This window comes from Aequorivita sp. 609 (assembly GCF_014212065.1).
GTDB lineage: Bacteria > Bacteroidota > Bacteroidia > Flavobacteriales > Flavobacteriaceae > Aequorivita > Aequorivita sinensis.
In genome coordinates this window covers 288,357-346,027 of record NZ_JACJVM010000034.1, presented here as the reverse complement: position 1 = coordinate 346,027, position 57,671 = coordinate 288,357, and the positions used below count along the sequence as shown (strand labels likewise).

Here is a 57,671-nt window from a genome sequence, read left to right as displayed (position 1 = left end):
ACATCAACCTCCAAGTTTCAGCAAAACGCATTCGGTCACTCTGAACTCTCGGACTCCACATTGCAGGTCCTTTAGATTTATTAAGCATCTTAAACTGTATAGCAGATTTGTCGGAAACAATTCCGCTATAACCTCCTAGTGCATCTATTTCACGAACTATTTGACCCTTTGCAATTCCACCCATAGCAGGATTGCAACTCATTTGAGCAATGGTCTGTAAATTCATGGTAACTAAAAGAGTCTTAGAACCTAAGTTAGCAGCTGCGGCCGCGGCTTCTGAACCTGCATGACCAGCACCAACTACAATAACATCATATTCACTTTCAAACATATATTCTTTCAATTGTTCCACGTGGAACATTTAGTATTCTTATTAAAAAAGGGGTGCAAAATTACAATAATAATCTAACATTAAACAAGTTAGATAAAGAAACATCCATTTACGGATGTAAAAGAGATAAAGCTTCATTTTCTTTGTTACGCATTAAAGCTTCCTCTTCATCTGTTTTGTCTTTATAACCACAGAAATGAAGAATTCCGTGAATCATTACACGGTGTAATTCTTCTTCAAAACTATTATTAAAATCTTTTGCGTTATCCTGAACTCGTTCAACAGAAATAAAAATTTCACCATTGATCTGGTTTCCCATTCTGTAATCGAAACTTATTACATCGGTAAGAGTATCGTGATTTAAAAACTCTACATTCAATTTATGCAGAAATTCATCATCGCAAAATATGTAATGAACCTCACCTACTTCGAAACCTTCTGAAGTAATTACATTAGATATCCACTCATTTAAAAGAGTATCGTTGTCTAATTTAAAATCTGTTTCAAAATTAAATTCTATCATTCAGTGTTGCCCTTAAAATAGTCTTGAACTTTATTTTTATAATTCTGGCGCAAAGGTAAGGCCTCGCGATTTAAAATTTCAGTTGTATTAAAGTATTTTTTTATCTCTTCTGGAGACAATTGAATGTTGTTTCTATAATCTTTAAAATTAGTTTCGGCTTCTCTTCTAGTTTCCTGACCTTGCTCAAAATCGGCCTCATCCAATTTTAATAGTTCATATTTAAGATTTAAGATTTCCTGAAGCGTACTTTGGTTAAATCCTTTGTCGAGTAATTGTTGTTCAATTCCTTCCATTTTTTTTAGTAAAGCACCTCCATTCCCATTTAATCCTTCTTTGCTTAATCTATCTTGGAGTTTTTGCCTAAGCTCTTGTTGTTGCTTGTATATTTCAAAAAGTTCACCGTTCATTTCTTCACTATCTCCACTACCTTCTTTATCACCACCGTTTTTATTACCAGACTTCCCATTTTTGCCGTCCTTACCATTTTCACCTTCGCCATCACCTTGACCGTCACCTTCACCCTGGCCCTCGCCTTCACCTTGACCTTCCTGACCTTCTTGCCCTTTATTCATAGCATTCTTCATTTTCTCACCTAAACTTTCTTGTCCTTCAATTATATCTGGAAGCTGAAATTCCTTACCTGAACCTGAACCAGGACTAGGCATACCTTCACCAGAGCCAGAACCCATAGACATAGACATCTGCATTTGCATATTGCTCATAACATCACTTAATAAAACAGCTAAATCGTTGGAACCAGTCATAGTATATTGCTGATTACCAACTCCTTGTCGCATTTGATTCTCTGCAAGACGCTCTAATGATTTGTCCAAATTATACTGAATTTCAATCAAGGAACTCGTTATTTGTGAACCTATCATAGGCTGTCTAAGTGACAAGGCAAATAGGCTATCATCTATATGTTCAAAATTCGTTCTTAAGTCGTTTTGAATATTCAATTTGATGCCGTAGATAGGATTACCGTATTCAATTTTCTTAAAATCTTCCATTAAATTCTCTTGTTTAAAAGAAAACACGACAAGGTTATCTACTATCTGGCGAACCATTTTTAGGTCTTCTTCCATAGATTCCATCCCACCTGATTGCATTTGCATCTGTTTACTCATTTCTTTCATCTTCTCACCAGCCTTCTTTTGACTTTTTCCAGCTTCACTTGGTTTCTGATCTTCAAGTTTATCAGTTGCTTTTTGTTGCTCTTGTTCGACTTCTTGCTCCCCGGCTTTATCTTGAGGAATATCCATTGGGGACTTTAAACCTTCATTTTCCTTTTGAAGCTCATCCATTTGCTTTTGATAATCTTCAAACTTTTTGTTGAGTTGTTCTTGCGCTTCTTTTGTGTTTTCACTTTCAGGTTTGTCGGCAAGTTTCTCTTGCTCTTCCCCCATTTTGAACAGCTCCTCAGCAAGTTTTTCCGCTTTCTTTTCTACGTAATACCTCTTGGTTAACTCTACAAGTTGTTCTAAATTTTTCTCTTGATTTTTATTTTGCTTAGCTAACTTTTCTAGTTTATCTGTAAGCTCTTCTTTGTTTATTTTATCTTGAAGTTTTTCGAGCTCTTCTAATAATTTTTCGTTTTCTTTTAACCGCTCTTCATTTTCCTCAAGACGCTTTTGTAATTCTTCTTTAAATGGATCGTTTTCTTTATTTTCAGGCTGGAAATTATCTAGCTCCTTTTTCATTTCTTCTGAAAAATTCTTCATCATTTCCTCCTGCTGCTTCTGACGCTTAATAAAGTTCTCAAGTTTTTTCTTGTCGTTATAATTAAGCTCGTTTTTTTCTTTTTGCATTCTAGATAACTCATCAAGAGATTCCTTTTGTTCTTTTAAATCATCCAATGATTTATCTAAACCTTTGATAGCGTCTTGTTGATTTTTTAGCTGCTCATCTTCAAATTCACTCTTTGTTAATTTTCTAAAAGAATAAACTGAAGATTTAGACGATTTGTAATTGTGAATTACATCGTTGTCAAAAACTTCAAAATAATATTCATAAGCTACACCTTCTTCTAATTCTAAATTACCTGGAAATAAATACGTAAATTGGTCGAAATTCGTCTTGTTAATAGGTAATGCTTCTGTTTTAGCGAGTTTCTCTTCTCCTTCAGGGAAATACACCAACCGCAGTTTAGTAAGCCCGTAATCGTCTGAAATCTGGCCAAGAAATAAAACACGTTGAATATCAGCGCTATCTTGTTTAGACTGAACGCTAATTTCTGGATATTGATCTTTTACGACATTTAAAGTAAAAGCAAGATTTTCATATTCTTTTAATTTTTCATTAGATGTAGTAATGGTGTAGTCTAATTTATTGTAAACTGCTTTTTCAAAATGAAAACTTTGATTTTTTGGCACAAAGGAATAGCTTGTATCAGCAGTTTTTAAGGAAACAAACTCGGTGTTTTTAGTTATAAGATTCCATCTAACTCTAGTTCCCTCCGGGATTGTAGCATTTCCGGTGCTTTTTAAGGTTTCATCTCGCTTTCCTGTATAGGAAGGATAGTCTAAAACCATTTCGTAATTAAGTAAAGAAGGTGTTTTAACAACATCTAATACATATTGACGAGAAGTAACTTTATTCGCTTTTAAATTAAAAGAAATATTCTCAACAGGTTGTTGGAAAGTGTATTCAAAAGTTCCTGGCATTGTTTGCTGCATATAGTACGATTCACCATTGTAAATGATACTCGCATTTTCAGGAACTGCCGAACCTTCCGCTCTAACTTTTAACACAAAAGAACTGTTTTCGATTGCATTGAGATTTTCATTTAATACAAAAAAAGAAAATGGCGCTGGTGGTTCAAATGCTGTGTCGTAATGAACAACGCGCTTATAACTACTAGAAAAAATATCAGTTCCTCCTAAAGAACTAAATAAAAGAAATATTAAAACAGGAATTGCTGCATATTTCAAGTATTTAGCATTCTTTTTAAAATTTATAGCACTTTTAAATGGAATTGGTTGTAGTTCTGAAGCTTTTTGATCTATACTGGCTGCAAGCAATTCACTTTCGTGCTTGTTGTGATTAAGTTGAATTACATTTAGTAGTTTATCACTAACCTCAGGAAAATGATTTCCAATAATTCTTGATGCTTCCTCATAATTAATACCTTTTTGAAGTTTAAAAAGCTTCGCAAGTGGGAAAGCGATAAATCGAATAAATAAGCTTATTTCAACAATTATAAATGTCCAAAATAAAATACGCCTTCCTAACGGATTTAGCCAAAGGAAGTATTCAACCAATAGCGTAATTAGGAGGTACAACAGTCCAATGGCAAAGAAAAGGATGCTTCCTTTTATAAGCTCATTGGTGTAGTATTTCCTAATAAATTCCTCCAGCTTTTGCTGAATGATACTAAAGGTGCTCATAATTGTGCTTAATGATATTCAAATCTTCTAAATTACAATAAATTTTGCTCTCTATAAGGTACAAATATTGCTCCAAAAAAAGAAACAAACCGCAGGCACCAATAGCTTTAATATGAGACACCATAATTGTACCTTTGCAACTTCATAAAAAGAATGCATATTATGTCAGAAAAAGTTCGGGTACGTTTTGCCCCTAGTCCAACAGGGCCTTTACATATTGGAGGTGTACGCACCGCATTGTACAACTATTTATTTGCAAAAAAACACGGAGGTGATTTTCTCCTTAGAATTGAAGACACCGACCAAAACCGTTATGTAGAAGGCGCTGAGCAATACATTATTGAAGCTTTAAACTGGTTAAATATTCCTTACGATGAGGGTCCAAATAAAGAAGGTAATTGTGCTCCATACCGCCAAAGCGAAAGAAAAGAGCTCTATAAACAATATGCAGATGCGTTAATAGAGTCTGGAAATGCATATTATGCTTTTGATACTTCAGATGAACTTGATGCACATCGCAAAGACCACGAAGAAAAAGGAAAAACCTTTATTTATAACTGGCATAACCGTTTGAAGTTGAATAATTCTTTGGTTTTATCGGCTGAAGAAACGCAACAAAAAATTGAGAACGGAGATGAGTATGTAATTCGTTTTAAGTCACCAGAAAATGAAATGCTAATGCTTCACGATATTATTCGCGGCGGTATTCAAGTAGATTCAAACATTCTTGATGATAAGGTTTTGTTTAAAAGTGATGGAATGCCAACCTACCACTTAGCAAATATTGTAGACGACCATTTAATGAATATTACTCACGTAATTCGAGGAGAAGAATGGTTGCCATCCTTGGCATTACACGTTTTATTATATCGTGCATTTGGCTGGAAAGCTCCTGAATTTGCTCACTTACCTCTAATTTTAAAACCAACTGGAAACGGAAAATTAAGCAAGCGAGACGGAGATAAAATGGGCTTCCCTGTATTTCCATTACAATGGAAAACTGCGGAAGGAGATATATTCTCAGGCTACCGTGAAGATGGTTATTTACCTGAAGCAGTAGTAAATATGTTGGCCTTTTTAGGATGGAATCCCGGCACTGAACAAGAAATTTTTAGTTTAGAAGAATTGGTTGAAGCTTTCGAATTAGAACGTGTACATAAGGCAGGTGCAAAATTTGATCCTGAAAAGACAAAATGGTTTCAGAATCAGTATTTACAAAAGGTTGACGACGCAACACTCTCAGAAGATTTTATTAAATTCTTAAAAGAAAAAAGTGTATCGACTGATACTGGCCTAGACATAACTAAAATTGTTTCAATTTTAAAAGAGCGCGCAACGTTTGTAAGTGATCTTTGGGAGCAAGGAAGTTTCTTTTTTGAAGCACCTACTAATTACGATGAAAAGGCTTCAGCTAAAGCATTTAAAGAAGAAACACCTAAATTACTTCAAAAAGTAGTCAATATTATTGAAAATGAAGAAGATTTTTCAGCAGAAACTCTTTCAGAAAAAGTAAAAGGTTGGATTACATCTGAAAATATAGGATTTGGAAAAGTAATGATGCCTTTACGATTATCACTAGTAGGTGAAATGAAAGGACCAGATGTTTTTGAAATTCTTTCAATTTTAGGAAAGAAAGAAGGCGTAGCTCGAATAAATAAGGCAATTGAAACAATAGCTTAATAATTGCTAAAATTTTGTACCTTAAACAACTAATTATTATCAATTAAAATTAAATATATGGGTTATGCTATTGTAGTGCCAATTTTACTCCTTGGTTTATTTATTATTTTAGGTGCATTTTTTACAGTTAAACAACAAACTGCCGCTATAATAGAGCGATTCGGAAGATTTCAAAGTATGAGAAATTCTGGATTACAGTTTAAAATACCCTTTATAGATCGAATTGCAGGAAGAATAAATTTGAAAATTCAACAACTTGATGTAATAGTTGAAACGAAAACTAAAGATGATGTTTTTGTTAGACTAAAAATATCAGTTCAATTTCAAGTATTAAAACTGAAGGTTTACGATGCTTTTTATAAGCTTGAAAACCCACACGATCAGATTACCTCTTATGTTTTTGACGTAGTACGAGCAGAAGTTCCAAAAATGAAGCTGGATGATGTTTTCGAAAGAAAAGATGATGTAGCTATTGCTGTAAAAGCAGAGTTAAACGAAGCTATGAGCGAATACGGTTACGATATTATTAAAACACTCGTTACTGATATTGACCCAGACGTTCAAGTAAAAGCAGCTATGAATAGAATTAATGCTGCAGAACGTGAAAAAGTAGCTGCAGAATTTGAAGCTGAAGCGGAACGTATTAAAATTGTTGCTAAGGCACGTGCTGAAGCTGAAAGCAAGCGTTTACAAGGACAAGGTATTGCCGATCAACGTCGTGAAATTGCACGTGGACTTGAAGAAAGTGTAGATGTATTAAACAATGTTGGAATCAACTCGCAAGAAGCATCGGCGCTAATTGTAGTTACACAACATTACGACACACTGCAATCTATAGGTGAAGAAACCAATACCAACCTTATCTTATTGCCTAATTCACCACAAGCGGGAAGCAATATGCTTAATGATATGATTGCTTCATTTGTTGCTAGTAATCAAATTGGGGAGGAAATGAAAAAACAAAATCTTAAAAAAGGTATAGTTCCCAAACAGAGAACTAAACGAGAAGCCCCAGAAAGACCTGAAGAAGGAGAAGATTTAAACTATTAATCTTATTATTATATAGTATCCAAAAAAAGCCGTCTCAAAACAAATTGAGACGGCTTTTTTAATATTTTATTTCAAGAATTTTGAAGGCAGTCCTCTATTTAGAAATAAGTTTTAAGTTCAATTAAAAGAAAAAACTTATTTCGTCTTTACAGTTTTAATACCAATTAGCTTATCAACTACTTTTAAAACAAAGGCTTTCTTAATAATTGATGATGCAGTACTAGCAATTAAATTCATTGGTGAAAATGATTCTTTAGCGGTTTCTTTACTTTTAGTAAACCCTAATTTTACTTCTTCAAGGTCTATTTGAGACTTTAAACGCAAGTATTTCAGATCTCTATCTATTTCTTCGAAAGTAGTGTATCTCTTCATAGTAACAATATTAAAGATTCATTTCTTTAAGCCTATCTTCTGCTAGAGTATCATTTTTAAGGATATCTTGATAATCTTCAATCTCTTGTTCAGCCTTCTCTTTAGGCTCAATATCATCTTCATCGTATAAAATACCGGAGAACTTGTAAAGCATCTTCCGTTCTATTACTTTCTTCCCAAAAACGAACATTAAAAGTAATAGAATACCATAAAATGCACCTATTAGTAGAAAACCTACGTATACATGTTCAAAATAAGTACCTAGCCAAAAGGCTGCACCTACAGAAAGAAAGACTAGAACAAATAGAAAAAGACTACCATAAACTAAAAGATTAACTAGTGATATACTGCCTTTCATAACAGATTTAAACAAGCGGAGTTTATAATACTCCGCAGTGCTTACACCATAATCTTCTATTTTTTCGGTAATCTTATTTAAACTATCTGTTAGATCTTTAAACATATTTACGATACTACTTTTTTCGCAGCTGCTTTAGCTTCATCTAATGTTGAATCAGCTTGTAATTTAGCATTTTGTTTTCTTAAAGCCTCTAGTTTTTCTTCCATTGCCACCAAAATGTCATCTGCTTTATGGCTTGCAGTAGAAAGAGTTTCATTTAGCTTCTGATCGAAACTATAGCGTGCTTTTTGAGCTTTATCACTTAAATTTTTACTAGTTTCTTTAAGTTGCTTATTTAATTTCTTTTGAGTTTTCTTAGCTTCTTTATTTAGCTTATCTCTTGTTTTAGAACCTTTGTCTGGAGCATATAAAATTCCAATTCCTGCTCCGATTGCTGCTCCTGTTAATAAAGCTAGTAGCGTTTGTCCTGTATTATTTGATGCCATTTTTAATTTGTTTTATAGGTTAATAACACAAAGATAGGTGTCCTTTCTATAAGTTCTTGTTAACAAGCGGTTAATAGTTAAATTAAACCTATAAAATTGTCTTAAAAATTGATAATTTAAAAGAATTCGTCTTAAAAGAGAGATTAAATATAAATCTAAAAGTTAACCACACATTTATAAATTGAAATATATTAGATGGAGATGTTTAAATGTTGTGGTAAATTTGGAAAAATTACTCTCTAACACTCGTACTCAAGCTTGAAAAACATTAAGAAATACTTTTCTGTTATATTATTCTACCCTTTTTTAATAGTTACAATTCTGGGTTGGTTTCTCATCCCTTATTTTAAACCATATTTAAAAGAAATAATTGGATTTGGAATAGTAACCACTATGCTATTTAGTTTGTATTTATTAATTCCAAAATTGAAAATACAAAAGTGGTTTTTAATAGCTTCTCTATTTTTACTCGCTGCCTTAGCTTTTATAAAACTTTCTTTCTACTATCACTATGGTGTAAAACTAAGTGGATCTGCACTTTTTGTGATATTTGAAACTAATACACAAGAATCTAGTGAGTTTCTGAGTTATTATTTAAATACGTCCGTCATACTTCTTGCTATTGTACTGTTTCTCCCTTGGCTTTTATTGATTCCTTTTATATTAAAACAAGAATCAAGTTTACCATTTACAGATAGATTAAAATCGGTAAAATGGAAAATATTAATAGTATTAGGAATTGTATTATCGCTTTTTGTGATACACAAGAAATTTAGTGAACATAATATTATTTACACCAGTATAGCTTCTTACTCCGATTATCAAACAACCAAAGCTAATCTTAAAAAAACCTTAGCTAAGAGCGAAAGTGATATTTTAAAAGTCCATTCTTCAGATGAAAAACCACAAACCTACGTTGTTATTATTGGGGAATCAACTTCGCGATGGCATATGCAATTGTATGATTACGCAAGAGAAACAAATCCGTTATTAACAGAAATAAAGGATGAATTAGTGATTTTTAAAGATGTAATTACTCCTAATGTCCACACCATCTTAGCGCTTGATAAAATATTGACGTTTTCAGATTATAACCATCCCAACAAAGAAGAAAACGCATCTATAGTTCAATTAGCAAATCAAGCGGGTTTTACTACGTATTGGATATCAAATCAAAGACCAGTAGGACTTCACGAAAGTGTATCTACATTAATAGGCAATGCATCAGACCAAACGTATTTTTTAGCTACAGATAACTACAACAGTAACATTTATGACGAAGTAATTTTGCCAAAGCTTGATGAAGTTCTAACTCAAGGTGACAAAAAGAAAATGGTTTTTATTCATTTAATAGGAACCCACGGAGATTATAAAAAAAGATACCCAGAAAAATATGCCTTTTTTAACGACAGTCCACCACAAACCCCATTTATCAACAAGTCTAATGAACACTACGTAAATGAATATGACAATGCAATTCGCTATAACGATTACATTGTTCGAAGCATAATTGAAACTGTTCGAAAAGAAGAAAAGTCTAGTTATGTAGTTTATTTTTCCGATCATGGGGATGAATTGCACGATACAATGGATTTAAGAGGCCATAACGAGTATTACGGCACTCCTCCAATGTATGAGGTTCCATTTGTAATTTGGACGTCGCCTGAATACAAAAATCAACATCCAAATTTATCCGATTTAAATAGCTTTACTGATAGAAAATATAATCTTGAAGATTTTATACATAGCTTTTCCGATTTAAGCAGAATTGAATTCAATCTAATAGACAAAACGCGAAGTATTTTCAACCAAGAATTTCAAGAACGTACACGATGGATTAAAGAAAATGAAGATTATGATAACAGGTAAAAAACTCATAATACTCATATCGGTACTGTTTTTAACTATATTGTTTGGAATGGCGTATCGCTATTCGCCTTATAAGCTTGAATATCTTGGATATTACGACAAAATATGGGCCCATAGGGTTAATAGTCCTGAAAAACTTGAAAGTGCTTTAAAATACTTTAAAGGGGTTGAATTAGATTTGGTGTATAATGAACAAGAAAATGTTCTAGATGTAACCCACCCTCCTGTTCCATCGATAGGTCTTTCATTTGAAAAGTACTTATCTTATATCGATGTAGTCGAAAAACCGTATTTATGGTTGGATATAAAAAATCTAAACTCAGAGAATAAGGATGCTATTCTTAAAAAGTTAATGAAGCTATTTTCTGAAAAAAAATATCCTCTGGATAAAGTGCTTGTTGAAACACGGTATCCAGAGGCATTATTAGATTTTTCGGAATTAGGATTTAAAACAAGTTATTACTTACCCTTCGGATTATCAGAAATGTCACCTGAAACTCGAAGTATTGAACTTCAAAAAATTACTAATATTCTTGACGAACAACCTGATTTAGCTATTTCATCAAATTACACCGATTATGAAATTATGGCTAAAGAATTTCCTACAAGAGATAAATACTTTTGGATAACTTCCTCAATAAGAAAGCACGGTTTTTCAACTCCTAAAAAAATATTGAAAGACAGTACTGTAAAAGCTGTTTTAATCAGCTATAAAGTAATTAAAGGACACAGGTAACTTATGAAAGTTTTGCCCAAGAATCGCGTAATGGCACTGTACGGTTAAATACAATATTATCTTTTGTCGTGTCTTTATCTACCACAAAATACCCTAAACGCTGAAATTGAAATTTATCTTCTGGTTCAGCATCTTTTATACTTGGTTCAGCATATCCTGTAATAACTTCTAAAGAATTTGGATTTATAAATTCCATAAAATCCTTTTCCTTGTTAGTATCTGGTGATGGTTCTGTAAATAGTCTGTCGTAAAGACGAACTTCAACAGGTAAAGCGTGCGCTGCAGAAACCCAGTGTAAAGTTCCTTTTACTTTTCTTAAAGAAGCCTCTGTTCCACTACCACTTTTACTTTCTGGATCGTAAGTACAGTGAATTTCGGTGATGTTTCCATCAGCGTCTTTTACTACACTTTCTCCTTTAATGATATATGCATTTTTTAAACGGACTTCTTTCCCGATTGTCAATCTAAAAAACTTGCGGTTTGCTTCTTCTTTAAAATCATCTCTTTCAATCAATAATTCTTTAGAAAAAGGTACTTCTCTATTTCCAGCACTTTCGTCTTCTTGATTATTTTCTGCTTCAAGCATTTCAGTTTGACCCTCTGGATAATTATCAATAATCAATTTCACAGGATCTAAAACCACCATGATTCTCGGTGCCTTTTTATTTAAATCTTCACGAACATTAAATTCTAAATGAGAAACGTCAATCAAATTTTCACGTTTACCAACGCCAATACTATCGGCAAAGTTTTTAATTGATTCTGGAGTATAACCTCTTCGGCGTAAACCAGAAATAGTAGGCATACGAGGATCGTCCCAACCATTTACAACTCCCGCTGCAACTAATTGAGCGAGTTTTCGTTTACTCACAACAGTATGACTTAGATTTCTACGTGCAAATTCGCGCTGTTTAGGACGTAATTTATCTTCTTCCACCACTTGATCTAAAAACCAATCGTAAAGCTCTCTATGAGGTAGGAATTCAAGCGTACAGAAGGAATGCGATACTTGTTCTATATAATCACTCTCTCCATGAGTCCAATCGTACATTGGAAAAATTTTCCAATCGGTTCCGGTACGGTGATGTGATTTAAATAAGGTTCTATACATCACAGGATCGCGCATTAACATATTAGGCGATTCCATATCAATTTTAGCACGAAGTACGTGTTCCCCTTCTTTGGTTTCCCCATTCTTCATCTTCTCGAGTAATTCTAAATTTTCCTCAACAGAGCGATTTCTATAAGGACTAGCCTTTCCAGGTGTGTTTGGAGTACCTTTTTGTTCAGCAATTTCTTCTGAAGTTTGAGAGTCTACATAAGCTTTTCCATCCTTAACCAATTGAACAGCCCAATCGTATAACTGTTGAAAATAATCGGAAGCATAACATTCGGTTGCCCATTTATAGCCCAACCAAGAAACATCTCTTTTAATGGCATCAACAAATTCCTGTTCTTCTTTTGCTGGGTTTGTATCGTCAAAACGAAGATTTACAGGGGCGTTGTATTTTTCTCCTAAACCGAAGTTTAAACAAATTGATGAAGCATGACCAATATGTAAATAACCATTAGGTTCTGGTGGAAATCGGAAACATAAATCATCTTTTTTGTAGCCTTTTTTAAGGTCTTCTTCTATAATATGCTCTATAAAATTAAGAGGTGCTGCTTCGTTACTCATATCTGTATTTTTAAGTCGTGCAAAGGTAAGGAATTAAGTGAAAAAGAAGTTGTTTAAAATTAGGTTTCGACCTTGGTTTATCCTGAGCGAAGCCGAAGGACTCAAACTGACTTTGTTTATTATATTTGTCAAAAATTATTTATGGGAACCATTCGTTTAAAAAACATAAAGATTTATGCCTTTCACGGGTGTTTAGTTGAAGAAGGACAAATAGGATCAGATTATTTGGTGAATCTTACAGTAAAAGCCGATTTATCTAAAGCTTCAAAAACTGATGAATTAGCAGATACTGTTGATTATGTTATGCTTCAAAATATCGTAAGAGAAGAAATGAGTATACGTGCAAAGTTATTAGAGCACGTAGCTAAGCGAATTATTGATTCGGTGTTGATAAAATTAGAAATGGTTAATACAGTGAAGGTTACAGTGGCAAAACAAAACCCTCCTATTGGTGGAGACGTTGCTGAAGTAAGTGTAACAATGAAGAAGAAACGCTAATTTAGTTTTTATGTAGGAATTAAATGTTTAATTATTTACATTTGCACCACAATATGGCATCGTGGCCGAGTGGCTAGGCTCAGCTCTGCAAAAGCTGCTACAGCGGTTCGAGTCCGCTCGATGCCTCCAAGAAACCTTAACTTTTTAGTTAGGGTTTTTTTTATTTTTAATAATTACTACGATTTCCACGAGCCCAAAACTTTGGGAGCTGCGCTTAATACTTACAAAAAAATATAAAAAAGAAGAGATTATTATTGTAAATCCTCAACAGGAGGAATAGGCTTTTCTATTTCTATAGGATTGCCTTGTCCTGGGATTTTTTCAAGTCCAGCTTCAACACCTTTGGGGAAAATTCCCTGAATAAGTAGTAAAATACCAAATCCAAAAATTAAAATACTTACCCATTTTTTAGTTTTAAAAATAAAACGCGGAGTCATTTTGTTTTTCAATTTTTTAGCTAAAAGTATTTTTAAAAGATCGGTAAGAAAGAATGTTGCTAATACCGTAGAAATAAATAGAAATACGCCATTATCTGAAGTTGTAAGGGCGTTAGCCATAATAAGAGTTCCTATCCAACCCGCTAATACACCAAAGTTTACAAAATTCAATAGAAATCCTTTTAGGAATAGTCCACCGAGATTTTTTTTTACTTTTACAGCGTAATGTTCTCTTACAATTTTAAATATTGATTTATTGGTTCGAATATAGGATATAATTCCATAAGCAATGAGAATCCCTCCACCAAAAATTAGTAAGCCAGGATCATTCTTCACTTGTTCAAGAATTCTACTTGTACTATAAAAGGCAATTATTATAAACAGTATATCAGCAACTATTGCACCTAAATCAAAGAATATAGCGGCCTTAACCCCTTTTGTTATAGCAGTTTCAATTAGGGTAAAAAATACTGGACCGACTGCAAAAGCCAATAAGAATCCATAAAATGCAGCGTAAAGTAAACCGTCAAACATAATAGGGTAAAAATACAAATTACTTTTACCCAATGTCTGTAAAAAAATAAATTTTAGTTTTTACTATTTAATATTTAGTTACTAAAAAGTATAAAACCTTTATTTTAAATGTTTTATTTATGACCTAGCATTGTAAAATCTAAATGCTTCTTAACTAAATCGGCATTTTTTACTTTTACATTAACTTCATCTCCAAGTCGATATACGTTATTGGTACGTTTTCCAATTACCGCATATTCGTCTTTATCAAATTCGTAATGGTCGTCATTCAAATCTTGCAAACGAACCATTCCTTCACATTTATTAGAGATAATTTCTATATAAATACCCCATTCAGTAACTCCTGAAATTACTCCAACAAACTCTTCATCTTGATGATCTTGCATATACTTAACTTGCATATACTTAATACTATCGCGTTCGGCATTAGTTGCAAGTCCTTCCATGTCACTACTATGGCTACATTTTTCTTCAAATTCCTCTTCATTAGCACTTTTTCCATTTTCTAGATAATGCTGAAGAAGTCTGTGAACCATAACATCTGGATATCGACGTATAGGTGAAGTAAAATGGGTATAATAGTCAAAAGCTAATCCGTAGTGACCAATATTTTTGGTTGTATACATTGCTTTACTCATACTTCTAATAGCAATAGTATCTATTAAATTCTGTTCTTTTTTACCTTGAACATCCTTCAATAATTTATTCATAGAAGTAGCTGTAGTATGACGATCTTTTGTGTTTAGTTTATAACCAAATCGTTTAATTATATTTTCAAGCGCTGCAATTTTTTCGTCATCCGGTTCATCGTGAACTCGGTAAACAAATGTCTTTTTTGGATTCTGTTTTCCGATAAATTCGGCTACACTTCTATTGGCTAGAAGCATAAATTCTTCAATCATCTTATTAGCGTCTTTACTTTCTTTAAAGTACACGCCTTCAGGGTTTTTATTTTCGTCTAAAATAAATTTTACTTCTACCTTATCAAATGAAATAGCACCAGCACGCATACGTTTAGTTCGTAATTTTTTAGCAAGCCTATCCATTTCTAAAATAGCTTCAGCAATTTCAGGTTTAACGACATATTCTTCATCTGTAATCGAAATATCGGAAGGAATTTTATGTATTTCCTCATTCGGATTTTCAATTACGTGTTGTGCTTCTTCATAAGCAAAACGCGCATCACTTAATGTAACTGTCTTTCCAAACCACTGTTTTATAACTTCCGCTTTTTGATTCATTTCAAAAACAGCTGAAAAAGTATATTTTTCTTCATTAGGACGAAGAGAACAAGCATTGTTTGAAAGAATCTCTGGCAGCATTGGTACCACTCTATCTACTAAGTAAACAGAAGTTGCACGTTCATAAGCTTCATCATCAAGTTCATTTCCAGGAGTAACATAATGTGACACATCGGCGATGTGAATTCCTATTTCATAGTTCCCATTTTCAAGTCTTTCAAAAGAAAGGGCATCATCAAAATCTTTTGCATCCTTTGGATCTATTGTAAAAGTTAAAGTTTCGCGCATATCGCGACGCTTTTTTATTTCAGATTCTTTAATTGAAGTATCTATTTTATTAGCATAAACTTCAACCTCTTGAGGGAAATCATACGGCAAACCGTATTGTGCTAGAATAGAGTGAATTTCGGTATTATGTTCTCCAGGCATTCCTAGAACTTTAATAACTTTTCCTATTGGAGAATCTTCTTTTTCTGGCCATTCTAGCATTTCAACTAAAACCTTTTCTCCAGATTTAGCTCCGTTTATTTTATTCTTTGGAACAAAAATATCGGTGTACATTTTGTAATCTGTAACATCTACGAATGCAAAGTTTTCCTGTACATCAATAGTACCTACAAATTCTGTACGTTTTCTTTCTATAATTTTGGTTACTTCCCCTTCTGTCTTCCCTCCTTTTTTACGTTTAAAAACGTAAACTTCAACTATATCGCCATTTAAGGCTTTATTTAAATTTTTACTACTCACATAGATATCATCTTCAAGATCTTCTACAATAATGTAGCCTTGACCACGACCTGCAATATCAACTCTTCCAGTATAGTAGTTTTGTGAAGGGGTAAGTATATATTTTCCGCGATCAATTTCTTGAATACTTCCTTTTCCTAGTAAATCCTTTAATTTTTTGATTATTTGGTTCCTACTACTAGGGTCGTCCAATTGAAGTTTAGCGGCAATTTGCTTATAATTAAAAGCTTGTGAATGATCTTTCCGAAGTATGTTCAGAATTGTTTGAGAAAGATTATCTATTTTATTTTTACTCTTTTTACGTTTATTTTTTGGCATAGTTTAATTTGTAATTATTGTAAATGTAATACATATCTCATAATGATTGGATTACATTAGCAAAGATTTAGTACCTTAGAGAAGGTTTATAAATAATATAAACTTGAATTCTACTAATGTGATGGAATTTAAAAGTAAGAATAATTTCATAAGCTACTTAGATATCTAAAATGGAACATTTTAAAACCATAGCTATATTCCAATACCCTGCAGAATATGCAGTGCTTCAACTTTTGTTTGATCAAGAAGGGATTAGGTATGTGTTTCAGAATGAAACAATGATTAGCGTATTTCCTTTTTACTCGAATGCTATAGGTGGAATTAGGCTTCAAGTACATATAGACGATATTTCTCAAGCAGAACAAATAATGAACGATTTCAACAATCCTTCCAACTTAAAAATCGTTTAAAAAACTCTAGTCTTTCTCTAGATTCAAAAATCTTCATTTTCCATTTTTTATAGTTATCAACATATATTAATACTACATTTTTCTTTTTTAAAATTTAATTAAATAAAATGGTGTTTATTATAGTGTGTTAATATGTACAATAACTTTTTGATGTTTTGTTTTGAAATTAACTTGTTCTCTTTTAATAATAGGTTATTAACATAATATAACAATCTGAACAGCTTAAATTATAGTCGAATAGCTATAGTAATTAACAACTGTGAACAACCTATTTCTACAACCTAAAATTGATAAGTATTTTTAAAATTAATGTTGTTAACTGAAAATTTTCATCCCATAACTGACCAATAAAAAATGGTTAAAAAATTTGCATTATTGGAATTTTAAAACCTATTGTAAATAATTTCCATATCTGCAATTTTACTTATAGGAATTCAATTAACAAATATCAACAATGTTGTTAACCATTATATGAAGCTAAGGTTAAGAAACGATTAATTTACACTACATATAATTTAATATACTGAATTTAAGTCTATTAAACGTGTTGATAACCTATATTATATAAGAAAAGCAATATTAGATAGAACAATAATATTTCTGCTACCTAAATCATTATCTTTGATAAAAATTAAATATTATGAAAATTTCTATCGGGAACGACCACGCAGGTACAGATTATAAATTTGAAATAATCTCTTATTTAGAAAAAGAAGGACATACTGTTATCAACCATGGTACGGATGAAAATTCTAGTGTTGATTATCCAGATTTTGTTCATCCTGTTGCTGAAGATGTTGAGAAAGGAAATGTAGATTTTGGTATCATTGTATGCGGAAGCGGAAACGGTGCTAATATGACGGCTAATAAACATCAAAAAGTACGTTCTGCTATATGCTGGACAAAAGAAATTACCGAATTAGCGCGTCAACATAATGATGCTAACGTTTTAAGTATTCCAGCACGATTTACTAGTAAACAACAAGCTGTTGAAATGGTAAAAACATTTCTAAATACAGATTTTGAAGGTGGCCGTCATCAAAAACGAGTAGAAAAAATAGCCTGCTCATAAACTTTTAAAATGTCGCATAATCACGCACATTCTAATAGCCATTCACATCCCGATATGAAAGGTAGAAAGCTTCTGCTCTCTATTTTTCTTAATATAGGTATTACTGTTGCTCAAGCTATTGGCGGATTAGTATCTGGAAGTTTATCATTACTTTCTGATGCCTTGCATAATTTTAGCGACGTACTTTCATTGATTGTTAGCTACATAGCCGATAGATATTCAAAAAAAGACGCTTCGGTTACTAAAACTTTTGGGTATAAGCGAGCCGAAATTCTTGCAGCCTTCGTAAATTCTGTAACATTAATTATAGTTGCTGTTTACCTTATTTACGAAGCTATCTTTAGATTTATGGATCCTCAACCTATAAAAAGTGGTTTGGTAATATGGTTAGCGATTTTAGGAATTGTTTTTAACGGATTTAGCGTACTTCTACTTTTTAAAGAATCTAAAACAAATATGAATATGCGTTCAGCATATTTACACTTATTTTCAGATATGGCTGCATCTGTAGCTGTTTTGATAGGTGGTGTTTTAATGTTATATTTTGAATGGTATTGGGTAGATAGTATATTAACTGTGTTAATAGCACTATACTTGTTAATAATGGGGTATGATTTGATAAAAAGTTCTTTTAAAGTATTGATGCTTTTTACTCCAGACGACTTAAATTTGGAAGAAATAATTGAAACCGTTTGTGAAATTCCAGAAGTGAAGAATATGCATCATATTCATATCTGGCAGCTTAACGAACAAGAAACGCATTTAGAGGCACATTTAGATTTTCACGAAGATGTTACACTTTCTGAGTTTGATGCAGTGTTAACTAAAGTTGAAGAAGTTCTTTTTAAAAACTTCGGAATAAATCATGTTACTATTCAACCTGAACACCAAAAAGACGATCCAAAAGACATTATTGTTCAAGATTGATTTAATTGAAAAACTATGGAAATTGAAGTAAAAAATTTTGAAGAATTAAACACTAATGAACTTTATAGTCTTTTAAGATTAAGAAGTGAAGTTTTTGTTTTAGAGCAGGATTGTGTTTATCAAGATATAGATGGAAAAGATCAACGGGCTTTACATGTAATAGGTAGAGAGGATGGAAAAATAATTGCTTATGCTAGATGTTTTCAAGAAGGAGATTATTTTGACGAATCTTCTATTGGTAGAGTAGTTGTACGGGATAACTATCGCAAATTAGGGTATGGACATAAAATTACCGATGCGGCAATTAAAGCAATAGAAGAGTATTATAAGGCTAACAAAATAAAAATATCAGCCCAAACTTATCTAGTCACTTTTTACGAAAGCCACGGTTTTAAGACTATTGGTGATCGCTATTCAGAGGATGGAATACCTCACATTGCAATGATTAGAGCTTAATTAAATTCTTTTCAAGATTTAGCTCTTTTAATAATTCGTCTGTAAACTTGTAATGTCCACGACGCGTTATTATTTTAAATCGTTGATTACGCATTCGAGTAATTGTATCTAAAAACTGCCATTTAGATTTTAATAATCTAAGTTTTTCCGTTTTTAAACTTATTTCAAAATAATGCTTAATTCCAGCCCGACTTGCTACTATATCTGGAGTTATTACTACATCACTATCTTTTTTGAGATATGATTTTGGAGCTTCGTATCCATCTACGTTAGCTCTAATTTGTTCAAACCCTCTTTTCTCTAAATAGCTTACCGATTCTTTAATAATTTCTTTGTTTTCTTCTCTATCTGCTTGTATCATAGCAGCTAAAATACGAATATATTGATTAACAACCGGTTAAGGTTATGTTAAGCTAAAAATTAGAGTGTTAATTTAGTTTTTGTACTTAATAGAATTATCAAATGGAAGCTTTAATTGATGTAGAATATTTTCATCATCCTTATGGTCGCTAATATCTAATCCGTACTTAATGTCTGCTGTATTTTCATAAACATAAGTTCCAAATAAGCGATCCCAAATAGAAAACATATTTCCAAAATTAGTATCTGTCCAAGGCATTTGATAGTGATGGTGAAACTTATGCATATTTGGAGTTACAATAATATAGCTTAGGGCTTTGTCTAATTTTGTTGGAATCGAAATATTTGCGTGAGTAAAATAGGTAAACAGCACACTTAAAATTCTATAGAAAAGATAAAAAGCTATTGGCATTCCCATAATTACAACCGTAAGTAATGCGAAGGTTTCTCGAATAATAAAATCGAAAGGATGATGTCGCGTTCCAGTTGTTACATCTACATTTTTATCGGAATGGTGAACGGTGTGTAAACGCCACATCCATTGAATTTTATGAAGAAGAAAGTGTACAAAATATTGAGCGATTAAATCTAAAATTAAAATGGATAGTAATAATTCTAACCAAACAGGAGCAGTAATATGCTGTAATAAACCAAAGTTGGAATTGTCTATCCAAAGAAATACCCCAGCCGTTAAAATCCCGAAAAACAAGTTTATTAACATTACAAATGCAAGTAAAATAAAATTTGTTTTAGCGTGTCGCCATTTGTTGTATTTAGTAAAAACTAATTTGTAATATCCCTCTAAAATCCAGAATATAGTAAGGACAAAAAACACCCAACCTGCTTTCATCCAAGTAGGCATTGTTTCGAAGAAAGTTAAGAAGGACTGCATTTGTTTGTTATATTTTCAATCAAACTCTGTTTATTATTCCTTGCTCGAGCATAATATCAAAAGCTTTATTTGAATCACTTAAACCCCTACACAGTGATCCAGGTAGAATAATTTTTCTGCTTCTACTCTTATTTTTATCATCAATAAAATCAACCCTAAAATATGCTCTTGAAAAACACTTTTTAGCCTGATGGAATGTTACACGAATTATCTTCTCTCTTTCAATTACGGAAGTATTAGAATATTTTCTTTTCCTAAATGAATCATAAATTGTAAAAACAACTATACCAAATAGGAATAAAAGTCTAATCCAATCACTATTTTTAAAATAATTATAAGTTAAATACAGGAAACAAAGTACTGTAAATATTATAGAAATTGTATAAATTACTTTATTTTCTGATGTATCCTTAGCGGTATAATTTTCTAAATTTCCATCAGAAGTAAAAATAATTTTTTCTTCTAAAATATGACAAAATCCTTCATACGTTTTAAATTTTCTAAGTTCTTTCATTTGGTAAAAAAAGATTGCAATAGCATCAAATTTGAAATGATTTCTTCTACGCTAGAACAAACAAATTATCACCTCAAAATTTTCTTATATCTTCCTTCATCATTCAAAACAGCAACTGCTTCTAGAATTTCAGGATTGTGCTCTATTTGATAGTTATATAATCCTTCACGATAGAAATATCGCTTTAGAATTTCGTCTGTTAATAACGATTCTATTTCAACTTTTTTATCGATAATAGCTTTCTCTTTTGCGGTATTAATAGCAGCCATTAATTGATTGTAACTTTGAGAAACTTCATTGTTTAATTCGTCTGATTCGGCCATTTTTAAACCTTCTGCAAATTTCTTTTCGGTTTCAGTTTCATATTCAAAATTGTTTGCTTTTAAATATTTCAGGAAATCTTGGAAGTCACTTTGTCCAAACTTAAAGTTTTTCCAATCCGTCATTTGATGGCTGTAATAGTATTTTGTAGCATAATCAAAAATTGCATTGTCTTTTAGTAAAGCCGTAGTAATTGGGCTATAAACTGCCGATGCCATTTCAATATCTGGCAGTATTCCTCCCCCGTCATAAACAGTTCTACCTCCTTTAGTTTTAAACTTGTTATATTCTTTTGGATCTTTTCGAATAGGATCGCCATTTTCATCTCTATGCCAGTAATCAACAGCTTGAATTCCACGACCGCTTGGTGTGTAATACCTCGAAATAGTAACTTTTAACTGAGTTCCGTACGTTAGCTTTTTAGGACGCTGTACAAGCCCTTTTCCGAAGCTTCGAGCCCCAACGATAACTGCGCGATCTAAATCTTGTAAACCTCCTGAAACTATCTCACTAGCCGATGCACTACGACCGTTGATTAAAACTACTAAAGGAATTTCGGTATCTACGGGTTCAAAACGTGTTTTATAAGTTGCATTATACTTTTCAATAACCGATTTTGTGGTGGTGATTACTTGATCTTTTTCAACAAAAAGGTTTACAACGCTGATTGCTTCATTTAATAATCCTCCTGGATTTCCTCGTAAGTCTAGTATTATCTTTTTCGCACCTTGAGATTTTAAATCTATTAACGCCGCTTTGGTTTCAGAAGTAGTTTTACTATTGAATTTTGAAAGTACAATATACCCAATGTCATTGTTTATCAATTTATAAAAAGGAACTGCTTTAACTTCAACAGCTTCGCGTGTAATGGTTGTGGTAGTGGTTTTACCTTGTCTTTTATAAGTTACATCAACTTTAGAACCTGGAGCACCTTTAAGTAATTCTCCCGCATCTTCTTCAAAATTTGCTAAGGTTACATCCCCTATTTTAATAATCTCATCTCCTGCTTTTAAACCTGCTTTATCTGCGGGATACCCTTGATAAGGTTCTACAATAATTATTTTATCTTCTCGGGTCTGAGCGGTAGCACCAATACCTGTATAAACTCCTGAATTATTGATTTTAGCATCCTCAACTTGTTGTTCGTTCCAATAAACGGTGTAAGGATCTAAGTCGTCCAACATTCCTTTTATAGCTTTATCCATAAGTGTAGCCGGAGTAACTTCATCTACATAATTCATATTTAATTCCTTGTAAAGCGTAGTGAAAATTTCAATCTGTTTCGCTATTTCAAAAAAATCGCTTTTAAAACTTACAGTGGTAAAAAATATACCAATGGCCACAATGGGAATAATTATTCTCTTTTTCATAATTGTTGTGTTATTGAGATTTTGAGTTGTTGTAACATTCTACCAACTTACTCAATGTATCAGGATTTTATTCTACACTTCAGAAATATACGAAGAATGATAATATTTCTAATTCCAACGAAGAATAAATACTAATTGTTTCACGGTTTGGAAATAAATTGAACTAAACCTGAAAGCTTAGCTATTATCTTCTTGAAGTTTTTTCAGCAATTTTAGCATCGACTTTTCCAATTGAACATATTCTGGTTTTACTTTTCCTAGATATAAAAAAAGCATCATAAACCTAGTATTTTCACTTTCTTCAATTAGGTGTTTATTTAGCCTATATGCTTCTCGAAGTTGTCTTTTTACGCGGTTTCTATCTACTGCAGATTTAAAATTACGCTTAGGAACAGCAAATGCTGCTAGATTGGAATTGATTTCTTTATTAGGTAGAAAAAATACTTTTATAGGAAATTTAGTATACGTTTTCCCTTCCGAAAACAAGGTTTCAATTGTTTTGGTGCTTTTTAGCTTTTCGGTTTTTGGAAATTTTTTGTTCACCAAGTAAATATATAAAAAGACTTCTCAGCTTTTCAGTTGCATTTCAATAGTTTTCCTATCTTTTAGTTTTAAAGAAAATCACCTTTTAAAGTTGTAATTTTAGTTCTTAATTTAAAACTGTAAAAACAAAATTTAAAAATTATTCATTTTGAAAGAAACGCTTAAAATATCGATTATTCAAAGTAATCTTCATTGGGAAAATGCTGAAGCAAATCTGAAAATGTTTTCAGCGAAAATAGAAAATATTGAAGAGAAAACAGATTTAATCGTCCTTCCTGAAATGTTTTCAACAGGTTTTTCAATGAACGCCGAAAAATTAGCCGAACCGAACGATGGAAATACTTTAAAATGGATGATTAAAGAAGCAAAAACGCATAATACTGCTATTACCGGAAGTGTAATTATTAAGGAAGATGATAATTTTTTCAACCGGATGTTTTTTGTTTTTCCTGATGGCAGTTATAAAAAGTACGACAAAAGGCACACATTTACCTTAGCCAAGGAAAATGAAACGTATAAAGATGGTACCGAACGCTTAATTGTAGATTATAAAGGCTGGAAAATATGTCCGCTTATTTGTTACGACTTGCGTTTTCCTGTGTGGGCAAGAAATACAGAAGATTATGACATTTTAATTTATGTAGCAAACTGGCCAAAAGTAAGAACCTTAGCTTGGGACACGCTATTACGTGCGAGAGCAATTGAAAACATGACTTATTGCGTAGGCGTTAACAGAGCAGGTTTTGATGGAAACGACCACGAATATGTTGGACGTTCGGCAATTTACGATGTTTTAGGAGTTAAAATAACTTCTAAGGACATAGGGGAATTTACCGAAACGGTGGTTTTAGAAAAAGAACACATTGTTAACAACCGAAAACATTTTCAGTTTTTGAATGATAGAGACGATTTTACTTTAGTATAAATGTTTCGTTTAAACTCCAATTGGCACGTACTTCAATCTCTTTAGGATAATAGATAATTTTTTCGGCTTCCATCCTATTTAGGAAACTCCCTGTGTCCCATCTTCCGTTTTGATTGTCGTCATAGATAATTCTTAAAAAATATTTTTCCGGAGAAAGTTCATCGAAATAAACAGGAATATTTTCGGTTAAATATCTTTCTGCAACAACATTATACTTGCTATTCACAATTTGAACGATAATTGGAAATCTATTTACATTTACCAGATTGAGACTAAGCGTTCCGTAATCTGAAGACAATCGCGTTTTTACATTGAAATACAGTGTGTCATTTGTCTTCTCGAAAAAGTCGGTCAAGGCTCCAGGCATAATGCTTATGTTATAGCTTTCATCTTCTTCTTTTGGGAAATGCAGTTCTGCTAAATTGTGCTTTTTATTCAACCTTATTTCGGTATCAACAAGCACCGAATCTTTGTTAATAACTTCAAATTTCTCAGCATCAAAAGAAGTTATTGGGGTGTTTAATCGCAATTTAAAGGTGTCCTTTAACTTTAAAAACCCAGTTTTAACTGCTGAAACTTTTAACGAATCACTATAAAGTTCGCGTATTCTTACCGAAGCTGTATCTACTTTATTTCCATTTGTAACTTTAAAGAGCAAAGAATCTACTTTAAGATTAGGCTTAAACCAATAGTGAAGTGAATCTTTCATTTCATCTTTATAAGATGTGGAAACGTAATCTTGACCTACATCCGATAACATTTCAACCTTTAAGCTATCTACTCGCCCTTCATAACCAAAAATAATATGGTTTTTAGAAACTAAAGCAGGTCTTGCTAATTTGTAATCTGGAGTTTCTTTAAAAAGTGTAAGTACATAAGTAGAATCTGTAGGCAAGGTAATTACTTCATTTACAAATCCAATTTTATCTGTCTTTGGTTGAAAAGTGTAATCGTTACTTTTTTCCTTTAAAGCAATTAGTAAATATTTTCCTTGTTTTAGATTTGAAAGCTCAAATGTCCCGCTACTGTCTTTAGTAACAGTTATGTACATCGGTTTTTCAGAATAAACCAATGAGTCTTTAAATGTTTCATTTACTTCGTAAAGCATTACCGTTGTTGGAATTTCAGGAGAAATTAGCTTTGCATCTTTTACTTTCCCCGAAAGTTTTAAACTGTCTATATACGTTCCTGTTGAAAACACGTATTTAAAATATTCAAACTCGTTTTCTTCATTGTTATCAACAATACTTTTTCCGAAGTTGAAAGAATAGGTTGTATTTGGTTTTAAGGTATCTAATAGTTTTATTTTTAATCTTTTTGAAGTACTTAGCGGTGTGATAACCGGCGTATACTTCATGGGTGGTGAAATGATTAACTGATTGTTTAAATCTTTTAACTTGATATATTCATCAAAGCGAATTTCGATTTCATCTTCTTTAAAATTCGTGCTGTAATTTTCGGGAATACTTCTAACAATTACTGGAGGAATAGTATCTCTTGGTCCACCTGATGGCGTTCCTTTTTTGGCGCAATCTGTAAATGACAGCAATAACAAAAGCGCAATGGGAATGTATAGAAGGCGATGTTTCAAGATGAAATATTAGTTGTTAATAGATTTAAAAATAAATTTATTGAAATCTGCCCAAAATTAAACAATAAGAAAGAACTAGTTGCAATTAACAAACAACTATTAACGCTTATGCAACAGCAATCGTTGCTATACTAATGTTTACATTCTCTCCTTTAAGCAACTGCAGTGCACATTTTTCGAGCGTTGCACCTGTGGTGATAATGTCGTCTACTAATAGAATATGTTTGTTTTTAATATCTTCTAATTTCTGTATGGAAAAGACTTCTTCAGTTTCAAAACGGAGCATTCTTGTTTTAAAAACTTGAGAACCAGATTTTGAAATTTTAATTAAAATATCATCACGATAGGCTACGTCAAGGGCTAAGGCAATTTCTTTTCCAAACCCTTCCACTTGATTATAACCTCTTTTCTTTAATTTCTGTTTGTGTAATGGAACCGGAATTACCAAATCTATTTTATTGTAATTTTCACACTCGGCCAATTCTGCACCAAGCCATTTGCCAAAAAAATAACTAATATCCTCCTTTCCACGATATTTTAAGTTGTGAAGTAATTCCTGAGTTATTCCTCTTTTTTGAAAATAAAGTAGGGATGTTGCATTTTTTACTAAAAATCTTCCATAAAACTTATTTTTTAAAAAATTACTTTCATTTTTGTGAAACGAAGCTATAGGTAGGGAATGAATACATGCAATACAAACTGTTTTTTCTCCCTTGAGTAATGGATTATGACAACTATAACATATTTTAGGAAAGAGTAGATTTAACATTTTTTATGAAGTTTTATCATTTTATAAACGTTTGTTAAAGAAATACCTACCTACATTTACCAATTATACTAAATACAATTAAATTATGAGCACAGAAAATGAAAATAATAGTGGTAAATTTAAGATCCTTATAGGAGTTCTTTCACTACTACTCATTGCATTAGCAGTATATACTGTAACATTATTTAATGAGAATAAATCTACAATTTCTAATCTAGAAACTGAAAAAGAGTCTATAGAGAAGGAACTTGAAGGGTTAATCGCCAATTATGATGAAGTAATTAAAGATAATGAGTTAAAAGATAAAGACTTATTGGCCGCGCGTGAAAGAATAAATGTGCTATTAGATTCTGTTAAAGATGCTAAGGCTAATATCGGATTAATCCAGAGATATAAAGTTGAGGTTGGTAGATTAAAGCAAGAAAGAGCTATGCTATTTAAACGAGCTGATAGTTTAATTGCTGCCAATAAAAGACTTGCTATGGAGCGCGATAGTACTTTCTTAGAGTTGGATAATACTAGGATGGTGGTAGATTCTGTAAGTCAGGAGAACGAAGCAATGAATGAAATCTTGAAAAAAGGATCAATTGTTAAAGCAACTAACCTAAGAGGGGAAGCTGTAATTATTAGAAACAGCGGAAAAGTTGTAGATACAAGACGTTCAAGCCGTGCAGATAAAATTAGAGCTTGTTTTACACTAGCTCCAAACTCAATTGCTAAAAGCGGAGACAGAATTATTTACATTCAAGTTATCAACCCTAAAAATGTTATGATGGGTGATGATACAGTAAAACAATTTGAAGATAAAAACTTAAACTACAGTGCCTCTACAAATGTTTTTTACGAAAACGAAGCACTAGACGTTTGTATATTAGTTAATTCAAAAGAAGCAAACCTAGTTGAAGGTAGATATACAATTAATATTTTTGATGGACCAAATCAAATTGGAACAACAACAATGGAATTGAAATAGCCGATGAAATATACATTTTGATATAAAATTCATTATGTTTGGCTAAAATTAAAACTAAAACCATTGCAATTTTTGCAATGGTTTTTTAATAATAAAAAAAATCAAGTTCTCTCTTCGAAGGTTGAGGGGACTTTCCTATTTTTGTGACATGGCAAACAACGACGATCATTTTAAAAAAGTAGTTTCCCACGCAAGGGAATACGGTTACATATTTGCATCTAGCGAAATTTACGACGGACTTAGTGCTGTTTACGATTACGCTCAAAATGGTGTAGAATTAAAGAAAAACATTCGCGAATATTGGTGGCGAAGCATGGTGTATATGCATCAAAATATTGTAGGTATAGATTCTTCGATATTGATGCATCCAACAACTTGGAAGGCTTCGGGACACGTGGATGCTTTTAATGATCCTTTAATCGACAATAAGGATTCAAAAAAACGCTATCGCGCCGATGTGCTTATTGAAGATTATGCTGAAAAGCTTTATCAAAAAGCGCAAAAAGAAATTGAAAAGGCAAGAAAGCGTTTTGGCGATAGTTTTAATGAAGAAGAGTTTGTTTCTACAAATCCTCGTGTTATAAGATATCTAACAGAACAACGCACTGTTTTAGAGCGTATGGCTAGTTCACTTGAAAAAGAAGACTTAGCAGACGTAAAAGCGTTGATTGAAGAGCTCGGTATTGCAGATCCAGAAACTGGATCGAAAAACTGGACAGAGGTGCGTCAGTTCAACCTTATGTTTGGAACTAAACTTGGTGCTTCAGCAGATAGCGCGATGGATCTTTACCTACGCCCAGAAACTGCTCAAGGTATCTTTGTAAACTTTTTGAATATTCAAAAGAGTGGAAGAATGAAAATTCCATTCGGAATCGCTCAAACAGGGAAAGCTTTCCGTAACGAGATTGTAGCACGACAGTTTATCTTTCGAATGAGAGAGTTTGAACAAATGGAAATGCAATTCTTTGTTCGTCCTGGAGAAGAACTTAAATGGTACGAATACTGGAAGGAAACACGCTTAAAATGGCACTTTTCATTAGGAATGGGAGAAGAAAATTACCGTTTCCACGACCACGATAAACTTGCACATTACGCAAATGCAGCTGCAGATATCGAATTTAACTATCCTTTCGGATTTAAAGAATTAGAAGGAATTCATTCAAGAACAGATTTCGACCTTAAAGCTCACGAAAAATTCTCTGGTAAGAAGTTACAGTTTTTCGATCATGAGATGAATGAAAGCTATGTTCCTTACGTAGTTGAAACTTCAATAGGTTTAGACAGAATGTTCCTTGCTGTTTTGAGTAATTCACTTCAAGAAGAAACATTAGAGGATGGAAGCACGCGTACAGTATTAAAAATACCAGCAATTTTAGCACCGGTAAAAGCTGCAGTTCTTCCTCTTGTTAAGAAAGATGGACTTCCAGAAATTGCACAACAGATTATCGATACTCTTAAATGGGATTACAACGTAGCTTACGACGAAAAAGATGCCGTAGGAAGACGTTACCGCCGTCAAGATGCAGCTGGAACACCTTTCTGTATTACAGTAGATCATCAAACAATTGAAGATAATACAGTAACCATCCGTAACAGAGACACAATGGAACAGGAAAGAATTAGTATTTCTGAAATTTCAGATAAAATGAAGGAAACCATCTCATACCAAAGTTGGCTTTCTAAATAGTTTTTTTTAAGTGGTTAATTCTATATTTCAAGAAGAGGAGGATAATTAAATATCCTCCTTTTTTTATACCTAAGAAGTAATTATTCTGTTCTGTTTACAATTGAAGTAACTTCTACTGGAATCGCTTTATTACATCTATTCATCTGTCTTAAGCCATTATATTTTACCCATACAGCTTGATTCTCTTGTTTAAATTTTTCTTTTAAATTCACAGGATCAACGTAGTAAATTCCTCTTTCACCACTTTCCAATTGGATGGTATATTCACAATCGTCTTTTAAGTTTGAGTAAAAAATTTTCCCTGCCAAATACCCTTCTGCTATCATTTTTTTTGCTTCCATTTCTGATGAATTATTCTCATCACCCGCAGGTTGGTTTTGCATGGGACCACAAGAAATTATAAATACTGAGAAGAGTGCTAAAGTTGTTTTAAATATCATTTATTGATGTGTTTTTGATTTATGAAGATACAAAATTGAACCTATTTTTAAAGAAATGATTTAGCATAATTCTTACTAAAAATAAGCTCTCAACTGCACACTTCCTGTATGTACTGTTTTAGTAGTTTCGCTTTTACGTCCAAAATAGGATAGGTTAGCATCCAAATATTTAGTTATTCGTTTTTGTAAAAGCATCCGCCAAGTAAAGTTAGTTCCTGGTTGTAGGCCTTCCAACATTTGATATGCTACAGGAGAAAATGGACTTCCTTCAAATTTGTTATTGATATAATTAAATTCTCCATTTATAGAAACCTTTTCAGCATTGGAATAAGCAAAAGAAAACCCTATAACCTGTTGGTCCAATTTTTCCATTTCGCCTAATTTATTCGATTGGTTTTCAAATTCATAAAAAACATCAAATCGAGTTTGCTGGCTCAATAAATACGATATTTTTGGATTGAAAGAATATGATTCAAGTTGGTAATTTCTATTTGCAAAATTTTCTGAAAGACTTTCATTATTGCTAATTTGACTTTTAAAATTCATCAACCAGCTTTCTTTAATCTTGTGATTAAAGTTTAGCTGATGACTTTTCGATTTGTTTTGTTGTAAGCCAATAGCAAGCAGATTGTCACTAGACGATGAAATATAAGTGTAGCTAGTAGTAAAATGCTGTTTTCCGCGATTGAAAAATAACGCATTTCTAAAATTTGAAATCAACCCAAGTTGGTCCTCCCCTCCATCTTTAAAAGGGTTAATATTAAAAGCATCATTTCTTCGTTTTACTTTTCTATCTAGAATGTATGAAGTTTGATTGTAAAAGTGAGAAAGAAACTTTTTAAAACCCTCTTCATTCAACCATTTTTGAGGATTTAAAGTAAGTATCTGACTGAATTTATTCTGACGGATTTTTAAGAAAACTTGATTGGGTAGTAATATCCTAATGTATTCCGCTTGATCTTGAAACTGCGCTACTTCAAATTCTTCTAATTCTTGAATTCCATTATTATTATAATCAATCCAAGTGTAAACACCCTGCCCTGCTTCGGTCTTAACATAGGTAAATTCCTGCTGTGGAATAACCCCATTGTTAGATTCTAAAGTAGTATTCCATCGAATTCCCCCTTGCAACAACGCTTGGTTGTAAATAATTCTGGAATTTAACGAACGGTCTATTTCACGCTTAGTTTCAATTGTAGGAATTTCTTGACTCAATCCAGTTTCGTCTCCCACTTTAAGTTCATACTTAAGCGTTCGGTAATTTGCAAAAGCAGAAAGTTGAGTGTTGTCAGTATTTATCAATCGCGACTTTAAGTAAAATGTATGCGATGAATTTACTTTTTGAAGTCTGTTGTTTCTAACACTATCATTAACCCGATATTGGTAACCAGTTTCTACAAACACTTGCGTGCTATCTCCTACGCCTATATAAGCCTCATAAGCGCTAAATTTTTGACTTGTAGGGGAAATACTATCGCGAAGGATATCTTTAACCTGGTTGTCTTCTAAAGCCGTTTTAGCGCCAATCCAAGCTTTGTCCAACGAATATGTTGCAGTATTGTTCAGTCGAAAGAATTTTGATGTAATTGAATCGGCTTTGCTATTTAATAAACTTCCGTTTGTTCTTAACCTGAATTTATTTAGCTTAATCTCTGATGCAATTACATGACGTGTCCCATTGAAGTTTTCAGAATAATTCAAATTTTGAAATTCATACCTACCTCTTCCATTTTTTGGATGTGAAAATTCAACTCCAGAAATTACAAAGCTTTGATTTCCTTGAGGGTTTATTAGGTTCCAATCTCTGTTAAACTCAATATTGTAAAGGTTTTCGATGGTTTTAAAATCTTTTTGTACAAAGTCTAACGAACCAAATGCATCAACTTTTAGTGTATCTGCTGAAGTTAATACACGTTGTTTAAAAGCTAATCTTCCTGCAAAACCATCGTTATTTGAATCGTCTATATCGCTAAACAAATTGAGGTCGTTTTTACTACCTGCAACTTCAAAATCTATTTGAGTTTTATCGGAAGGATGATAACTTCCATTTAAACCACCTATTTGAAGTTTTATTGGAGCATTTAATTTAACAATTGGCTCATAATTTCCTTGTGGGACACCATTTACAGGAGGTTTATATTCAAAAATTCTGCTGATAGCGTTATTATCGGCTATTACATAATTACCGTTGTTACTTCCAACCAGTGAGAAACGCACACTGTAAAGTTCGTCTTCTGGATTATTTGAAAACACGAAAATTTCCTCCCCATTGATAATTACTTTTTTGTAGAGAATTTTGTTTTCAGAATACGTATCAGGAACCGCTGATGGTGCTGTCATTAAATCCTTATCATCTCCAGCTGCTTTTAAAATTGCCACTTGTTCTTCCGAAAGACTTTGTTGCAAGGGCTGATTTTTTGCATCATTTTCAGAATAAACATATACACCTAAGTCCAATTTATCACTTGAATAATTCCCACCTCCATAGCCAATAAAACGCGTGTAGCTTCTATCGGTATATTGATATTCTACAGTAATTCGCATATCGCTAGTTATAGGATAAGTAGGATTAAATTTTATTTCACCAGCATTGTAATCAATTACGTAATCTTCGTTTTCGCCTCTATTTAAGAGCAGTCCGTTTACATAAACTCGCTCACTACCTGAAACAACTAAAATATAAAGCTCTCCGTTAGGACCTACGAGTTTATATGGTCCTTGGTTTCCTTCTTGTCCAACAAATTCACTTTTAGAAAAAACACCTTTAACTAATGCCCCAGAAGCAAAAGCTGAAATTTTGGAACCGTCCTCATTGTTAAAAGTCCCGCCAAGAGAAATCCCTTGCACTTTTTTCGTAAATCTTCCGAAGTAGCTATTATTGTTTTGAAGATCTATATCTCCTGCCCGTATATTCCAATTTTCCCCAAAAAGCTCTATGAAAATCTGATCAAATTCATTTAAACTCTGTGAATAACCGCCTTCTTGGGTGGGAATATTTGCATCCTGAATAGAAGCACGAATCGAAACCTTATCACTTAATTTTCCCGTTATCTGTAAATCTAACTGACTATTAACAACTGCATTTTGATTGTTTCCAATGGTGATACCTCGTGAAATACTTCCAGATGTATTCAATCCATCAAAAGGTGTAAAGGTGTTTTTGTTAGTGCTTTCTTGTAGAGAATATAGTTTATCAATCCGCCCTGTGTTTTCAACAATTATTTTTGGGTCTAGTGCGAAATAATCTCGGGTAAGAAAATCAGGATACTTTAAATACTGAATGGTCACAGAGTCTTCTCTTCGAAGTATTCCATCGGCTTCATCTTCAGTACGGGAAGGAAAAATTATCCTTCCTTTTTTAAAATCTATTAAATAACTAAAGGGATCTAGCTCATTTCCTTCTTTGTCGAAGATGTTGAACTTTTTAGGGTTTATTCCAGCACTATCAATTGCTACTGTATCTCTTACCGCAAATTTTTTCTCAATATAATTTGAATTAATATCCTGTGCATAGCCTATTGCTACGAACGTAAAAATGAAAATGGACAGGATTAACTTCATTAACTATAAAACTATTCGTTTGGCTTTTTATTTTGATAGGGTAAAAATACAATCTCAATCCCGAGGAGGTTGGAATTTTTTAAAACAAATTTAAATACTTAATGTAATAAAGTATTGGTTGTTAATAGCTGTTTAGATATTTATCTTGCAAGCTTAAAATAATTACTTAACTCCCAAAAGAAATACCCGACATCAGGGCATTTTATATGAAAATAATCTCATACAACGTAAACGGAATTCGCGCAGCTATGCGAAAAGGATTTATCGATTGGTTAAAAGCTGCAAATCCTGATGTAGTTTGTATTCAGGAAACTAAAGCTAATATTGATCAAGTAGATGTAGCGGAAATTGAAAAGGCTGGTTATCCCTATCACTATTGGTTTAGTGCTCAAAAAAAAGGGTATAGTGGCGTTGCGATATTTTCTAAAATTATCCCCAATCATGTAGAATACGGAACTGGAATTGATTATATGGACTTCGAAGGGCGAAATATTCGTGTAGATTTTGATGCTCCTGCTCTTCCTGGTGGGCAGATTTCTGTAATGAGTTTGTATTTGCCAAGTGGAACAAATATTCAGCGTTTAGAGCACAAACTCACGTATATGGATGATTTCCGAAAATATATCGACGACCTAAGAAAAGAAATCCCAAATTTGATTATTTGCGGCGATTATAACGTCTGTCACAAGGCAATTGATATTCACGACCCGGTAAGAAATAAAAACGTTTCTGGCTTCTTGCCCGTAGAAAGAGAATGGTTGGACGATTTTATGAATAGCGGTTTTATAGACAGTTTTAGACATTTCAATAAAGAACCACATAATTATACTTGGTGGAGCTATCGTGCAAATGCAAGAAACAATAATAAAGGCTGGCGCATTGATTATAACTTGGTCTCTGAACCCTTAAAAGACAACTTAAAACGAGCAGTAATCTTGCCTGATGCTAAACACAGTGACCATTGTCCGCATTTGGTGGAGTTAGAGTTCTAAAAATGCGTCAGGTTTGACAAATTTTGTAAACCTGTCAAGTATTATCAAATTCAATACTATGAAATACACAACGCTTCCAAATACCAATTTAAAAATCAGTAAACTCTGTCTTGGAACGATGACGTGGGGGCAACAGAATACAGAGGCCGAAGCGCATCAACAATTAGATTTTGCTACTGAAAAAGGGATAAACTTTATAGATTGTGCCGAAATGTACCCAGCTCCTGCCAATCCAAAGACCCAAGGCAGAACAGAAACTTATATTGGAAACTGGTTAGCAAGGAAAAAAAACAGAAACGATATAGTAATTGCAACGAAGATTGCTGGGCCAAGCCGAAACATGGATCATATTCGTGTGCCTTTAGATTTTAGTAGAAAATCTTTGGATGAAGCGATTAATAACAGTTTAAAGCGATTACAAACTGATTTTATAGATTTATATCAATTACATTGGCCTGAGCGAAGTACTAATTATTTTGGGCAACGTGATTATACCTATAAAGAAGACGAAGCTTGGAGCGATAATTTCGCAGAAGTACTTTACAATTTTGAGCGTTTTGTAAAAGAGGGTAAAATCCGCCATTTCGGACTTTCAAACGAAACTCCTTATGGGGTGATGCGTTGTATGGAAGAGGCTAGAAAAGGGAGTATTAAAATTGCAACAGTCCAAAATCCTTTTAATTTACTGAATCGAAAAGATGAAATTGGGCTTTCCGAAATCCTTCATCGCGAAGATATTGGGTATTTACCTTATTCACCTCTAGGTTTTGGTACGCTTACAGGGAAATATTTAACGGGAAAAGCAAATGAAAATTCCCGTATAAATCAATTTAAACAGTATAGTCGTTATAGCAGTGATACTGCAAAGGAAGCAACGAGACAATATTTTGAAATCGCTAAAAAACACGATTTAAGCTTTACTCATTTAGCACTAGCATTTATTCTTCAGAAGAAGTTTGTTACAGCTCCGATTATAGGAGCAACTTCCTTAGCGCAACTCTCAGAAAATATTGAATGTATAAATTTTACACTTTCAAAAAGCATTTTGAAGGAGATTAATACTGTTCATAACAATATTCCTAACCCTGCTCCTTAGGGTTATAAGTGTTATTTGTTAGGTTTTATGAGGTAAGGGATACTAATGAAAAGATTATCAAATTGAAAAAGACCTGTCAGGTTTTAAAAACCTGACAGGTCTAACATAGGTTATTAGTGTGAAATTAAAAATCCCAAATTCCAGTTACCTGAAATTTGGGATTTTATTTATTTTGGAAATTGCCTTAAAAAGCAAGTTGCGTGATTTCGACCTTTTAGTTGAAATGGTCCCGAAACTAATCAGCCAATACCATTACTTTATTGTTGTTGCATTCAACAGTTCCTCCAGAAATATGAAGTACCCATTGTCCGTCTTCTTGAGTAAAGTTTTTTTGAAAACCTTCCGCGAATGTTGGGTTTCCTCTAAACTTTACTTTTCCTTTTTGTAAAACAGAAACAATAGCTGCGTGATTGTTAAGCATTTGAAACTCACCTTCCACACCAGGAACGGTTACGCTTTCTACTTCTCCAGCAACTAAAGATGCTTCAGGGGTTACTATTTCTAAGTACATTTTTTCAATTATAAATTATGAATTATGAATTCAGAATCTGCTTTATAATTCAGAATTCTGCAATCTTAACTCCGAATTATTTTAAGCTTCCGCAAGCATTTTTTCTCCTGCTGCAATTGCTTCTTCGATAGTTCCTTTAAGGTTGAATGCTGCTTCTGGAAGGTGGTCTAACTCTCCATCCATAATCATATTGAAACCTTTAATTGTTTCTTTAATATCAACTAGAACTCCAGGAATACCAGTAAACTGCTCTGCTACGTGGAAAGGCTGAGAAAGGAAACGTTGTACACGACGTGCGCGTCCTACTGCCATTTTATCTTCCTCTGAAAGTTCTTCCATACCAAGAATCGCGATGATATCTTGTAATTCTTTATATCTCTGTAAAAGCTCTTTTACTCTTTGTGCACAAGCATAGTGTTCTTTTCCAAGAATAGCTTCTGTAAGAATTCTTGAAGTAGAATCTAAAGGATCTACTGCAGGGTAAATACCAAGCTCAGCAATTTTACGAGAAAGTACTGTTGTTGCATCCAAGTGGGCGAACGTTGTTGCCGGCGCTGGATCCGTAAGGTCATCCGCAGGTACGTAAACCGCCTGTACAGAAGTAATAGAACCTCTTTTTGTTGAAGTAATACGCTCTTGCATAGCACCCATCTCTGTTGCCAAAGTTGGTTGATAACCTACCGCTGAAGGCATACGACCTAGAAGGGCAGACACCTCAGAACCTGCTTGCGTAAAACGGAAAATGTTATCTACGAAGAAAAGTACGTCTTTTCCTTGTCCTTCTCCTGCTCCATCACGGAAATACTCAGCAATTGTCAATCCTGAAAGCGCAACACGTGCACGTGCTCCAGGTGGTTCGTTCATCTGTCCGAATACGAAAGTAGCTTTAGATTCTTTCATCGCAGTTTTATCAACTTTAGAAAGATCCCATCCACCTTCTTCCATAGACTTCATGAAATCGTCACCGTAACGGATAATTCCAGATTCAAGCATTTCACGAAGTAAGTCGTTACCCTCACGAGTACGCTCACCTACACCAGCGAATACTGAAAGTCCACCGTGTCCTTTTGCAATATTGTTAATTAACTCCTGAATAAGTACTGTTTTTCCTACACCAGCACCACCGAATAGACCAATTTTACCACCTTTTGCGTAAGGCTCAATAAGGTCAATTACTTTAATACCAGTAAATAGAACTTCAGTGGAAGTTGAAAGATCTTCAAATTTTGGTGCTTCACGGTGAATTGGAAGTCCGTTATCGCCAGCTTTTGGCAAGTTTCCAATACCGTCAATAGCATCACCAATTACGTTAAAAAGTCGGCCATATACTTCATCACCAATAGGCATTTGAATAGGCGCTCCTGTAGCAACAGCTTCAGCACCACGGCTTAAACCGTCTGTAGAATCCATTGAAATGGTACGCACCATACTTTCACCAATGTGTGATTGAACCTCAAGAACTAATTTGTTCCCGTGGTTGTTTACCTCTAACGAGTCGTATATTTTTGGAAGTTCCGATCCGCTTTCAAAAGCAACGTCTACTACCGGGCCAATAATCTGTGCAACTTTTCCTGTACTTTGTGACATGAGTAACTCTTTATTTTATAGTTATCTAAGGCTGAATAAACCAGCCCTGTTTTAAACAGGTGCAAAGATAGTTTTTTCTGAATGATAATTGCAATGGAATTTTTAAAAAAATTACAACTACACAATTCTTTGCATAACAGTTAATTAGAACATCTTATAAAGGAACAGCAGAATCGTTTTTTTATTCTTTTCGTAAAACAGTTTCTATGAAGAAGTTTCTGCATTTAACTTTAGAATTATTTTAAAGCAATTTTCAAATTGTTAGTCGAGTTTTTCACAAAGTCTACGAACCTCCTTCGAGAATAAATCGATTATCTTGTTTTGTAGTTTGTCTCCTTTAGGAATAATCCTACCATCAATTTCAACAACAGGTGTCAATTCACCCATAGTCCCTGTGGCAATTACTCCATCGGCATTGTAAAACTGTGAAAGTGTTATATCGGCTTCTGAAATTTCAATTTCGTGTTTTTTACATAATTCAATTACAGAGTTTCTCGTAATTCCAGGTAAACAGGCATGAGCGAAAGGAGTAAAAACTTTACCATCTTTTACCATAAAAAGATTGCTGCCATTTAATTCGGCTATAAATCCACGATCGTCCAGCATTAAACCTGCATCTTTTCCGGCAACATTAGCTTGAATTTTTGCAATTATGTTATTAAGTAAGTTGTTGTGATGGATTTTACTGTCTAAAAATTGCGGCGAATTTCTTCTTTGACTTGTACTAATTACTTTTATTCCGTGGTCATTGTTGTATACTAAAGGTTTCCATTCTGCTAAAACAATTAAACAAGAACCACTCTGATTTAATCTAGGATCCATGCCGCTTGTAATCTTTTCACCTCGGGTTAACGTTAACCGAATATGAGTATCATCGGTCATTCCGTTTGCATCGAGAGTTTGCTTAATTGCCTTTTTGATGAATTCCTTTGAAGGAATATCTGCAAAGGCCAAGGTTTTAGCCGATTCGTGTAAACGAGTTAAATGTTTGTCTAAACAAACTATCCCTTCAGGGTAAACGCGTAAACCTTCCCAAACTGCATCACCACCTTGAACCGAGCTGTCAAAAACTGAAACTTTTGCTTCACTTCGCGGGTATAGCTTGTCTTTTATAAATACTTGAATGTTGTCGTTTTTGGGGTTAGATTTTTGAAGCATTCTATTGAAATTATGAATTATGAGTTATGAGTTGATGGAGTTGTTATGTCGAGAAAGGATTTCCTTTAAATTAAAATATTTTTTTTAGCACCTCATCCCGAAGGGATGAAATATTTATAGAAAAAAGTAACCGATATTTATACGACCCCATCGGGGTCGGATGCGGTTTCAATGATGTTTGCTATAAATATATGAACCATTCGGGTTCGGTATTCTTATAGTATTGGTTTGAATTCATAATAATTATGTATTATTCACAATATTATTTTTTAGAGTTTCGTAATAGGGCAAAGCCTCTTTTAGCAACGGTTTCAAATGTTCGGGTAAGGGCTGAGAACTACTTTTTTGAAGCCTAAACCCTTCGCTGTTGTGAACATTTTTATACCAATGTTTTGCCCAAATTCCATCTTCTGGAATGCTGCCTTTTTCCCATCGAAGCATTTTTTCAGAAAAAGGAATTTTCAGTAATTTACAAAGTTTTCTTAGATAGGCTTCGGGATTTTTTAAAAGTTCGTCACTATCAATAACTGTAGGAGTCTTTTTATTGTTCTTCAGAAATAAGAATAATTCTGAAGCTTTTTTTATTCCAATATCATTCAAAGTAGGGGTGTGGATTACTTTTGAAAAGGATGCAATCAATTTTTTTGGATGACGAATAAGAATAACATTTTCCCAATTCAATATAAAGTGTGGTGTGTCTGTTAGGTAATGATGTGCCATCCCTTTTACAAAAACCTTTTGGGTTTTAGAAAGCTTGTTTATAGCATCAACCACCTTTTCCTCTTTCAATTCCATAGTTTGTAGAATTTCTTTTTGAGAAGGATGCTCATTTTCCAATGCTGCGTTAGCGAGATAGTAACCGTAAAAAGGCTCGTCTAAAACAGAAATATCTTCTCGTTGTGCAAACGAATACATAAGGGCGGTAGAAAGATTTCGCGGACCCGAGATAAGATTGATTACTTTCATTTACTAAAAGTATCAAATTTATTTTGGAAATAGGATATCTTTTATAATAGCTCGAACTGAATTTTTTCAGTGTTTTATTCTCGACTTCTTTTATATTGACAACTTGAAACAGGAGTAAAAAAATACAAGGATGTTTAAAACATTCAACATAATCTATAATTAAAAAAGACGAACCTTAGAAACATTTCTAAAATTCGTCTTTAAAGTATTATTCGTTTCGTTCGAAACTTATTCCACAGTAACCGATTTGGCTAAGTTACGGGGTTGATCTACGTTTTTATCTAGCAATACTGCAATATGATAAGAAAGCAACTGCAATGGAATTGTAGTAACCAACGGTGTTAATGCTTCTGGAGTATGGGGCACTTCAATTACATAATCTGCCATATCTCTAACCGCAGTATCTCCTTTAGAAACTACAGCTATAATTTTTCCTTTTCTAGCTTTAATTTCTTGGATGTTACTCACTACTTTTTCGTAATGCTCACTCTTTATTGCGATTACCACAACTGGCATATGCTCGTCAATAAGAGCAATAGGGCCGTGTTTCATTTCGGCTGCAGGATATCCTTCGGCGTGGATATATGAAATCTCTTTTAACTTCAACGCTCCTTCCAATGCCACTGGGAAGTTATAACCTCTACCTAAGTAAAGGAAGTTGCGTGCGTCTTTAAACACTGCAGAGATTTCTTTTATTTTATCCTCGCTTAATAACGCTTCTTGAACTTGATCTGGAATTAATTCCAATTCACGTAAATAAAGCATATAAGCACTGTTAGAAATGGTTCCTTTGGCTTTTGCTAGGCGAAGAGCCATCATTGTTAAAACAGTGATTTGAGTTGTAAACGCTTTAGTTGAAGCAACTCCAATTTCGGGTCCGGCGTGGGTATAACTACCACTATGCGTTTCTCTTGAAATAGTAGAACCAACAACATTGCAAATACCGAAAACAAAAGCACCTTTAGATTTTGCTAATTTAATAGCTGCAAGCGTGTCGGCTGTTTCACCACTTTGTGAAATAGCAATAACAACATCTTTTTCTGAAATAATCGGATTTCTATAACGGAATTCTGATGCGTACTCTACTTCAACAGGAATACGTGTTAAATCTTCAAAAATATACTCCGCAACTAAACCAGCGTGCCATGATGTTCCACATGCAACAATAATAATTCTATCGGCATTTAAAAACTTTTCGATATGGTCTTCAAGTCCGCCAAGCCTTACAATACCTTGGTCGGCAAGGAGTCTTCCACGATAAGTATCTTTAATAACAGAAGGTTGTTCGTATATTTCCTTCAGCATAAAGTGGTCAAACCCACCTTTTTCAATTTGTTCAAGATTTAACTGAAGCTCTTGAATGTAAGGAGCAACTAATTTATCGTCTTTTATTTTTCTGATTTTTACATCACGCCCTAGTCTAATAATAGCTAACTCTTCATCTTCAAGATAAATAGCATTATTTGTAAATTCGATAAATGGGGAAGCATCACTAGCTATAAAAAACTCATCTTCTCCAACACCTATAGCCAATGGGCTACCTAGTTTTGCTACAACAATTTCGTTTGGTTTTTTAATATCGAAAACAGCAATAGCGTAAGCTCCTACTACTTGGTTAAGTGCAATTTGAACTGCTTTTCCAAGTTTTACTTTTTCTTGTTTTTGAATATCTTCAATAAGATTAACTAAAACTTCTGTGTCTGTTTCAGACTTAAAAGTGTACCCTCTATTTGTCAATTCTTTTTTTATTGATGCGTAATTCTCAATAATACCATTATGTATCATTACCAATTCACCATTATTTGAATAATGAGGATGGCTATTTACATCATTTGGAACACCGTGAGTTGCCCAACGAGTGTGTCCTATTCCAACATTTCCTTCGCGATTTATCTCAGTTTTAGCCTTTGCTTCTAAATCTGCAACCTTACCTTGAGTTTTACAAAGCTGGATATCTTTTCCGTCATAAAGTGCAATTCCTGCACTATCGTATCCTCTGTACTCTAAGCGCTTAAGACCGTTTAGAATTATCGGATATGCTTCTCTTTTGCCAATATAGCCTACTATTCCACACATAGTCGAATTTTAATTTGGTTCTGTATAATATATTTGAAGTTTCAGTTTTTTCTCTTGGTTGGATGTTGCATTTCCGTAAATAACGGTTCCTTCAGGAGAAATAACACTACTAGATGGCACCTCTTCGATACTAGGTTCCATAGCTTCTTTTAATTTTTGAGTTGTTCTATTCTTAACATTTTGAGATACAACAATTCCTAAAGGAACGTTTGTACTATCTTTATTTATAATGTTACTAATATGGTCGGTAATTTTTAATTTATAATATTTTCCATTTCCATCAGTACCGCGCTCTAACCTTCCAAAATGATTGGTAAAAGCCTCAATTGGCTCCAAACCGTTTGTTGGGTCGGAAGTGTAATCTACTAAGACGTTGCTGTTTTTTAGGTCGTAAATCATAATACGTTCTGGTTCAGATGCACCACCTGATACGATATCTTGATTTACATAAAAAACAAGGTTTGCTTCATTAACAAGCCATTTTTTACTTCTAAGTAATTCAAGTTCATCGGCAACACCATTATTGTCTAAATCTTTTCCAAAAAGTTCTACAACAGAAATTATTCCATCACCTCCACGAATGTAAAGGTTTTCATTTCCTGTTTCGGTATTTGGATTATCTACAGCTGTTTGTATAGGGCTAGGAAGTTCATTTTCAAAGGTATTAACATTAATACCATTAAAATTTAATTTAAAGACATCGTCTTTTCTTCCTTCACTATCTTCATCGTAATAACTATAGAATATAGAGACATTTGCTTTAGATTGATCAAACAAAAACAAACTACCATCATTAGTAGGGGAGTTTACTTTAAAATAAATTCCTCTTAAATAATTTTTGAAGTTATTGTTGTTTCGCAACTCCTCTTTCCCTTCCATATCAATTATAGCAGTTTGGAAAAAAGTTGAGTCTAATTTAACGCGTAATCCAGGACCTAATTTTTCTTCTTCATCAGTACCTTCATTGTAAATATACCCATTTCTAGTAGGAATGAATTGTTCTACTTTTCCTAATTCGGTATCGATATAGTTTTCAAATTCAGCACCTTGATTGGTATAGTAATTTTGAAATTCTTGAAAACCAGCTTCAGGATCATATTCTCTTAAGAAGTAGTTAGATTTATAAATATTCACATTTATAGGACTGATACCGTAGATTGAATCTAACTCATAAGTAGTTACACTATCCACAGTTGTTCCTTCACTAAAATATGGTAAATACACAAAAACGCTATCTACACGAGCACTATCACCAAACGTTGGATTGTTTTTTTCCATTGTAAGTTGCGATAGCAAGTTTACAGTAGATTTGCCGTAAACAGGGTCATTGTAAACTCCCAATTGGTAGGCAGGAAGTCTATTACTTTGTAATGGACCAAGTTTTTTGCTGTAAGAAATTACAGTGTGCGATTCATCCAAAATACCATTCGGACTTTCATCTCCAAGTATTTCAGAACCAATTGTACTTATATCGCTTTCACAAGAAGATAAGCCAATAATTATAAATAAAATAGTGCCGGCTAGGGGCAACAAATTTTTAATTTTCATTTGCAAATAGTATTTGATAAATAGAAACACCCTGTAAGCAAATTGCTTGCGTTTATTAATTCAAAAGTGTTTACACTTTTTATACCGCAAATAGCAAATAGGCATTTCATCAGTTTCTTTTTAATTGTTTTTTGGTTGAAACTATAAGACGCAAATATTATTGCGAATGTTGAAGAAATTATTTTAATACTTTCTCGCTGTAAAAATCTAAATACGCTTGGGAAAAATTCTCCATATTGTGATAATTTAACACAGGTTTTTCCAAAGTGTTAATATATTCTTCAAGTTCTGCAGGTATTTCTTCAGAACCTTTGATGATGGCGTCAGAATTACCAAGTGCAATCTTCATTAAATTAACGTAAGTTGGATTCTCAAGTCCCATAATTGCTTCATCATCAATAGCATCAAACCTCACTTTGTCTATAGTGTTTTTAGCCAACTCACCATCAAATCCTTGATTGTACACAGAAGTTACAATCTTACTATTTTCAAAAAGTGGTTCAGTTCCGTAGTAATTACGCAGATATAATGGTAAGAATGCAGCCATCCAACCGTGAACGTGAATAATATCTGGAGCCCAATTTAGTTTCTTTACCGTTTCAATTACTCCTTTTGCAAAAAAGATAGCACGTTCGTCGTTATCTTTAAAGAAATTTCCTTCCTCATCTGCAAAGGTTGCTTTTCTTTTAAAGTAATCTTCGTTATCAATAAAATAAACCTGTATACGCTCTTTTGGTATTGACGCTACTTTAATAATTAACGGCATATCTAAGTCGTTAATTACTAGGTTCATTCCAGAAAGTCTAATTACTTCGTGTAATTGATGTCTTCTTTCATTAATATTGCCGTAGCGAGGCATAAAAATTCTAATCTGTCCGCCACTGTTGTTAATCATTCTTGGAGCTTCAAACGACATTGAAGAAATCTCGGTCTCAGGAAGATATGGTATTACTTCGGAAGACACATACAAGACTCTTTTATCTTTCATCTATAGGGTATTTTAAGTGTTAAATGCAATTATTTCCTAAAACAGGAGATTTTTAAAAACACGCAAAATTACGAAAATTTATGTAGATTGTCTTTAATATATTAATTTTGCCGCTCTTAAAACCTTTTTATGGCAATATATACCCACAAGCAATCACTGGTACAAGCTCTTTCACCTGTTAGGGAAAACAATAAAATAGGTTTTGTGCCGACAATGGGTGCATTGCACGAAGGACATATTTCGTTAGTAAAGAAAGCCTTGGACGAAAACGATGTAGTAGTTATTAGCATTTTTGTAAACCCTACTCAATTTAACAATAGTTCAGATCTTGATAAATACCCTCGAACTCCAGAGGACGATATATCTCTACTGCATAGTTTAGATAAAGAACTAATTATATACCTACCCGAGGTTTCAGACCTTTATAGCGAATCAGTCTCATCGAAAAACTACGATTTTGATGGTTTGGAAAATGAAATGGAAGGAAAACATCGAAAAGGACATTTTGACGGAGTAGGGACTATTCTTGATAAATTCTTCAGAATTGTACAACCAGATTCTGCTTATTTTGGGGAAAAAGATTTTCAACAATTGCAAATAGTTAGAAAATTAGTTGAAATTGAAAATCTTCCAGTAAACATTGTAGGGTGTCCAATTCTAAGAGAAAGCAATGGTCTTGCAATGAGTTCGCGTAATAAACGACTAACCGAAAAGCAATTTGAAGAAGCTTCAGTAATTTATAAAGTTTTAAATGAAGTAAAAGAGAATTTCTCATCTACTTCTATATCAGCTTTAAATGAATTAGTTGCGGAACGATTTTTGCAAAACCCTCATTTAAATCTCGAATATTTTGAAATTGCTGATGAAGGAACCCTTAAAACAGCTGAGCAAATAAGCAATGGCGCAAAATACAGGGCTTTTATAGCGGCATACGCAGGAGAAGTGAGGTTAATAGATAATATGTCATTAAATTAATACCTTTGCAAAATGCAAATACACGTAGTAAAATCTAAAATCCATAGAGTAAAAGTTACCGGTGCCGATCTTAATTATATCGGTAGCATCACTATAGACGAGGATTTGATGGACGCCGCCAATATTATTGAAGGCGAAAAAGTTCAAATTGTAAATAATAATAACGGTGAACGTCTTGAAACCTATGCAATTCCAGGTCCGAGAAAAAGTGGTGAAATCACTTTAAACGGAGCGGCTGCAAGAAGAGTAGCTCCTGGCGATATCCTTATTTTAATTACTTACGCAATTATGGATATAGAAGAAGCAAAAGCTTTTAAACCTGCATTGGTTTTCCCAGACGAGGCAACCAATCTTTTGCGTTAAATTGAATCGCTTCTTTTTAAAATTTTTGAAAATTGCCATTCCTTTAGGATTGGGGGTTTTTCTAATTTGGTATATATACCAATCATTTACACCGACACAAATTGCTGAAACGAAGAAGTATTTTGCCGATGCAAATTACGGATTTGTATTACTTTCAGTTTTTCTGAGTGTCCTTAGTCACTTTTCACGCGCATATCGGTGGAGCTTTATGCTAGAGGCCATTGGGTATAAAACAAAAATTGCCAATAACTTTATGGCTGTTTCTGTAGCTTACCTAATGAATATATTTATTCCAAAAAGCGGGGAAGTATCAAGGGCTGTAATTTTAGATAAATACGAAAATGTGCCATTTCAAAAAGGATTTGGTACTATTATATCTGAAAGAATTGTCGATTTACTATTCTTACTATTTTTTACAGCTCTAGCCTTCATTATTAAATTCGAAATACTTTACGATTATATATTTGAAGCTATTCCAGCTTCCATTTTATATGTGCTCGCTGCTGGAATTCTATTAATAATTATTAGTGTTCCTATTTATATCCGGTTTTCGAAGTCTAATATAAATAAGCGATTAAAAGATTTTATAATAGGATTAAAGGAAGGTGTTTTCAGTATTTTGAAAATGAAAAAAAAGGGTCCTTTTATTCTCCATACATTTTTTATTTGGGGCTTATATATATTATCGTTTTACACTGCAATGCACGCTTTACCAGAAACATCTAACATTTCGATAGGCACTATTATTATTACTTTTGTAGTAGGTAGTTTTACCTTTGCGTTCACAAATAGTGGTTTTGGTACTTATCCTGCTGCAATTGCGGGGATATTATCGGTTTTTGGAATTGCCAAAACTGTTGGCGTGGCATTAGGTTGGATTGTATGGATTTCCAATATAAGTTCCATCGTTATATTCGGTGTTCTTTCCTTGATCTTGTTGCCTATTTATAATCGAGACAAGTAAATGTTATAATTAAGCTAATTTAAAAAACAACAATTTTAAAATTGGTTATTTTACAGTCAGAAGCTGAAAAAAATCGTTTATATGAAAAAAATTATATTTTTTGCATTTTTTGCAATAACATTCGGTACAGTTAATTCACAGGTGATTTATGAAGAATTCAATTCAAAAAAACTGGACGAAACGCGAAAACTTAAAATACAGTTACCCAGAAATTACGAAACAAATACAGATAAAAAATATCCAATAGTTTTAGTACTTGATGCTGATTATTTGTTTGAACCTGTTGCTGGTAATGTAGACTACTTTAGTTATTGGGAGGATATGCCTGAAGCAATTGTTGTAGGTGTTATGCAATCAGGAAGTAGATATAAAGATGGAGAATATGACGACCGTAGTTATATGCCAATTGACAAAGGAGCTAGTTTTTTTGAATTTATCGGGTTAGAATTGATTCCATACATAGATGAAAATTATAGAACAGCTAAATTCATTATTGGGGTTGGACATGACTTTACTGCAAACTTTTTGAACTACTATTTATTTAAAGATCCTCCATTGCTAAACGGATATATAAACTTAAGCCCAGACTTAGCGCCAATGATGGAAGAGCGTCTTGTACAACGTATCCCACAAATTCCTGAGAAACTATTTTATTACTTGGCTACTGGTACAGACGATATAAAGGGATTAAAAGAATCTACTGAAAGTTTAAATAATCAATTAAAGGGTATAGAGAGCGAAACTTTTAATTACTACTACGACAATTTTGAAAATGCGACGCATTATACATTAGTGGGGCGTGGTATCCCTAATGCTTTAGAGAAAATATTTTCTGTATATAGACCAATAAGTAAAGCAGAATTTTCTGAGGTATTAATGAATAAGGATACTCAAGTATATCAATACCTAATTGATAAATATCAAATTATTAAAGATTTGTTTGGATTAGATATACCTATTAGAATTAACGACTTTATTGCCGTAGGAACAGCTGCAGAAAAGCAAAATCAATGGGAAGCTGTAGAAAACCTAGCGAAACTTGCTAAAAAACAATACCCCGATAATGTTTTAGGTGATTATTATTTGGGGCGTTTTTATGAATCAAAAGGAGATTACCGAAAAGCAATTAGAATTTACCGCAGCGGTTTTGGAAAACAAGATGCAGATTTTATTACCCAAGAATTACTTTTAGACTTAGCAGACGACTTAAGTACTAGAGATTAAATTTCTCGAATTGCTTTTTTGTGAATTATAACCCAATTACTCAATGAGTGATGAGTGCCATTTAATTCTAATTTAGAAAGTATATTGCTGCGATGTTTTTCTACCGTTCTTGGTGAAACACATAGGTTATCGGCGATTTCAGCAGTACTTAGCTGTTGTGCAATCAATTTTAAAATTGTTTTTTCTGAAGCTGTTAAAAGCTTTATTTTCTTTAAATCGTCTGATACTGTTTGAAGTGATGACGGCTCAAAAGATTTACTAAAATATGTTTTTCCTTGAATTACATCACTAATACACTTTTCAATTTCAGAAAATGAATCCTCTTTAAGAAGATATCCATTTATTTGAAGTGATTTGGCTTGGGATATATAATCACTCTCTTTGTGAAATGAAAGCACAATAAACTTTGTATTAACTTCCTTTTCTTTTGCCATTTTTATAACTTCAAATCCGGTTAATAATGGCATATCTATGTCTAAAAGAGCAATTGTTGGTTTATAAGTTAAAATATGTTCTAATGCTTGTAAGCCGTTTATTGCTTTTCCCACAACATTGTAGTTATTAGAAGTTAGCTCATCGTTCAATCCTTTTAAAATCATTGGATGATCGTCTGCGATTACGAATGTTACATTGTTTTTTACAATCATTTAAAGTGGTGTAGATAAAGTTATTTGGGTACCCTTATTTATTTGACTTTTGATGTCAATTTTGGAATTCAGAATTTTAGCGCGTTCTACTAAAGTTTGCATCCCTAAACTATTATTAAATTTTAATTTATCAATACTGTCAAATCCTTTGCCGTTGTCTACAATTGTAGTCTCTAAAAAGTTATTTTTCTTTGCAATTTGAATATAAGCTGCTTTTGCATCAGAATGTTTTATCATATTGTTCAACACTTCTTGAATAATTCTGTATAAATGTAAGGATGCATCCTTACTTAACAAAGCATCTATATCTTCAATTTCGTGTGTAAAAAAGATATTTGTATTGTCGTCAACTTCGTTTATTAACTTTATTATTGCTGCTGTTGGTCCTAGTTTTTCCAGAGTAGCTGGGTGTAAACCTCTAGAGATAGTACGAAGTTCATCTAAAGTATTTCCCGCTAAGGTTTCCATTTCAGTATTACCAAGGGATTTCGTTTTCTTGGTAAGCAACATTAGCTTTTGTCCCACACTGTCGTGAAGTTCCCGAGCTACTCGTATCCGCTCTCGTTCTTGAGCTTTAATTAGATTATGAGTGTAAATTTCATTTCTTTTTTGCTCTTGCTTATTTTTATAATAGATAGAAATAAAGACACCCAAAGAAATAAATGTCAAAAGAGAAAACCAAAACCATCCTGTTCTCCAAAATGGCAGTTTTATAGTAAAATTGTATTGGTAGGGTTTAGACTGCCAATCTCCAATCCCATTGTCCGCAATAAATTCGAAAGTATAATCTCCAGGTGGTAAAAATGAAAACACAGCTTTTGGATCGGAGGTGGCTGGTGACCATTCATCCCCGTCACGTAACCCTTTCATTCTATATTGATATTTAACCTTTTCTGGATTTGTAAATGTTATTGCCTCCATTAAAAAAGTTAAATAATTCTTTTGATAAGGCAGAATAATTCTATTAGAGCTACGGTATAAACTATCTTCCAAGGGTTCAGAAAACAAAAGCACATCAGATAGATTTAACCTTGGAGGTTGAAAATTTTGTATATACTCATCTTCCCTAAAGGTAATAATTCCATTTATAGACGAAGCTAATACCGTCTTTTTATGGGTGACATGTAGCGAATTAAAATCTATGTCGTTTTCTAAAAAATGTGAAACAGTGTTAAAATGTTTACTAGATATACTATCCTTTTCTAGTAATAGGTTTAAATCAACTTTATAGAAAACATCCCGTCCTGCTATCCATAAATCTTTATCATCAACCTTTAATGCGCGGAAATAATTTAAATTAATTAAGCGCGAAATATCCAATATCTTTATCTTGAATTCCTCATTTTCTAGCTTTATATAATAGAAGTTTTTTTCATTTCCAGCTATAATTTCGTTTTCACTTATTACATCTATGCTTCTAAAATTATTATGTTCATAAAAGTCAATACCAGGTATGGGGCTAACTTTGTTGTTATGAAGTTGGTATAAACCACTGATTTTGCAAAGAATAAGACGATCTCCTATTGGTACAACCCCAACGCTTCGAGAAGAATTTATAAAATAGGTAGAGTCTTTAGTTATGGCTTTAATCCTGCTAGTTTCAAAAAGCAGCGTACGATTTTCATCTTTATAGATTAAATTATAGACACCCGTGTCTATAACTTTTGGTGGTTTATTTTTGGAATATTCTTTTACATCCTGATTTGTAGAAGCTAACAAAGTGTTCTCAGGAGTTATAAACAAGTTGGTTACAGGTTTATTATCTGTAAAATAACGAACGTTTTCCGGACTCGTAACTGCTATCGCACCGGCATCAGTTGCAATAATTAACTCGTCGTCCCACTGCACAAAATCATTGACAAAGTTCGATGGCATCCCCTGTTCCTTATTGTAAATTTTAAACGAAGTATCCCGAAAACGAATTATTCCTTCTCCGTAAGAAGTCATCCAGTGGTTCCCTTCAGTGTCTTTAATAATACTGTAAATATACTTACTTGGCATTCCTTGCTTTTCGTTATATATGGTAATCTTACCTGATTTCTTATTAAAAACCCCAAAACCATTTCCTTCAAAAGCTAAATAAAGCTCATTTTCATTTTCTTCCAAAATATCATAAACGCGGTTTAAGTCAAATTCGTTAGGGTTGAAATTGTAATTAGTGATTTTGCCTTTATCTATTTTGTTTAGACTTCCGTATGTACCTAACCAAATAATTTTATCATCATCGATTAAGATGGAATAACAAATTTTATTTATTCCGTCTTTGTCACTATATATATTTTCAAGTTTGAGAGTGTCCAGCGTTAATTTGAAAACGCCATTGTTGGAAGAAGTAATAAAAATGGTATTATCGTCGTACCAAGCAGATTTTAATAGAGTAGCATTATTAGTTACATTGTAATTAATATCAAGTTTTTCCCACTTTCCATTTTTATAAGACGCTATGCCTCTTGCAAATACAATGTAAATTGTGCCATCCTTGGCTTCTAAGAAACTATTTGCACTTCCTAAAAATTTAGTCTCAAAAGTTTCACTAAGAACTACTTTTTCATCTTGAATTACACAAACACCTTTGTTTAGGGTTCCTACCCAAATTCTTTCCTTAGAATCTTCAAAAAGGCTAAAGCTTATATTTGAAGTTAGCCCGTTTTCAGTAGTATAGTTTTTAAAAGTTTTTCCATTAAAACAACTCACCCCTCCTATAGAGGAAATCCAAATTCTATCTTTACTATCTTGAAGTATTGCGTGGGTCTCGTTGCTAATTAAACCATCTTCTACTTTGTAGTTTTTAAATTGAAGCTGCTGAGCAATACTACTCAACGAAAAAACACTTAATAAAAAAAGAGTGAGGAATAAGCGTTTCATTTATAGATGGTTTCTACAGTAAATATATTTAATTTAGCGGAATTATTATGGCTAAAACTAAAACAACATTTTTTTGTCAGAATTGTGGAGCACAATTTGCAAAGTGGCAGGGGCAATGTACTTCCTGTAAAGAATGGAATACAATTGCAGAAGAAGTAATCCAAAAAGCTGAAAAGTTAAGTTGGAAATCTTCTGAAACCACCGCTAAGCGACTGGCAAAACCGCAACGTATTTCCGAAATTTCAACTCAAGCAGAAGCTAGATTAGATACTCAAAATAACGAGTTAAACAGAGTGTTAGGTGGCGGTTTGGTTCCAGGTTCATTAACGCTTTTAGGGGGAGAACCGGGAATAGGGAAAAGTACCTTAATGCTTCAAATTGCATTACAACTTCCCTATAAAACACTTTATGTTTCAGGAGAAGAAAGTGCGCAGCAAATTAAAATGAGAGCCGAGCGTATTCAACCAAGCTCAGAGAATTGTTTTATTTTAACCGAAACTAAAACACAAAATATCTTCAGAAATATAGAAGAAGTTGCTCCAGACATCGTGGTAATCGATTCTATACAGACTTTACATACAGATCATATTGAAAGTGCTGCAGGTAGTATTTCTCAAATTCGAGAAACTACTGCTGAACTTATAAGGTTCGCAAAAGAAACCGCTACACCAGTAATTTTAATTGGTCATATTACTAAAGATGGCAATATCGCTGGACCGAAAATATTGGAGCATATGGTGGATACCGTCCTGCAATTTGAAGGTGACAGAAACCATATTTATAGAATTCTTCGCGCAAATAAAAACCGTTTTGGAAGCACCAACGAATTAGGAATTTATGAAATGCAGGGCAGTGGTCTTCGCGAAGTGTCAAACCCTTCAGAAATTTTAATTTCTAAAAACGAAGAAGATTTAAGTGGAACTGCAATTTCTGCAACACTAGAAGGAATGCGTCCACTTATGATTGAAATTCAAGCTTTGGTTAGTAGTGCGGTATATGGTACGCCTCAACGTAGTGCAACGGGATATAATGCCAAGCGACTAAATATGATTCTTGCTGTTTTAGAGAAACGAGCCGGTTTTAAACTTGGCGCTAAAGATGTTTTTTTAAATGTAACAGGGGGCATAACAGTGGATGATCCAGCAATAGATTTAGCAGTTGTAGCAGCTGTACTTTCATCAAATATTGATATTGCAATAGACAAACGACTTTGCTTCGCTGCTGAGGTTGGTTTAGCAGGGGAGGTGCGTCCTGTAACTCGAGTAGAACAACGAATTTTAGAAGCAGAGAAACTTGGCTTTACTGCGATTGTTATCTCAAAATATTGTAAAATTCCAAAAAACAATTTCCATATAAATATTATTAAAGTGGCTAAAGTTCACGATGTGGTACACCATCTATTTGGTTGATGATATTCTTGAATGTGAATCGAATAAGCTCGCTAATTGTTTTAAAAAGTGTGCTCAAAGACGGGATGGCTTTTGGTAATTTTTCTATTAACTTAGTCTCGCAATGAATCAAAGAACATTTATTATCTTATTTTTTTTGGGATTACTACTTGCGGGTTGTAAGGAAGATGTTCAAGAGAACGTAGAAATTTCTGAAAAACCTTTAAAACTCCCTGCGCGTTTAGCTTATGAGCAACAATTTTCTGAAAACGACTCAACTTTTATTCGTTGGAAGGAAGCTTTTCAAAAAGCTAAGCACGACAACCTTCAAATAACGCTTCCGTATTCTGAAAGTGGAGTTTATACCGAAGATGAATTAAATGTTTACAGTTATAACATTCAACTTAAAGAAGGGGAACGAATAGTTGTAGATCTTCAAAAACAAGTTGATTCCAGTTTAGTTTTTATTGACTTTTTTGAAGTGAAAAAGGATTCTTTAAGGCTGCTAACAAGCGCTGAAGAATTTGAATCTATGTTTTCAAAAGAAATCGAAGAATCGGGTTTATACAAGCTAATTCTTCAGCCGCAATTAAACATGAAAGGCTCTTTTCAGTTAAAAATATATTCTGAACCGCTATATCCGTTTCCAGTTGTTGGCGGGGTTAATAAAGATATTCAAGGGTTTTGGGCAGACCCACGGGATACGGGAAGTCGTTCCCACGAAGGAGTGGATATTTTTGCCGAGCGAGGAACACCAGTTATTGCAATTACAGATGGAACAATCTCTTCTACAGGAAATGGCGGGTTTGGTGGTTTACAAGTTTGGATAACCGATAAATTAAAGAAAAAGAGAATTTACTATGCCCATTTAGACAGCTTTATAGTTTCTGAAGGTGACAAAGTGAAAATTGGTGATACTATTGGTTTTGTTGGAAACACGGGTAATGCTATAGAGCTTCCTCCACATCTACATTTTGGAGTTTACAAGGAACAAGGTGCTGTAAACCCAATTTCATTTATAAAGAAAACCGAAATCCAAACCATTGATCAACCTTCAATAGTTAATCGAGCTGTGGTTAAAAGGCATATTGCTGAGGTTCGAAAAGGTCCTGCTTCCATTTTTCCACAATTATGTGTGCTTCGAAAAAATGACACTATAAGCGTATTGGGAAAAAGCCAAGAATGGTTTCATATTCAGTCTTCAAAAGGTTTAAAAGGATATGTATACGAGAGGGAAGTTACTCCACTTTCATCAAATTAACTTTTATTTAGCCATTCACAAATTCACATATTGGTATCTTTAGGAGTCAACTCTTAAAAAAACCACTATGTCTATTTTTAAAAAAATAAAGCAAACAATAAGTTTAATGCAGGATATTGATCTTGATGCCTTGGGGAAACTTTCACAAAAAGTTGATTTACCAGAAATAATGAAAACTGTTGGGGAACTCGATGATAGGCAGTTGGCTGGCTTGATGAAAATGTTAAAACATAAAGGAGGCAAAAAGGGGCAACATAAATTACCTCCTATAGATGGGGATTTTTATGATTTGGCCTTAAAGTTAACACCAGAACAACGCGAGCTGCAAATTAAAGTGCGCAATTTTATGGAAGATGAGATAAAGCCAATTGCAAATGAGTATTGGAATAAAGCTGAATTTCCATTTCAGATTATTCCAAAAATGGCTGAACTAGACATCTGTGGAATAGCATACGAAGGTGTAGGGTCGCAAAATCATCCGTTTTTAATGGAAGGTATTATAGCCATGGAACTGGCTCGAGTTGATGTCTCCATCTCTACATTTTTTGGCGTCCATAGCGGTTTGGCAATGGGGTCAATTTATGTTTGCGGAAGTGAGGAGCAAAAACAAGAATGGTTACCTAGAATGCAGCGTATGGAGCTAATAGGGGCCTTTGGGCTTACAGAACCAGAAGTTGGCTCGGCAGTGGCAGGTGGTTTAGGAACAACTTGTAGAAAAGAAGGGGATGATTGGGTTTTAAACGGACAAAAAAAGTGGATAGGTAATGCTACGTTTGCCGATGTTATAATTATTTGGGCGCGTGATGAAGCTTCAGACCAAGTAAAAGGTTTTTTAGTGCGTAAGGAAAACCCTGGTTTTAAAGCGGAGAAAATGGAGAACAAAATGGCGCTGCGTACCGTCCAAAACGCTATCATAACCCTAACCAATTGTCGAGTACCGGAAAGTGATAGATTACAGAAATGCGATTCGTTTAAAGACACGGCCAAGGTTTTGCGAATGACGAGAGCAGGAGTGGCTTGGCAAGCCGTAGGATGTGCACGTGGAGCTTACGAAGCTGCATTAAAATATACCAAAAAGAGGGAGCAATTTGGAAAGCCAATCGCTTCCTATCAATTAATTCAAAATCACTTAGTAGAAATGGTTGCCAATTTAACGGCAATGCAAACTATGTGTTTCCGACTTTCTGAATTGCAGGATGAAGGTTTATTAACAGATGAACACGCTTCCCTTGCAAAAGTGTTTTGTAGCATGCGAACTCGTGATGTTGTAAGTCGCGCTCGAGAGGTAATGGGCGGGAATGGAATTCTTCTAGAATACGACGTAGCTAGATTCGTGGCAGACGCCGAAGCAATTTACAGTTATGAAGGCACTAAAGAAATTAACATCCTAATTGTAGGGCGCGCAATTACGGGGTATAGCGCTTTTGTTTAATCATTTATTGATAAATGCTTAAAGTTATATTAACAATCTCCATAGGATGGCTCTAGATTAGTAAATTTGCACTAAGATTAAAGCTATGAAATTAAAGGAAATAGATAGGGTAAAGGCCATTACCAAAGAAGATTTTCTGAAGAATTACTTTAAACCCCAAAAACCAGTTGTAATTGAAAGGTTTATAGAGGATTGGCCAGCTTATACCAAATGGAATTTAGACTATATGGCCGAAGTAGCAGGGGACAAGACGGTGCCTTTGTATGATGATCGTCCCGTAAGTCATAAAGATGGGTTTAATGAGCCGCATGCGGAAATGAAAATGAAAGAATACGTAGCCCTTCTTAAAAAAGAACCTACTAAATACCGAATCTTTCTTTGGAATATTTTAAAAGAAGTTCCACAACTTCAGAAGGATTTTTCATACCCAGATTTTGGGTTGAAACTGATGAAAGGCTTGCCGATGCTCTTTTTCGGAGGGAAGGATTCTTATACCTTTATGCATTATGATATCGATTTGGCAAATATCTTCCATTTTCACTTTCAAGGTAAAAAGGAAGTGATTCTCTTTGACCAAACCCAGAATGATTACTTGTATAAAATCCCTCATTCTCTAATTACGAGAGAAGATATAGATTTTCACGATCCAGACTACACCAAGTGGCCCGCCTTAAAAAAAGCCGAGGGATATATTGCTAATTTAGAACACGGAAATGTGTTGTATATGCCGGAAGGGTATTGGCATTATATGCGTTATATAACACCAGGTTTTTCAATGAGTTTACGCGCCATTGCTAGAAACCCGAAAAATTTAGCTAAAGCAATTTACAATATTGTTATTATGCGTTACTACGATCAATTTATGCGAAAAATTAAGGGTCAGAAATGGATTGATTGGAAAAATGAACAAGCTATTGTTCGCACTAATAAAACACTTTAATAATTGTATAATTAACTATATTCGTCAAAAAAATTAAGATGAAAACATTTGCAACTATAATAGCCCTTTTTTGTTTACAATTAACCTTTGCTCAAGCCTATACAGGGAAAGGAGATGTAAAATTTCAAGTCGGTGCCAATTTACAAAATAACGGTACAGGAGTTATGACCAGTTTAGACTTCGGTATGGGTGAAAACATTTCTGTAGGACTTACTTCTTCTTATTTGCTAGATGTTAAAACATACATTACACCTGCAGGTAATGAGGAGCCAATAGCAAAATTTGCAGACCGTTTTGACTTAAAAGCAAGGTTTAATGCCAATTTAGGCAATGTGATAAACGTTGATGAAAATTTTGATGTATATCCCGGACTTTATGCCAGTTTAAAAAACTTTGGAGGTCATTTGGGTGCTCGTTATTTCTTTACTAGTGGCTTTGGTATTTTTACAGAAATGAATATCCCTTTTGCAAAGTATAACACCGATACTTTAACATCTGCTGAAAAACTTCACAATCAGGTAACTTTTAATTTGGGAGCTTCTTTTAATATTTAATAACTATTAAAACGCTATTACATCACTTTCAGATGGTATAACATTGGTAAACACTTCGGATGTGGTGGGAACGAATGGAGTTATAGGATTTTCATCTAAATACCCAGGAGGTAGATTTCCAAGTTTTATAAAATCTGAGAATGTATAGGGCATGCTTTCCATAAAAAGTCCATCAGCATATTTTGTTAGTTGTTTATGTTCAGGGTTGATTAGAACATGCATATGCAAATGAGGAGCAAAGGAATTTCCAGAGTTTCCTAATCGTCCAATTTCTTGACCTGCACTAACAATATCTCCAACCTCCACTAATAAGGAATTTGGAATCATGTGGCAGTAAGTGCCAATGGTTCCGTCGTCGTGTTCAATATAAACAACATTACCGGTAGCGTTATTAATGTCCGTTGGGTAATCTAATTGAAATGGTGTTTGGTTATCTGGGATACCGTCTTCGGTAAAAATAACTTTTCCACCTTTTGCAGCCAATATAGGAAGATTATAACAATACCAATCTTCTAATGCTGAACCGTCGCTATCATAGGGAAGACCATCAACTAATAGGGCATAATCTATAGCGTAACGCTGGGGATTATTTCCTATTAAATATCCTTGTTGAGTAGAATCGAAAAGCGGGTCTGGATATGGAAAAATGGCACGTGTATGGTACGATGTAGCACCAGGAGCACCTTCTGCAAGCCAAACGCCTTGGGGCACAGGAAAGTTAATGCTTATAGGTTCTGGATATTCATTTTCAATTTTTAAATTAAAAGTATGATGTTTTGTATTTCCTTGGTTATCTATGTATTCAAACACATGCTCCATCAAATTTTCCTGCCACCCTTGATTTGGAAATGGAAGCCAAATACTCGCGATGTGCAAATTTTCTCTTGTATTAAAATCACTGTAGTTTAATTGTAATGTATTTGCATTAAATATGGAAACCTTGTTTAATGAAGGTGCTTTTATGTGCATTTCGTAAACTACCCATTCCCCATTAGTATTTTTCACCTTCACAGGAGGTGTGGGTAAAGCCACAAGTATATTAGGTGAAGCGTCTATAGATTCATTCTTGTTACAGGATA

Annotated in this window: 51 protein-coding genes and 1 tRNA gene (2 of these 52 cut by a window edge); 24 read left to right on the top strand and 28 right to left on the bottom strand. The window is 33.6% G+C overall.

Annotation, left to right across the window (positions count from 1 at the left end; translation table 11 throughout):
* From mnmG to H4O20_RS10995, 3 genes are all read right to left on the bottom strand, one after another.
* Positions 1-331, bottom strand: the beginning of a protein-coding gene (mnmG, locus tag H4O20_RS11005) for a tRNA uridine-5-carboxymethylaminomethyl(34) synthesis enzyme MnmG (RefSeq protein WP_185099354.1). Its footprint begins 1,541 nt before the window's first position; only the first 331 of its 1,872 coding nucleotides appear in the window; its start codon is at positions 329-331; its stop codon lies beyond the left edge, outside the window.
* Positions 332-440: 109 nt separating this feature from the next.
* Positions 441-854 (bottom strand): rRNA maturation RNase YbeY, encoded by a 414-nt coding sequence (gene ybeY, locus H4O20_RS11000; protein WP_139854176.1) that lies wholly within the window; start codon positions 852-854, stop codon positions 441-443.
* A complete protein-coding gene (locus tag H4O20_RS10995; protein ID WP_185099274.1) occupies positions 851-4,240 on the bottom strand; it encodes a DUF4175 family protein in 3,390 nt (1,129 codons plus the stop codon). The genes ybeY and H4O20_RS10995 overlap by 4 nt, the downstream gene beginning before the upstream one ends.
* Positions 4,241-4,402: 162 nt before the next feature.
* Between H4O20_RS10995 and gltX the strand changes: the two genes are divergently transcribed.
* Together gltX and H4O20_RS10985 are read left to right on the top strand one after the other, a co-directional pair.
* The gene (gltX, locus tag H4O20_RS10990) at positions 4,403-5,920 is read left to right on the top strand and encodes a glutamate--tRNA ligase (RefSeq protein WP_139854174.1); all 1,518 of its coding nucleotides are present in this window, start codon (positions 4,403-4,405) and stop codon (positions 5,918-5,920) included.
* 57 nt (positions 5,921-5,977) lie between these two features.
* Complete coding sequence (locus H4O20_RS10985; RefSeq protein WP_139854173.1) at positions 5,978-6,970, top strand: SPFH domain-containing protein; 993 nt, start codon at positions 5,978-5,980, stop codon at positions 6,968-6,970.
* A gap of 135 nt (positions 6,971-7,105) precedes the next feature.
* On the opposite strand, the gene H4O20_RS10980 is transcribed toward H4O20_RS10985, so the two are convergent.
* The 3 genes from H4O20_RS10980 to H4O20_RS10970 are packed head-to-tail and all read right to left on the bottom strand — an operon-like array spanning position 7,106 to position 8,188.
* Positions 7,106-7,342, bottom strand: a complete 237-nt coding sequence (locus tag H4O20_RS10980) for a hypothetical protein (RefSeq protein ID WP_139854172.1) — start codon at positions 7,340-7,342, stop codon at positions 7,106-7,108.
* Positions 7,343-7,352: 10 nt separating this feature from the next.
* Positions 7,353-7,805, bottom strand: coding sequence for a phage holin family protein (locus tag H4O20_RS10975; RefSeq protein WP_139854171.1), 453 nt, complete (start codon positions 7,803-7,805; stop codon positions 7,353-7,355).
* A 2-nt stretch (positions 7,806-7,807) separates the two neighbouring features.
* The gene (locus H4O20_RS10970; protein ID WP_139854170.1) at positions 7,808-8,188 is read right to left on the bottom strand and encodes a YtxH domain-containing protein; all 381 of its coding nucleotides are present in this window, start codon (positions 8,186-8,188) and stop codon (positions 7,808-7,810) included.
* A gap of 393 nt (positions 8,189-8,581) precedes the next feature.
* On the opposite strand from H4O20_RS10970, the gene H4O20_RS10965 reads away from it, so the two are divergent.
* Both H4O20_RS10965 and H4O20_RS10960 read left to right on the top strand, forming a co-directional pair.
* A complete protein-coding gene (locus H4O20_RS10965) occupies positions 8,582-10,057 on the top strand; it encodes a sulfatase-like hydrolase/transferase (RefSeq protein WP_260402672.1) in 1,476 nt (491 codons plus the stop codon).
* On the top strand, positions 10,044-10,793 hold the full coding sequence (locus tag H4O20_RS10960; RefSeq protein WP_185099272.1) for a hypothetical protein: 750 nt from the start codon (positions 10,044-10,046) through the stop codon (positions 10,791-10,793). Before H4O20_RS10965 ends, H4O20_RS10960 begins: the two co-directional genes overlap by 14 nt.
* A 1-nt stretch (position 10,794) precedes the next feature.
* On the opposite strand, the gene H4O20_RS10955 is transcribed toward H4O20_RS10960, so the two are convergent.
* Entirely contained in the window at positions 10,795-12,471 is a 1,677-nt protein-coding gene (locus H4O20_RS10955; RefSeq protein WP_185099271.1) for a glutamine--tRNA ligase/YqeY domain fusion protein, read from the bottom strand.
* A gap of 141 nt (positions 12,472-12,612) precedes the next feature.
* On the opposite strand from H4O20_RS10955, the gene folB reads away from it, so the two are divergent.
* Together folB and H4O20_RS10945 are read left to right on the top strand one after the other, a co-directional pair.
* Positions 12,613-12,969, top strand: coding sequence for a dihydroneopterin aldolase (folB, locus tag H4O20_RS10950; RefSeq protein WP_139854166.1), 357 nt, complete (start codon positions 12,613-12,615; stop codon positions 12,967-12,969).
* A gap of 55 nt (positions 12,970-13,024) precedes the next feature.
* Positions 13,025-13,098: transfer RNA gene (locus H4O20_RS10945), tRNA-Cys, on the top strand.
* Positions 13,099-13,220: 122 nt separating this feature from the next.
* Here the strand turns inward: H4O20_RS10945 and H4O20_RS10940 are convergent.
* Both H4O20_RS10940 and rnr read right to left on the bottom strand, forming a co-directional pair.
* Entirely contained in the window at positions 13,221-13,940 is a 720-nt protein-coding gene (locus H4O20_RS10940) for a LysE family translocator (protein ID WP_185099270.1), read from the bottom strand.
* A gap of 113 nt (positions 13,941-14,053) precedes the next feature.
* Positions 14,054-16,246: a ribonuclease R gene (gene rnr / locus H4O20_RS10935; RefSeq protein ID WP_185099269.1), complete on the bottom strand. Its 2,193-nt coding sequence runs from the start codon at positions 16,244-16,246 to the stop codon at positions 14,054-14,056.
* Between the two features lie 170 nt (positions 16,247-16,416).
* Here rnr and H4O20_RS10930 point away from each other — a divergent pair, with 170 nt between their 5' ends.
* The 4 genes from H4O20_RS10930 (at position 16,417) to H4O20_RS10915 (ending at position 19,111) form a co-directional block, all read left to right on the top strand.
* Positions 16,417-16,656: a DUF2007 domain-containing protein gene (locus H4O20_RS10930; RefSeq protein ID WP_139854163.1), complete on the top strand. Its 240-nt coding sequence runs from the start codon at positions 16,417-16,419 to the stop codon at positions 16,654-16,656.
* A gap of 640 nt (positions 16,657-17,296) precedes the next feature.
* Positions 17,297-17,728: a ribose 5-phosphate isomerase B gene (gene rpiB / locus H4O20_RS10925; RefSeq protein ID WP_185099268.1), complete on the top strand. Its 432-nt coding sequence runs from the start codon at positions 17,297-17,299 to the stop codon at positions 17,726-17,728.
* Between the two features lie 9 nt (positions 17,729-17,737).
* A complete protein-coding gene (locus H4O20_RS10920) occupies positions 17,738-18,655 on the top strand; it encodes a cation diffusion facilitator family transporter (RefSeq protein ID WP_139854161.1) in 918 nt (305 codons plus the stop codon).
* Positions 18,656-18,670: 15 nt separating this feature from the next.
* Positions 18,671-19,111, top strand: a complete 441-nt coding sequence (locus H4O20_RS10915) for a GNAT family N-acetyltransferase (protein WP_139854160.1) — start codon at positions 18,671-18,673, stop codon at positions 19,109-19,111.
* Here the strand turns inward: H4O20_RS10915 and H4O20_RS10910 are convergent.
* From H4O20_RS10910 to rnpA, 5 genes are all read right to left on the bottom strand, one after another.
* Positions 19,101-19,472: a hypothetical protein gene (locus H4O20_RS10910; protein ID WP_139854159.1), complete on the bottom strand. Its 372-nt coding sequence runs from the start codon at positions 19,470-19,472 to the stop codon at positions 19,101-19,103. The two genes, H4O20_RS10915 and H4O20_RS10910, sit on opposite strands and share 11 nt — an antisense overlap.
* Positions 19,473-19,544: 72 nt before the next feature.
* Positions 19,545-20,363 carry a sterol desaturase family protein gene (locus H4O20_RS10905; protein ID WP_185099267.1) on the bottom strand — a complete coding sequence of 273 codons (819 nt, stop codon included), beginning with the start codon at positions 20,361-20,363 and terminating at the stop codon, positions 19,545-19,547.
* Between the two features lie 19 nt (positions 20,364-20,382).
* A complete protein-coding gene (locus tag H4O20_RS10900; protein WP_139854157.1) occupies positions 20,383-20,877 on the bottom strand; it encodes a hypothetical protein in 495 nt (164 codons plus the stop codon).
* Positions 20,878-20,945: 68 nt separating this feature from the next.
* Complete coding sequence (locus H4O20_RS10895; RefSeq protein ID WP_185099266.1) at positions 20,946-22,568, bottom strand: S41 family peptidase; 1,623 nt, start codon at positions 22,566-22,568, stop codon at positions 20,946-20,948.
* Positions 22,569-22,745: 177 nt separating this feature from the next.
* A complete protein-coding gene (gene rnpA / locus H4O20_RS10890) occupies positions 22,746-23,111 on the bottom strand; it encodes a ribonuclease P protein component (RefSeq protein WP_282033012.1) in 366 nt (121 codons plus the stop codon).
* Between the two features lie 148 nt (positions 23,112-23,259).
* On the opposite strand from rnpA, the gene H4O20_RS10885 reads away from it, so the two are divergent.
* On the top strand, positions 23,260-24,036 hold the full coding sequence (locus tag H4O20_RS10885; RefSeq protein WP_185099265.1) for an amidohydrolase: 777 nt from the start codon (positions 23,260-23,262) through the stop codon (positions 24,034-24,036).
* On the opposite strand, the gene H4O20_RS10880 is transcribed toward H4O20_RS10885, so the two are convergent.
* Both H4O20_RS10880 and H4O20_RS10875 read right to left on the bottom strand, forming a co-directional pair.
* Positions 24,023-25,627, bottom strand: a complete 1,605-nt coding sequence (locus H4O20_RS10880) for an Ig-like domain-containing protein (protein ID WP_158319104.1) — start codon at positions 25,625-25,627, stop codon at positions 24,023-24,025. The genes H4O20_RS10885 and H4O20_RS10880 overlap by 14 nt on opposite strands.
* Positions 25,628-25,733: 106 nt before the next feature.
* The gene (locus H4O20_RS10875; RefSeq protein WP_139854152.1) at positions 25,734-26,396 is read right to left on the bottom strand and encodes a ComF family protein; all 663 of its coding nucleotides are present in this window, start codon (positions 26,394-26,396) and stop codon (positions 25,734-25,736) included.
* Between the two features lie 85 nt (positions 26,397-26,481).
* Between H4O20_RS10875 and H4O20_RS10870 the strand changes: the two genes are divergently transcribed.
* Together H4O20_RS10870 and H4O20_RS10865 are read left to right on the top strand one after the other, a co-directional pair.
* Entirely contained in the window at positions 26,482-27,369 is an 888-nt protein-coding gene (locus H4O20_RS10870) for a hypothetical protein (RefSeq protein WP_139854151.1), read from the top strand.
* Between the two features lie 148 nt (positions 27,370-27,517).
* On the top strand, positions 27,518-29,056 hold the full coding sequence (locus tag H4O20_RS10865; protein ID WP_185099264.1) for a glycine--tRNA ligase: 1,539 nt from the start codon (positions 27,518-27,520) through the stop codon (positions 29,054-29,056).
* Positions 29,057-29,136: 80 nt separating this feature from the next.
* Here the strand turns inward: H4O20_RS10865 and H4O20_RS10860 are convergent, their stop codons facing one another.
* Positions 29,137-29,496 carry a hypothetical protein gene (locus H4O20_RS10860; RefSeq protein ID WP_185099263.1) on the bottom strand — a complete coding sequence of 120 codons (360 nt, stop codon included), beginning with the start codon at positions 29,494-29,496 and terminating at the stop codon, positions 29,137-29,139.
* A 75-nt stretch (positions 29,497-29,571) separates the two neighbouring features.
* Positions 29,572-33,057 (bottom strand): hypothetical protein, encoded by a 3,486-nt coding sequence (locus H4O20_RS10855; RefSeq protein WP_185099262.1) that lies wholly within the window; start codon positions 33,055-33,057, stop codon positions 29,572-29,574.
* Positions 33,058-33,263: 206 nt separating this feature from the next.
* Between H4O20_RS10855 and H4O20_RS10850 the strand changes: the two genes are divergently transcribed.
* Positions 33,264-34,049: an exodeoxyribonuclease III gene (locus H4O20_RS10850; protein ID WP_139854147.1), complete on the top strand. Its 786-nt coding sequence runs from the start codon at positions 33,264-33,266 to the stop codon at positions 34,047-34,049.
* A gap of 58 nt (positions 34,050-34,107) precedes the next feature.
* Positions 34,108-35,145: an aldo/keto reductase gene (locus tag H4O20_RS10845; RefSeq protein ID WP_185099261.1), complete on the top strand. Its 1,038-nt coding sequence runs from the start codon at positions 34,108-34,110 to the stop codon at positions 35,143-35,145.
* Positions 35,146-35,380: 235 nt separating this feature from the next.
* Here the strand turns inward: H4O20_RS10845 and H4O20_RS10840 are convergent, their stop codons facing one another.
* From H4O20_RS10840 to H4O20_RS10810, 7 genes are all read right to left on the bottom strand, one after another.
* Positions 35,381-35,656, bottom strand: coding sequence for a F0F1 ATP synthase subunit epsilon (locus H4O20_RS10840; protein ID WP_139854145.1), 276 nt, complete (start codon positions 35,654-35,656; stop codon positions 35,381-35,383).
* An 81-nt stretch (positions 35,657-35,737) separates the two neighbouring features.
* Complete coding sequence (atpD, locus tag H4O20_RS10835; RefSeq protein ID WP_139854144.1) at positions 35,738-37,243, bottom strand: F0F1 ATP synthase subunit beta; 1,506 nt, start codon at positions 37,241-37,243, stop codon at positions 35,738-35,740.
* 261 nt (positions 37,244-37,504) lie between these two features.
* A complete protein-coding gene (locus H4O20_RS10830) occupies positions 37,505-38,401 on the bottom strand; it encodes an aminotransferase class IV (protein ID WP_185099260.1) in 897 nt (298 codons plus the stop codon).
* Positions 38,402-38,644: 243 nt separating this feature from the next.
* A complete protein-coding gene (locus H4O20_RS10825; protein WP_185099259.1) occupies positions 38,645-39,367 on the bottom strand; it encodes a sulfotransferase family protein in 723 nt (240 codons plus the stop codon).
* Between the two features lie 228 nt (positions 39,368-39,595).
* Positions 39,596-41,443 (bottom strand): glutamine--fructose-6-phosphate transaminase (isomerizing), encoded by a 1,848-nt coding sequence (glmS, locus tag H4O20_RS10820; protein WP_185099258.1) that lies wholly within the window; start codon positions 41,441-41,443, stop codon positions 39,596-39,598.
* 9 nt (positions 41,444-41,452) lie between these two features.
* A complete protein-coding gene (locus H4O20_RS10815; protein ID WP_139854140.1) occupies positions 41,453-42,991 on the bottom strand; it encodes a DUF4270 domain-containing protein in 1,539 nt (512 codons plus the stop codon).
* 178 nt (positions 42,992-43,169) lie between these two features.
* On the bottom strand, positions 43,170-43,979 hold the full coding sequence (locus H4O20_RS10810) for a glycogen/starch synthase (protein ID WP_139854139.1): 810 nt from the start codon (positions 43,977-43,979) through the stop codon (positions 43,170-43,172).
* 129 nt (positions 43,980-44,108) lie between these two features.
* Between H4O20_RS10810 and panC the strand changes: the two genes are divergently transcribed.
* The 4 genes from panC to H4O20_RS10790 all read left to right on the top strand — a co-directional run bounded on the left by panC (position 44,109) and on the right by H4O20_RS10790 (position 47,505).
* On the top strand, positions 44,109-44,954 hold the full coding sequence (gene panC, locus H4O20_RS10805; protein WP_139854138.1) for a pantoate--beta-alanine ligase: 846 nt from the start codon (positions 44,109-44,111) through the stop codon (positions 44,952-44,954).
* 12 nt (positions 44,955-44,966) lie between these two features.
* Positions 44,967-45,317 (top strand): aspartate 1-decarboxylase, encoded by a 351-nt coding sequence (gene panD, locus H4O20_RS10800; protein ID WP_139854137.1) that lies wholly within the window; start codon positions 44,967-44,969, stop codon positions 45,315-45,317.
* Positions 45,318-45,342: 25 nt separating this feature from the next.
* Positions 45,343-46,281, top strand: coding sequence for a lysylphosphatidylglycerol synthase transmembrane domain-containing protein (locus tag H4O20_RS10795; protein WP_185099257.1), 939 nt, complete (start codon positions 45,343-45,345; stop codon positions 46,279-46,281).
* 81 nt (positions 46,282-46,362) lie between these two features.
* On the top strand, positions 46,363-47,505 hold the full coding sequence (locus tag H4O20_RS10790; RefSeq protein ID WP_139854135.1) for an alpha/beta hydrolase-fold protein: 1,143 nt from the start codon (positions 46,363-46,365) through the stop codon (positions 47,503-47,505).
* Here the strand turns inward: H4O20_RS10790 and H4O20_RS10785 are convergent.
* Together H4O20_RS10785 and H4O20_RS10780 are read right to left on the bottom strand one after the other, a co-directional pair.
* On the bottom strand, positions 47,502-48,152 hold the full coding sequence (locus H4O20_RS10785) for a response regulator transcription factor (RefSeq protein ID WP_185099256.1): 651 nt from the start codon (positions 48,150-48,152) through the stop codon (positions 47,502-47,504). The genes H4O20_RS10790 and H4O20_RS10785 overlap by 4 nt on opposite strands.
* The gene (locus H4O20_RS10780; protein ID WP_185099255.1) at positions 48,153-51,017 is read right to left on the bottom strand and encodes a sensor histidine kinase; all 2,865 of its coding nucleotides are present in this window, start codon (positions 51,015-51,017) and stop codon (positions 48,153-48,155) included.
* A 47-nt stretch (positions 51,018-51,064) separates the two neighbouring features.
* Between H4O20_RS10780 and radA the strand changes: the two genes are divergently transcribed.
* The 5 genes from radA to H4O20_RS10755 all read left to right on the top strand — a co-directional run bounded on the left by radA (position 51,065) and on the right by H4O20_RS10755 (position 56,592).
* Positions 51,065-52,426: a DNA repair protein RadA gene (radA, locus tag H4O20_RS10775; RefSeq protein ID WP_185099254.1), complete on the top strand. Its 1,362-nt coding sequence runs from the start codon at positions 51,065-51,067 to the stop codon at positions 52,424-52,426.
* Between the two features lie 103 nt (positions 52,427-52,529).
* Positions 52,530-53,666, top strand: coding sequence for a M23 family metallopeptidase (locus H4O20_RS10770; RefSeq protein ID WP_185099253.1), 1,137 nt, complete (start codon positions 52,530-52,532; stop codon positions 53,664-53,666).
* Positions 53,667-53,733: 67 nt separating this feature from the next.
* A complete protein-coding gene (locus tag H4O20_RS10765) occupies positions 53,734-55,098 on the top strand; it encodes an acyl-CoA dehydrogenase family protein (RefSeq protein ID WP_185099252.1) in 1,365 nt (454 codons plus the stop codon).
* An 85-nt stretch (positions 55,099-55,183) separates the two neighbouring features.
* Complete coding sequence (locus H4O20_RS10760) at positions 55,184-56,038, top strand: cupin-like domain-containing protein (protein WP_185099251.1); 855 nt, start codon at positions 55,184-55,186, stop codon at positions 56,036-56,038.
* 38 nt (positions 56,039-56,076) lie between these two features.
* Positions 56,077-56,592, top strand: coding sequence for a DUF6646 family protein (locus H4O20_RS10755; RefSeq protein WP_185099250.1), 516 nt, complete (start codon positions 56,077-56,079; stop codon positions 56,590-56,592).
* Between the two features lie 6 nt (positions 56,593-56,598).
* Here H4O20_RS10755 and H4O20_RS10750 read toward each other — a convergent pair whose 3' ends face one another.
* Positions 56,599-57,671, bottom strand: the 3' portion of a protein-coding gene (locus H4O20_RS10750; RefSeq protein WP_185099249.1) for a M23 family metallopeptidase. The gene runs 46 nt beyond the window's last position; only the last 1,073 of its 1,119 coding nucleotides appear in the window; the start codon falls outside the window, past its right edge; it ends in the stop codon at positions 56,599-56,601.

Excerpts from the sequence above, each read along its gene's own strand:
- radA (WP_185099254.1), top strand. The coding sequence starts at position 51,065 with ATGGCTAAAACTAAAACAACATTTTTTTGTCAGAATTGTGGAGCACAA.
- H4O20_RS10940 (WP_185099270.1), bottom strand. The coding sequence starts at position 13,940 with ATGTTTGACGGTTTACTTTACGCTGCATTTTATGGATTCTTATTGGCT.
- H4O20_RS10970 (WP_139854170.1), bottom strand. The coding sequence starts at position 8,188 with ATGGCATCAAATAATACAGGACAAACGCTACTAGCTTTATTAACAGGA.
- H4O20_RS10965 (WP_260402672.1), top strand. The coding sequence starts at position 8,582 with ATGCTATTTAGTTTGTATTTATTAATTCCAAAATTGAAAATACAAAAG.
- H4O20_RS10920 (WP_139854161.1), top strand. The coding sequence starts at position 17,738 with ATGTCGCATAATCACGCACATTCTAATAGCCATTCACATCCCGATATG.
- H4O20_RS10815 (WP_139854140.1), bottom strand. The coding sequence starts at position 42,991 with ATGAAAATTAAAAATTTGTTGCCCCTAGCCGGCACTATTTTATTTATA.
- H4O20_RS10960 (WP_185099272.1), top strand. The coding sequence starts at position 10,044 with ATGATAACAGGTAAAAAACTCATAATACTCATATCGGTACTGTTTTTA.
- H4O20_RS10785 (WP_185099256.1), bottom strand. The coding sequence starts at position 48,152 with ATGATTGTAAAAAACAATGTAACATTCGTAATCGCAGACGATCATCCA.
- H4O20_RS10985 (WP_139854173.1), top strand. The coding sequence starts at position 5,978 with ATGGGTTATGCTATTGTAGTGCCAATTTTACTCCTTGGTTTATTTATT.
- H4O20_RS10910 (WP_139854159.1), bottom strand. The coding sequence starts at position 19,472 with ATGATACAAGCAGATAGAGAAGAAAACAAAGAAATTATTAAAGAATCG.
- panD (WP_139854137.1), top strand. The coding sequence starts at position 44,967 with ATGCAAATACACGTAGTAAAATCTAAAATCCATAGAGTAAAAGTTACC.
- H4O20_RS10850 (WP_139854147.1), top strand. The coding sequence starts at position 33,264 with ATGAAAATAATCTCATACAACGTAAACGGAATTCGCGCAGCTATGCGA.
- H4O20_RS10825 (WP_185099259.1), bottom strand. The coding sequence starts at position 39,367 with ATGAAAGTAATCAATCTTATCTCGGGTCCGCGAAATCTTTCTACCGCC.
- H4O20_RS10895 (WP_185099266.1), bottom strand. The coding sequence starts at position 22,568 with ATGAAAAAGAGAATAATTATTCCCATTGTGGCCATTGGTATATTTTTT.
- H4O20_RS10905 (WP_185099267.1), bottom strand. The coding sequence starts at position 20,363 with ATGCAGTCCTTCTTAACTTTCTTCGAAACAATGCCTACTTGGATGAAA.
- glmS (WP_185099258.1), bottom strand. The coding sequence starts at position 41,443 with ATGTGTGGAATAGTAGGCTATATTGGCAAAAGAGAAGCATATCCGATA.
- H4O20_RS10845 (WP_185099261.1), top strand. The coding sequence starts at position 34,108 with ATGAAATACACAACGCTTCCAAATACCAATTTAAAAATCAGTAAACTC.
- H4O20_RS10860 (WP_185099263.1), bottom strand. The coding sequence starts at position 29,496 with ATGATATTTAAAACAACTTTAGCACTCTTCTCAGTATTTATAATTTCT.
- H4O20_RS10770 (WP_185099253.1), top strand. The coding sequence starts at position 52,530 with ATGAATCAAAGAACATTTATTATCTTATTTTTTTTGGGATTACTACTT.
- H4O20_RS10780 (WP_185099255.1), bottom strand. The coding sequence starts at position 51,017 with ATGAAACGCTTATTCCTCACTCTTTTTTTATTAAGTGTTTTTTCGTTG.
- H4O20_RS10975 (WP_139854171.1), bottom strand. The coding sequence starts at position 7,805 with ATGTTTAAAGATCTAACAGATAGTTTAAATAAGATTACCGAAAAAATA.
- H4O20_RS10760 (WP_185099251.1), top strand. The coding sequence starts at position 55,184 with ATGAAATTAAAGGAAATAGATAGGGTAAAGGCCATTACCAAAGAAGAT.
- H4O20_RS10755 (WP_185099250.1), top strand. The coding sequence starts at position 56,077 with ATGAAAACATTTGCAACTATAATAGCCCTTTTTTGTTTACAATTAACC.
- folB (WP_139854166.1), top strand. The coding sequence starts at position 12,613 with ATGGGAACCATTCGTTTAAAAAACATAAAGATTTATGCCTTTCACGGG.
- H4O20_RS10980 (WP_139854172.1), bottom strand. The coding sequence starts at position 7,342 with ATGAAGAGATACACTACTTTCGAAGAAATAGATAGAGATCTGAAATAC.
- gltX (WP_139854174.1), top strand. The coding sequence starts at position 4,403 with ATGTCAGAAAAAGTTCGGGTACGTTTTGCCCCTAGTCCAACAGGGCCT.
- H4O20_RS10810 (WP_139854139.1), bottom strand. The coding sequence starts at position 43,979 with ATGAAAGATAAAAGAGTCTTGTATGTGTCTTCCGAAGTAATACCATAT.
- H4O20_RS10915 (WP_139854160.1), top strand. The coding sequence starts at position 18,671 with ATGGAAATTGAAGTAAAAAATTTTGAAGAATTAAACACTAATGAACTT.
- rnr (WP_185099269.1), bottom strand. The coding sequence starts at position 16,246 with ATGCCAAAAAATAAACGTAAAAAGAGTAAAAATAAAATAGATAATCTT.
- H4O20_RS10840 (WP_139854145.1), bottom strand. The coding sequence starts at position 35,656 with ATGTACTTAGAAATAGTAACCCCTGAAGCATCTTTAGTTGCTGGAGAA.
- H4O20_RS10830 (WP_185099260.1), bottom strand. The coding sequence starts at position 38,401 with ATGCTTCAAAAATCTAACCCCAAAAACGACAACATTCAAGTATTTATA.
- H4O20_RS10930 (WP_139854163.1), top strand. The coding sequence starts at position 16,417 with ATGGAACATTTTAAAACCATAGCTATATTCCAATACCCTGCAGAATAT.
- H4O20_RS10955 (WP_185099271.1), bottom strand. The coding sequence starts at position 12,471 with ATGAGTAACGAAGCAGCACCTCTTAATTTTATAGAGCATATTATAGAA.
- rpiB (WP_185099268.1), top strand. The coding sequence starts at position 17,297 with ATGAAAATTTCTATCGGGAACGACCACGCAGGTACAGATTATAAATTT.
- ybeY (WP_139854176.1), bottom strand. The coding sequence starts at position 854 with ATGATAGAATTTAATTTTGAAACAGATTTTAAATTAGACAACGATACT.
- H4O20_RS10995 (WP_185099274.1), bottom strand. The coding sequence starts at position 4,240 with ATGAGCACCTTTAGTATCATTCAGCAAAAGCTGGAGGAATTTATTAGG.
- H4O20_RS10855 (WP_185099262.1), bottom strand. The coding sequence starts at position 33,057 with ATGAAGTTAATCCTGTCCATTTTCATTTTTACGTTCGTAGCAATAGGC.
- panC (WP_139854138.1), top strand. The coding sequence starts at position 44,109 with ATGGCAATATATACCCACAAGCAATCACTGGTACAAGCTCTTTCACCT.
- H4O20_RS10765 (WP_185099252.1), top strand. The coding sequence starts at position 53,734 with ATGTCTATTTTTAAAAAAATAAAGCAAACAATAAGTTTAATGCAGGAT.
- H4O20_RS10870 (WP_139854151.1), top strand. The coding sequence starts at position 26,482 with ATGAGCACAGAAAATGAAAATAATAGTGGTAAATTTAAGATCCTTATA.
- H4O20_RS10790 (WP_139854135.1), top strand. The coding sequence starts at position 46,363 with ATGAAAAAAATTATATTTTTTGCATTTTTTGCAATAACATTCGGTACA.
- H4O20_RS10900 (WP_139854157.1), bottom strand. The coding sequence starts at position 20,877 with ATGAAAGAACTTAGAAAATTTAAAACGTATGAAGGATTTTGTCATATT.
- H4O20_RS10875 (WP_139854152.1), bottom strand. The coding sequence starts at position 26,396 with ATGTTAAATCTACTCTTTCCTAAAATATGTTATAGTTGTCATAATCCA.
- atpD (WP_139854144.1), bottom strand. The coding sequence starts at position 37,243 with ATGTCACAAAGTACAGGAAAAGTTGCACAGATTATTGGCCCGGTAGTA.
- H4O20_RS10865 (WP_185099264.1), top strand. The coding sequence starts at position 27,518 with ATGGCAAACAACGACGATCATTTTAAAAAAGTAGTTTCCCACGCAAGG.